A 57247-nucleotide genomic window follows, 5' to 3' on the forward strand; every position below is an offset into this window, starting at 1 on the left:
CGGCAATGGCGCGAGCCTGTGCGGCTTGCGCGACGGACGCAGCATCGACACCACGATGGGACTGACGCCGCTCGACGGGCTGGTGATGGGCACGCGGTGCGGCAGGATCGACCCGGGCGTGCTGCTCTATCTGCAACAGCACGAGAAGATGTCGGTCGACGATGTCCAGCACCTGCTCTACCACGAATCGGGCCTGCTCGGCGTCTCCTGCATCGCGTCGGATATGCGGACGCTACTTGCGAGCAGCGAAGCTGCGGCACGGGAGGCGGTCGAGCTCTTCACCTTCCGCGCCGCGCAGGAGGTGGCGGCGATGGCGACGACGCTTGCCGGGCTGGACTGCCTGGTCTTCACCGGCGGCATCGGCGAGCATGCCAGGGAAATCCGCAGAGCGATCGGTGAGCGTCTCGACTGGCTCGGTGTGCGCATCGATGCGGCTGCGAATGATGCGGCGCGCGAGCGCATTAGCGGTGACGATAGCGCAGCCGATGTCTTCGTCATTCCAACGAATGAGGAACTGATGATCGCACGACATTGTGCGGCGGTGCTACGAACAGCAGGTTGACCGGCGTTCATTCGAAGCCCTCGTCAGCAGCGTGATTGCACGTTTTTCCCGCTCTCGCGCTCGTCCGCTATCGCGTCCTTCCTCTTGCGGGATTGCGAACGGCCGGCCCGCCGCGCAATATTACGGCTCACCTCCGGATTAATACGGAGAGGATAGGCTGGGGCCGACACATTGGCGATATCGTGGCCCGTACGGGACAAATTTGGATGCGACAGCCGCGGCGGTTTACCATCGTATACCGAAGCGTGGCCGGAAAGTTGCACTCGGCAGCGCCACATGTTTTATGACGCCCTGATAATGAGCTACGCTTCTCCCGAAGTGTGGACACTGAAGCCTCAATCATGCTGAGCGTCATCATTCCGACCGAAGGCGTCGAGCAGACGGCGGTCGCAACTCTGGCCGCGCTGGTACCCGGTGCCGCCGCAGGCATCGTCCGGGAAGTGCTCCTCGTCGATGGCACCCGCAATGGGGTCATCGAGCGCGTTGCCGACGTCGCGGGCTGCCGTTTCATCGGCTTCGAAGGATCGACGCAGGGCGCCGCGCTTGCCGCCGGCGCACTCCAGGCCCGTTCGTCCTGGCTGATGTTCCTCCCCGCCGGCGCCGTGCTGGAAACCGGCTGGATCGAGGAAACCGCTCAGTTTATCCAGTCCGTCTCGACCAGCGGCCGGGATCGTGCAGCTGTCTTCCGCTATGCCCGCTCACCCTACGCTGATGCCGGCTTCCGCGATATCCTCTGGGCCCTGATGCGCAAGCTCGTCGGTCCCTTCGGCGATCAGGGACTTTTGATCGCGCGTGATCACTACGACCGCATCGGTGGCTACCCGCCCCAAGCCCGCCGGTCCGAGGCGCGGTTGCTCCGGCGGCTCGGCCGCTCGTCGCGGATCATGCTGCGCAGCCGGATCGTCATGGTCGGCTGAAGCACTTCAATACTTGCCAAAGTCAAATAATTATTTGACAATGGCAAGTATCGAGGTGAGCCATGTCAATTAACGGTACCGATGACCACGTCGCAGCGGTTCGCGCCTTCAACCGCTTCTACACCCGCAAGCTTGGCGTGCTCGACCAGCACCTTGGCAAGAGCCCGTTCTCGCTCAGCGAGGCCCGCGTGCTCTACGAGCTCGCACAACGGGACGACCTTGCCGCAAAGGAGATCGGCAACGAGCTTGGCCTCGACCCCGGCTATCTCAGCCGTATCGTGCAGAGCTTCGACGAAAAGGGGCTGATCACCCGCAGGCCCCTGCCCGCGGATCGCAGGCAATACCAGCTCAGCCTCACTGCCAAGGGGCGCCAGAGCTTTGCCAAGCTGAACCTGGGCTCGCAAAACGAAGTCGCCGCAATGCTGGCTCAGCTTTCGGCCAGCGATGCAACGCGGCTCACGCAGGCTATGGCGACCATCGAAGCTGTGCTGGAGCATCGAAGCCAGCCCGCGGCTTTCATGCTGCGCAGCCATCGCGTCGGCGACATGGGCTGGGTCATCTCCCGACAGGCCGCCGCCTATGCGGCCGACTACAACTGGGATATCAGCTACGAGGCCCTGGTCGCCGAGATCTGCGCACAGTTCATCAAGAACTATGACGCCGCGCGCGAGCACTGCTGGATTGCGGAAGTGGATGGCGAGCCGATCGGCTCGATCTTTCTGGTCAAGGCCACGGACGAGATTGCCAAGCTGCGCCTGTTGCAGGTGGAGAAGAAAGCGCGGGGACTCGGTGTCGGCCGCGCGCTGGTCGAGCAATGCATCCAGGGCGCACGCGAGAGGGGCTACAGCAAGATGACGCTGTGGACGCAAAGCATCCTGGTCGCCGCGCGGGGCATCTATCAAAGTGCAGCCTTCAACCTCGTGAAGACCGAGCCGCATCACAGCTTCGGGCAGGATCTGATTGGGGAAACGTGGGAGCGGGATCTCTGACGCTTCAACAGCGGGCGAGATGCGCATAATATGTGCTCTCGCCCCTTGCGGGGGAGGGCAGCGACGCTGGTAAACACAAGCTCAGTTGGGTGAGGGGTTGTCTCCGCAAGCATCTGTGCAAATGGACAGAGACCCCTCATCCGGCACCATAGCCGAAGCTTCGCTTCGGCGTTCCTTAAGAACGGCGGCCGAAGGCCGCCTATGCCACCTTCCCCCACATCCGCCTTCGCTAAAGCTTCGGCGGACATGAGGGGAGAAGGAATGTCCAACTACACCGTCGCGCCCCGCGCCTTCGTCCGGCGCAGGTGCTCGTCCAGCCGCGGCATGATCTCGACGAAATTGCAGGGACGAGTGCGGTAGTCGAGCTGGGCTTTGAGGATGCCGTCCCAGCCGTCGCGGCAGGCACCGGGCGAACCTGGGAGGCAGAAGATGTACGTTGCGCCCGCGACGCCGGCCGTGGCGCGGCTCTGGATCGTCGACGTGCCGATCTTGGCGTGGCTCAGCATGTGGAATGCGATCGAGAAACCGTCCATGCGCTTCTCGAACAAGGGCTCGATCGCCTCCGGCGTGACGTCGCGCCCGGTGAAGCCGGTGCCGCCGGTGGTGATGACGACGTCGACGCCTGCCTCCGCAATCCAGCGGCGAATGACGGCGCGGATCGTCTCGACGTCGTCGGTGACGATCTCGCGCGCGGCGAGATGATGGCCGGCCGCAAGGAGACGGTCGGCCAGGGTCTGGCCGGATTTATCATCCGCGAGCGCGCGCGTGTCGGACATGGTGAGCACCGCGATGTTGAGCGGGACGAACTGTTTTGCTTCGTCGATGGAGGTCATTGCAACGCACCTTCTTCACAGACCACTGACGTCATCCTGAGGTGCGCGCTGTTGCGCGCCTCGAAGGATGGGCCACGGGCTCGCCATCCTTCGAGGCTCGCCAATTGGCGAGCACCTCAGGATGACGGATAACCCCTACTGTCCGCCACCAAACGTGTTGCAGGCCTGGACGGTGCCCTGCTGGTAGCCGGTCATGAACCACTGTTTGCGTTGCGCGGCCGAGCCGTGGGTGAAGGAATCGGGCACGACGCGGCCTGTGGACTGGCGCTGCAGCGTGTCGTCGCCGATCGCGCTCGCCGTGGTGAGTGCGGCGTCGATGTCGCCCGGCTCCAGGAAGTTCGGCCGCTTCTTCGCCTCGCGATTGACCCAGACACCGGACAAGCAGTCGGCCTGCAATTCGACCTTCACCTGGAGCGCATTCGACTCCGCCTTGCTGCCGGCCTGCTGCTGCAGGCGCGTCACGCGCGGAATGATGCCGAGCAGGTTCTGGATGTGATGGCCGGCCTCATGGGCGATGATGTAGGCGGTGGTGAAGTTACAGGCGGACTTGCCGGAGCACCCGCGAAAACGCGTCTCGACCTCGCGGAAGAAACCGGTGTCGAGGAAGATGGTCCTGTCGGGCGGACAATAGAATGGTCCCATCGCCGACTCCGCCCGGCCGCAGCGCCCGCCATTGGTGACGTTGCGGAACAGCACGACCTTCGGACCGGTAAAGGACTGGCCCGAGGCCTGGAAGATCTCGCTCCAGCGGTCGTCGATCTCGCCGAGGATGCCGGAGATCATGCTGCCCATCTCGTCGGTCGGCGCGCCGCGCTTGGCCGAGGTGGACTGGCGATCGGTCTGGTAGGACGGCGCCTGGCCGCCGCCGGTGAGGATCTCGGCACCGCCGATCAGGATGCGCGGATCGATGCCGAAGGCGTAGCCGACCAGGCCGAGCACGATGATGGTGCCGATGCCAAGCCCGCCGCCGCCCATGGGGAGGCCGAACCCGCCTCCTCCACCGCCGCCACCATCGTCGCGACGATCCTCGATGTCGTCGCTGCGGCGGAAATCATCGTAGCGCATGGCGGCTTCCCTCGGTCCTGGCTGGCATCATTGGGCGCAAAGGCGGCAAAGCTCAACGCACCATGCACGTAAAATTTCCATTGCGTTAATCAATATCCCGCTCGGCAATTATTGCCTAGTGCGACAGCATGGCAATGCCAGCAATTTTTTCCGGGCATCGAGCAATTTTTTCCGAGAGGAATTTCGAGTCTTTTTGCGCTTCGATCACAGCCGCAACGCGAAGAAACACGAAATACACTGCAAAACACGGCGAATGCGCGGAGCGAACCGCGTGCAAGGCGCGATGTGAGAGCTATTCACGAAAGCGGCGGGTTAAGTCGATTTTTACTTTGCCGCTTCAATGTAACGGTCAGTCGGTTGTTTGGTCCCGCGTCGCCGACAGCGTCGCCTGAGTCAGAGTCCTTGAGTCATGGTAGAGTCGCGTCGCGGGGCGTCTGCAAGGGCGCCCCGCACAAATTTTGAGTCTCCTTCGCACAGCATCGTCCTCGGCGATTGCGTCGCCGAGATGTCGAAGCTTCAGGCTGGTTCGGTCGATCTGGTGTTCGCCGATCCACCCTACAATCTCCAGCTCAAGGGCGATCTCAAGCGCCCCGACGAATCCCATGTCGATGCGGTCGACGACGATTGGGACAAGTTCGATTCGTTCTCCGCCTATGACGATTTCACCCGGGCCTGGCTGCTTGCCGCCCGCCGCGCGATGAAGCCGTCGGCGACGATCTGGGTGATCGGCTCCTATCACAACATCTTCCGCGTCGGCGCGATCATGCAGGACCTCGGCTTCTGGCTCCTGAACGACATCGTCTGGCGCAAGACCAACCCGATGCCGAATTTCCGCGGCCGTCGCTTCACCAACGCGCACGAGACCATGATCTGGGCCGCGCGCGACGAAAAGGCCAAGGGCTACACCTTCAACTACGAAGCCTTGAAAGCCGCCAACGAGGACGTGCAGGCACGGTCCGACTGGCTGATCCCGCTCTGCACCGGCGAGGAGCGCCTCAAGGGCGCCGACGGCAAGAAAGTGCACCCGACGCAGAAGCCGGAAGGCCTGCTCGCGCGCGTGCTGCTGTCGTCCTCCAAGCCCGGCGATCTCGTGATCGATCCCTTCAACGGCACCGGCACCACCGGCGCGGTCGCAAAGCGCCTCGGCCGCTCTTATATCGGCTTCGAGCGCGACAAGACTTATGCGAAAGCCGCACAAGCGCGCATCGCCGCGGTCGAGCCGCTGCCGGAGGCAAGCCTCGCCCCGTTCATGACGGCGCGCGAAGCGCCGCGGGTTGCGTTCTCCGAGCTGATCGAGCGTGGCATGATCATGCCCGGCACCAAGCTGTTCGACGCCAAAAAGAAGCTCGGCGCACTGGTCCGCGCCGACGGGGCCATCATGTTCGGCGACAAGGTCGGCTCCATCCACCGCATGGGCGCAGTGGCGCAAGGCGCGCAAGCCTGCAACGGCTGGACCTTCTGGCACATCGAGACCAAGAAGGGTCTCAAGCTGATCGACGAACTCCGCGCCGAAATCCGCGCCGGCATGGCGGCGGGGTAGCCTTCCTTTCGTCATCCCGGAGCGCGCCTCTTGGCGCGGCCCTGGAATCACGAGACTGGTTGAACACAGCGGCCGGCGGGACTAGATTGACCGCCTGCGCCCCGTCCCGACCGGTCCTCCCATGCGACGACAGTCCGAGACATTGCTGCTGGTGCCGCTGCTGCCGATCTTTCTGCTCGGCATGTTTCCGATGTTCCTGATCGCGCTGCTGGGATTTTTCGGCCTCGCCTTGTTCGGCGTGCTCGTGGTCTGTGTCGGGCTCGCCAGCAGCAACGAGGCCCATGACAGCTTCAATCACGACGTCATCGTTCACGGCTACGCGCGCGGATCGGAGCGCAAGGCGCGAGCTTCCGACATGCATATCGCTACCCGGCTCGGGCTGCGCCTGGAGGTCGTGGGCGCGGCCATGGTCATTACGGCGGCGATCGGCCTTTGTTACGCCGGCTGATCTGCGTGGCGCGCAGATACCGCCCGGCAAACTCGCCGGTTGCCCTCCCCGATAAGGTTCAGGCAAGACAAGGCCGCTTGCGGACATGTTGCTGCCTCCACTCTCAGCCAACAAACACAGGGGAGATGCCCGATGCTCAAATTCTATTTCAATGGCTCGCCGAACCCGACCAAGGTCGCGCTTTATCTCGAAGAGTCGGGCCTGGCCTTTGAGCCGGTGAAGATCGACACCCGCAAGGGCGAGCAGTTCACGCCGGACTATCTGAAGATCAATCCGAACGGCAAGGTGCCGGCGATCGACGACAACGGCACCATCGTGTTCGATTCCAACGCCATCCTGCTCTATCTCGCCGAGAAGACCGGAAAATTCCTGCCGGCCGCCAATTTTCGCGGCGAGATGCTGTCATGGCTGATGTTTGTCGCCACCGGCGTCGGCCCGTATTCGGGCCAGGCCGTGCACTTCAAGCATTTCGCGCCGAAGGACCAGAACCACGACTACGCGCATAACCGCTATCAGTTCGAGACCGATCGTCACTACAAGATTCTCGACGGTCACCTCGAAGGCCGCCGCTACATGGTCGGCGACAGCTATTCGATCGTCGACATGGCGCTGTGGGGTTGGGCACGGATGTTGCCGTTCAAGCTCGGCGACGATGCCTTCGCGCGATACCCGAACGTCAAGCGGCTGGTGGACGAGGTCACGGCGCGGCCTGCGGCGACGCGCGCGATCGCTCTGAAGGACAAGTTCACCTTCAAGGCGGAGATGGACGACGAGGCCCGCAGCAACATGTTCAAGCACATGACGACGAAAGTCGCCTGATCGCGTCCGGTCACAACGCGAGGCCACGCGCATGCGCGTGGCCTTTTGCTTTTGAGGCTCAGGCGGCGTGGACCGAGCTCAGGAAGTTGGCGACTTCCTGCTTCAGGCGGTTGCTGTCGGCCGACAGCGAGCGTGCCGCCGAGAGCACCTGCGAAGACGCCGAGCCGGTCTCGGAAGCCCCGCGCTGCACGTCGCCGATGTTGGACGACACGAGCTGCGTGCCCTGGGCCGCCTGCTGCACGTTGCGGGAGATCTCCTGCGTCGCCGCACCCTGCTCCTCCACGGCGGCGGCAACCGTCGACGAGATCTCCGACAGTCGCTCGATGGTGCCGCTGATCTCCCTGATCGAGCCGACCGACTCCTCCGTCGCGGCCTGGATGCCCGAAACCTGCTGGGCGATCTCACCGGTGGCCCTCGCGGTCTGCTCGGCGAGCGCCTTGACCTCCGAGGCGACCACGGCAAAGCCACGGCCGGCTTCACCCGCGCGCGCCGCCTCGATGGTGGCGTTCAGCGCCAGGAGGTTGGTCTGGCCGGCGATGGTGCTGATCAGCTCGACCACGTCGCCGATGCGGGCTGCAGCCTTGGAGAGCTCGCTGACGCGCGCGTTGGTCTTGCTCACCTGACCGACGGCTTCGCCCGCAATGCGCGCCGATTCCTGCACCTGGCGCGCGATCTCCGTCACCGAGGAGGACAACTCCTCGGTGGCGGAGGCCACCGCCTGCACATTGGCCGAGGCTTCCTGGGAGGCGGATTGCACTTCGGTGGAGAGATCCTGAGCGCGCCTCGCGGTTGCGGTCAGGGTGCCGGCCGAGCCCTCGAGCTCGTGCGATGCCAAGGATACGGTATCGACGATTTCGCCCACCGCCTGCTCGAACTGGCTGGCGAGCCGGGCCATGTCGGCCTTGCGGCCTTCGGCCTGCCGGGCCTCGGTTGCGGTCTGCTCATGGCGCAGCCTTGCCGTCTCGATCATGTTGGTCTTGAAGACGTCGATCGCCTTGGCCATGTCACCGATCTCGTCGGCCTTGCCGCGCGAAGGGATCTCGACGGCGAGATTGCCCCCGGCAAGCAGCCCCATTGCGCGCGTCATCGAGGTCAGCGGCCCCACGATGCTGCGGGCGGTCAGGAAGGCGACGATCAGTCCGAACAGGACGGCGAGACCGCCCGCAATCGCCTGGAGCGAGGTCGTGCCGTCGATCACAGCATCGGCCGCGGTGCGCGAATCCTTGTAATCCGTCTTCAAGGCCGTTTCCGTGACCTTGAGCTTGGCGATGCTCGCGGAGATGAGCGGTGCGAGATCCTTGTGGTAGATCTCGTCGGACCGCAGCATCGCGGCGGAGGTCGTTTCGAACGCGGATTTGTAGATACCGAGGGCGGTCTTCACGGGCGTCAGAGACGAGCGAAGGTCGGCCGCCTGCGGGCTCCTTTCGACGGCTGCGAGCCGCTGCACCGCCCTGTCGACATTGGTTCTGAAGGCGGTGGGGCCGTTGGTGTCGCGCAGAGCGAGGAAGCGCCAGTTCGCGATTCGAACCAGCAGGACCCGGGATTCGAGGTCCGCGACGAGCGACACCGTGTCGTCGTCGGCGGCGGCGCGGGCCACATCGACCAGCTTGGCCATCTTCACCGTCAGCTCTTCGCCGCTCGGCAACAGCGTCGCTTTGCCGGTCCGCGCCTCGTTGACGGCGTCGCCGAGACTATCACGCAGGCTTTTCATTTTGGCGATGTCGGCGATCAGATCGTTGTAGAGCTTCCGCCGCTCCTCCGAGAGGGTGCCCTTTGCTCCGAGCTGTAATAGCCCCGTCGCCGCGGTCTCTCGCTCGGCAGCCTCCCGCATCGCAGGCTCGTTGGCGTCGTAAATGTAGCGCAGATTGGCCCGCTGGATGGCCTGAAAATGGGTCGATATCTCCAGGACGCGCGCCGTGCTGTCCGACAATTTGGAGAGTTTTTCGACCTGATCCTGAACGGACCGCAAATTCCAGATGGCGACCACCGCCATCACAAGACCAACCGCCACCAAGGCCATGAAACCTGCGTACAGGCGTCCCCTGATCCGCAAACGAAAACTCGGCATTCCCACTGTCCACTCAGAAGCATGTCAATTCGGGCGGACGAACAACTCCGACGATTTATCGGGCCACCCCGGCAGCCGCGGATCGCGTTGTTCGCGGCCCACGCTGCACCGCGACACAATGGGGGACACTCGTTAATTGAACCTTCAAATTTTTCGCGCGCGCATGCGTCAGACGGCACAAGATCTGCTGATTTTATCGGCAGGTGAGCAAGGTTTTGGCGAGAGGCCCGCAGCGCCATGCAGGCCGCTGCAGCTGTTCGGCCTGCGCCAGACCCACACGCCCCTCGCCGACCGCGGCGGATGGCACCGGTCGACGGACGCGACGCCGCTCGATCCGCTCAGCTCGCGGTCCTCACGGCCGTTTGCGGAAACGGGCCGAGGGCCTTCTCGGTCAGCACCGAGTCGCAATATTCCCGGATCTCCTTGATCTTGCCGTCCTCGAGCCGAAACACGAGACAGTAGTCGTTGTCGTAGCGTACGCCTTCGGGCGTGACGTTGTCGCCCTTGGCTTCGACGACGACGACATCGCCGTCGGCGGTGAAGCGGTGGGCGACCGTCCGCGTCCGGTCGACAAGACGGGTCCGCACATAGGCGTGCAGATCGTTGAGGATCGCTTCTTTGCCCGAAAAGGTGCGCGACCAGGAGTACTGGCCGGTCACGATCCATTTGGCGTCGTCGGCAAGGCTTTCGGTGAACAAGGCGCGGTCGCGCGCAGCCGGATCGCGGCTGGCGGCGGCGGCAAAGATATCCTGCATCAGCTTCTTGTTGGCGCTCGCGCTCATGGCGGCATCTCCCTTGGTGAGAACATCGAGATCATCGCCGCCGCCTCTAAATTCTTCAAATCGATAGTGGATATGATATCTATTCGCCTCATGAATTTGAATTCGCTCGACCTCAATCTCCTGACCGCGCTCGACGCGCTGCTGCGCGAGGCCAACGTCAGCCGCGCCGCCTTGCGGATCGGGCTGTCGCAGCCGGCGGCCAGTCATGCGCTCCAGCGTCTGCGCGACATCTTTCGCGATCCGCTCCTGGTCCGCACAGGCGCGCGCATGGAGCTGACGCCGCGGGCGCAAGCCTTGCGCGCGCCGCTGGCGCAGGCGCTCGACCAGGTGCGCGGGCTGTTCCTATCGGACGAATTCGACGCGGCGCGCAGCGAGCGGCAATTCCGACTGATGATGCCGGATCTCGCGGTAGAGCTGTTGATGCCGCCCTTGATGGAAAAGGTGACGCAGGCCGCCCCCAATGTCCGAATCGACGTGGTGCCGTGGCGGGGACCGGCGATTTTCCACGCCGAGTTCGCCCGCACCATCGATCTCGTGATCTCGATCGGCAACGCCTTCAAGGGCTTTCACCGCCAGCTGCTCTACACCGACAGCGACGCGCTCGCGGTGCGGCGCGGCCATCCCGTGGCTGCGAAGCTGAAACGGCGCGAGATGTTCCTGGCCGCGCGCCATGTCGGCGTAATCATCCGCGGCCAGCCGGAGGACCTGATCGACACCTGGCTGCGCACCAAGGGCATCGACCGGCACATTTCATTGGTCGTCCCGGGCTATCTCGAAGCGCTGCACGTCGCTGCCCGCACCGACCTCGTCGCCTTCGTGCCGCACCGGCTGATCGCGGCGCTGTCCAAGCAGCTCTGCCTCGTCACGGTGACGCCGCCGCTCGACCCCGGCATCGACGAGCAGTTCATGTTCTACCCGACCCGCGCACAGATGGATCCCGGCTCGATCTGGCTCAGGCGGCTGATGTTGGAGACGGGACGCGAATTGGAGAAGAAAGGGCGCGCTGGGTAGACGCAACTTCAAAGCAAATGGTGTCGTCCCGGGTCTGCGCTTACGCTTGCCCGGGATGACAAGGGAATATGTTCCCGCGCTGCTACGCCTTCTGCGCGTCCATCACCTTGCGCACGGCGGGGCGGTCGGACATGCGCTTGAAATGATCGGCGATCTTCGGCGTCGCGTTGATGTCGACGCTATCGCCTTCGAGCCAGGTCGACAGGGTGTAGAGATAAGGATCGCAGATCGTGAACTGCTCGCCCATCACCCAGGGCCCCTTGTACATCTTCTGCTCGATCAGGGCGAAGCAGGCGCCCATGGTCTTCGGAATCATCGCCTTCATATCGGCGAACGAGCTCTCTTCGCTCGCCCAGCGCGCGCCGCGCATCTTGTGGGCATGGTTGATGTGCACGGTCGAGCAGAGGTAGGAGTTGAACGACTGCACCTGCGCGAAGTCGAAGGGATCGTCGAGCGGCGCGAGCTTCGCCTTGGGGAAGGTCTGCGCGAGATAGGCCAGCATCGCCGGGGTCTCGGTCAGGACGCCGCGATCGGTCACCAGCGCGGGCACGCGGCCTTTCGGGTTGATCGCGAGATACTCCGCGCTGTTCTGCTGGTTGGTCTTGAAGCTCAGCCGCTCGGCCGCGTAGTCGGCGCCGGCTTCTTCCAGGGTGATGTAGGTGGCGAGCGCGCAGGTGCCGGTGGCGTAGTAGAGCTTGAGCATGTCGGACCTCATTGGAAAGCCGGAAGGTAACGGCTGCGGGCCCCGAGGTCCATAGCACGAACTTCTCTTCGCAGTTGCCCACCGGCGCCCGGCTGTGCCAAGACGCCCCGAGTTGGAGGGGCTTTCCCATGACCGTACTCATCGCCGGTGGCGGCATCGGCGGGTTGACGCTTGCGCTCAGCCTGCACGGAATCGGCATTCCCGTAAAAGTGTTCGAGAGCGTCGCCGAACTGCGGCCGCTCGGCGTCGGCATCAACGTGCTGCCGCATGCGGTGCGCGAGCTGATCGAGCTCGGCCTGATGGACAAGCTCGATGCCAGCGGCGTGCGCACCCGCGAGCTTGCCTATTTCTCCAAGCACGGCAAGCCGATCTGGAGCGAGCCGCGCGGGCTGGAGGCCGGCTATAAATGGCCGCAGTTTTCGATCCATCGCGGCACGCTCCAGCAATTGCTGCTCGACACCGCGATCGAGCGCCTCGGCCGCGACAACATCCTCACCAGCCATCATCTGACCGGCTGGAGCGAAACCGCCGACGGCGTGCGCGCCGATTTTATCGACAAGGCCACCGGCAAGGCCGCGGGGACTTACGACGGCACGATCCTGATCGCCGCCGACGGCATCCATTCCGCCGCGCGAGAAAAACTCTATCCCGACGAAGGCCCGCCGATCTGGAACGGCCGCATCCTCTGGCGCGGCGTCACACCTGCAAAGGCCTTCCTCAGCGGCCGCACCATGATCATGGCCGGCCACGAGATCCTGAAATTCGTCTGCTATCCGATCTCGAAGGAACCTGACGCCGCGGGCAACCATCTGATCAACTGGGTTGCCGAGCGCCACATGCCGCCGACCTATCAATGGCGGCGCGAGGACTATAACCGCACCGCGCGCCTGGAAGAGTTCTTGCCCTGGTTCGAGAGCTGGCAGTTCGACTGGCTCGACGTGCCGGGCCTGATCAAGAACTGCCCGCACGCCTATGAATATCCGCTGGTCGATCGCGATCCGGTGTCACAATGGACCTTCGGCCGCGTCACGCTGATGGGCGACGCCGCACATCCGATGTACCCGATCGGCTCCAACGGTGCCTCGCAGGCGATCCTCGATGCCCGCACCATCACCCGCGAGATCCTGGCGCACGGCCCGACGCAAGCGGCCCTGCTCGCCTATGAGGCGGAGCGGCGGCCTGCAACCACCAGTCTCGTCCTGCTCAACCGCAAGAATGGCCCGGAGCAGGTGATGCAGCTCGTCGAGGAGCGCGCGCCGGATGGCTACAAGGTCGTCACTGACGTGCTGTCGCAACAGGAGCTGGAGGATGTTGCCGCCAACTACAAGCGCGTCGCGGGCTTCCAGGTCGAAGCGCTGAATGCGAAGCCGCCGATCGTGAGCGCGGGTGCGCGCGCGACGAAATGAGTATTCGCACCAAGCGAGACGCACGTTGATGCGCCCTCGCCCCTTGCGGGAGAGGGCAGTGACGCCGGCAGACGCAAGCTCACTTGGGTGAGGGGTCTGTCTCCGCGAGTCTAACTCTCATTTGAACTCGCCGAGACAAACCCCTCATCCGGCGCTTCGCGCCACCTTCTACCGTAAGGGGAGAAGGAAAAAAAGAGTGCGCGGCAGCTATTTGCTCACCACCCTCGCCGCCTCCAGCAACCGCTCGCTCGCGCTTGCCGTCGCCAGCAGCGTGCCGTCTTCCGCCGTCAGCTTTGCCTCGACGAACGCAATCGTCCTGCCGAGCTGCGTCACCTTGGCTTCACCGATGATCGGTCCGGGCTTTGCGGGCGCCAGGAAATTCACGGTCATGCTGATGGTGGTGGTGTAGAGCCGGCCCTCGCTCATCACCAGCACGGCGGGGCCCATCGTGTCGTCGAGCATGGCCGAGAGCATGCCGCCCTGGATGAAGCCGGCCGGATTACAGAACTCCGGCTTGCCGTCGAAGGCGAGCTTGATCCAGCCTTCCCCGGGACGGGCATCGAGCAGGCGCCACCCCAATAGCTCGGCACAGGGCGGCCTGGGAAAGTTGTCGAGCGCGGTCTTGATCATGCGAGCCTCCGTTGCCGACCACAGCTAACGCAGGCCTGCTGCCAGCATGTTGTCAGCAGGATGGGCTGCTAGGGGTCCAATCCATGCGCAATCACCTTACGCATGACGTTGGGCAATGCTTCGTCGGCGAGCGTGGCGATGGGCACCCAGCGCATGCCTGCCGGTGCCCGCGTGCGCATTACCACCTTCGCCGTGTAGACCACCAGTTCCAGCGGGAAATGCGTGAAGACGTGGGTGACCACGCCGATCTTGCGCTGCCAGCGCGAGAGCCCCTTCAGCTCGGGTGCCTGCTGTTTTGCCTTGGCATCTTCTTGCCCGGCCAGCCAATGCGATCCCGGTACCTCGGTCATGCCGCCGAGCAGACCCTTCTCGGGACGGCTGCGGACGAGAAGCTCGTCGCCGCGCGTGACAACGAAGGCGGCGCCGCGCCGTAGCGCGCCGCTCTTCTTCGGCGCCTTGCGCGGGAACGTGTCTTGCGTTCCGAGCGCGCGCGCCGTGCAGTCCTCGTTCAGCGGGCATAACGAGCAGGCCGGCTTTTTCGGCGTGCAGATCGAGGCCCCCAGATCCATCAGCGCCTGGGCGCTATCACCGGCGCGAGAATCGGCAAGCAGCGTCGCAGCCAACTCCTGAATCAGCGGCTTGGCCTGCGGGAGCTCTTCTTCAACTGCAAAGAGCCGCGAGACCACGCGTTCGATATTGCCGTCGACCGGCATGGTGCGGCGGTCGAACGCGATCGCCGCGATCGCTGCCGCCGTATAGGGCCCGATGCCCGGCAGCGCACGCAGGCCCACTTCGGTGTCGGGAAAGGCGCCGCCGTGCTCGCGCGTCACCGCGACCGCGCAGGCATGGAGATTACGGGCGCGAGAATAATAGCCGAGCCCGGCCCACATCCGCAGCACGTCGTCTTGCGAGGCCCGTCCGAGCGCGGTGACATCAGGCCAGCGCGCGACGAATTTTTCGAAATAGGGCCCGACCGCCTTCACCGTGGTCTGCTGCAGCATGATCTCGGACAGCCAGACGCGGTAAGGGTCGGATGCCTCGCCGGGCGCAGCGCGCCAGGGCAAGCGGCGGCGGTGGCGGTCGTACCATTGGAGCAGCGCGAGCGGGCGCGACGAGGTCTCCGGCGGAACTGGTTCCGATTTCGCCTTGAGGACGGATTTGGGGCTCATGTTCACACTGTAGCGGCAATGCACCGATCTCTCCACGTCGTGCCCACGCTTGTCGCGGGCATCCACGTTTTTCTTCGCGGCGAAGAGCCTGTGGCCGACGCGCCGGAGTGCTATAAGGTCCCATGTCCAAGCTTCGCCCCATGAAACCCGGTCCTATCAGCGCCAAGCCGTTGTCGCTCCTGCTCAACGACGTCTTCGCCGAGGCCTATGCCAAGCAGGGTTTTGCCGCGCGCGAGTTGGTGACGCGGTGGGCGCAGATTGCCGGACCGGAGATCGCGGCCCATGCTGAGCCGCTCAAGATGCAATGGCCGCGGCCGGTCGCGGGTCAGCCGCAGGAGCCGGCCACGCTGGTGCTGCGGGTCGAGGGGCCGATGGCGCTGGAGATCCAGCACTCCGCCGATGTGATCCTGCAGCGGGTCAACCGCTTCTTCGGCTGGAGCGCGGTCGGCAAGCTGGCCTTCCGCCAGGCTCCGCTGTCGCGCGCCCGCCGGCAGACCCGGCCCGCCCCGCCGGACGCCAAATCGGTGGCCGCGGTGGCTGAGCGCCTGGGCGACATCGAAGATGAACAATTGAAGTCGGCGCTGGCGCGCCTCGGGGCCGCCATCAAGCGAAATTGAGCCTTATTCTGCGGCCAAACTGGACCTCTCCTTGCCGCTCGCCATTGCCTCAAGCGACGTTTCAAGCTAGCGACAGGCCGTCTGAATGGGAATTTCGGGCGAGACCACGCCAATCCGGGAGCCGACCTTGATCATCACCCGCCGCGCCTTCACCTCGATGCTGTCGCTGACCGGGCTTGCCGCGCTCGCTGGGTTCTCGCCGCTGCGGTTCATCTCCGATGCCATGATCCCTGAAGCCATGGCGCAGGCGGCGGCCGGCGACGTCGCCAAGCCGGTGTCGCTGCCCGACATGGCGCTGGGCCCGAAGGACGCCGCCGTCACCATCACCGAATACGCCTCGATGACCTGTCCGCATTGCGCGGCCTTCAACGAGCAGGTGTTTCCCAAGATCAAGTCGGAATACATCGACACCGGCAAGGTGCGTTACGTCTTCCGCGAGTTCCCGCTCGACATCAAAGCCGCCGCTGGCTCGATGCTGTCACGCTGCATCGCCAATGGCGATGCGCCGAAATACTTTGCCGTCACCGACATGCTGTTCCGCCAGCAGAACGACTGGGTGGTGAAGAACACCACGGAGACCCTGACCCGGATCGGCAAGCAGGCCGGTCTGACCCAGCAGCAGGTCGAGGCCTGCCTGAAGGACCAGGCGCTGCTCGACAAGATCGCCGCCGACCAGAAATATGCCAGCGACGTTCTGAAGGTCGATTCGACGCCAACGTTCTTCGTCAACGGCGAGAAGATCAAGGGCGAGACCTCATTCGAGGAATTCGCCAAGAAGATCAATCCGCTGCTCAAGAGCTGATTCGCTCGTCAAGATTCTGATTCGCATCACGATAGCCGTATCTTTCCCGGCATAAATCCCTTGGGAAAAGCGGCTTTCGCCGGTTGCCCTCGCGGCGCACCGCGGCCATTGTCCGACCGCATGAGGCGCCTCGCGCGACTCGCCCGGATAGCGACATTGCCTTCCATGGTATTGTCCCGGCAGGGGGATTCGCGCCTGCCAACAGAGATGCGTGCTTATGAAAATCACCCGCCTGCGCCTTCACGGCTTCAAGTCCTTCGTTGAGGCCACCGACTTCGTCATCGAGCCCGGTCTGACCGGCGTGGTCGGCCCCAACGGCTGCGGCAAGTCGAATCTCGTCGAGGCGCTGCGCTGGGCGATGGGCGAGACCTCCTACAAGTCGCTGCGCGCCGCCGACATGGACGCGGTGATCTTCGCCGGCTCCGGCAATCGCCCCGCGCGCAACCACGCCGAAGTGACGATGACGATCGACAATTCCGATCGCACCGCGCCGGCGGCGATGAACGACAGCCAGCTGCTGGAAATTTCCCGCCGTATCGAGCGCGAGGCCGGCTCGGTCTACCGCATCAACGGCCGCGACGTGCGCGCCCGCGACGTGCAGATTCTGTTCGCCGATGCCGCCACCGGCGCGCGCTCGCCGGCCCTGGTCCACCAGGGCAAGATCGGCGAGATCATTCAGGCCAAGCCCGAGCAGCGCCGCCGTGTACTGGAAGACGCCGCCGGTGTCGCCGGCCTGCACGCCCGCCGCCATGAAGCCGAGCTGCGGCTCAAGGCGGCCGAAACCAATCTCACCCGCGTCGAGGACGTGATTGGCCAGCTAGCCGGGCAAATGGAAGGCCTCAAGAAGCAGGCCCGCCAGGCCGTGCGCTATCGCGAGGTCGCGGCCAAGGTCCGCAAGGCGGAAGCCACCCTGTTCCACCTGCGCTGGATCGGCGCCCATGCCGACGTCAACGAGTCCGGCCACACCCACGATCTCGCGGTCCGCGAGATGGCCGAGCGGACCCAGCACCAGGCCGAGGCCGCCCGCATCCAGGCGATTCGCGCTGCCGAAATGCCGGCGCTGCGCGATGCCGAAGCCCGCGCCGCAGCGGGGCTGCAGCGCCTGACCAACGCCCGCGAGCTGCTCGATCGCGAGGAAGAGCGCGCCAAGGAGCGCGTCGCTGAGCTCGAGCGGCGCCTCGCACAGTTCGAAGGCGACATCTCGCGTGCCCAGCAGCAGACCATGGACGCCGATGTCGCGCTGCAGCGCCTCGACGCCGAAGATGCCGAGCTGAAGGAAGAGATCAAGTCGCGCGTCGAGAAGCGCTCCGGCGTCGACGAGCGTGTCGCCGAAGCCGAGGCGGTGCTGACCGAAACCGAGCAGCAGTTCGCCGAGCTCACCACCGCGCTCGCCGACCTCACCGCCAAGCGCAATCAACTCGAAGCCAACGTTCGAACCCACCGCGACAAGCTCGCCCGGCTCGACCAGGAGATTTCGAAGGTCGCGGCGGAAGAGCAGAAGCTCACCGAGGCGACCGGCGGCTTCGGCGATCTCGACGAGCTGACCGCGACGGTCGAGAACGCCGAGCAGACACTGGCGGCCTCGGAAGCCGCGGCTCAAGCCAGCGAAGCCGCGCACGTCGCGGCGCGGCAGACGCTGGAATCCTCGCGCTCGCCGCTGGTCGAAGCCGACAAGCGCGTGCAACGGCTCGATACTGAGGCGCGCACGATCTCCAAAATCCTCAACGGCGAGACCAAGAATCTGTGGCCGCCGATCATCGACGGCATCACCGTCGACAAGGGATTTGAAAAGGCGATCGGCGCGGCGCTTGGCGACGATCTCGACGCGCCGGTCGATCCGTCCGCGCCGATGCGCTGGACCAATGCCGGCGTCACCGACGGCGATCCGGAACTGCCCGAAGGCGTCGTGCCGCTCGCCAGCCACGTGCAGGCCCCGGCCGAGCTGACCCGCCGCCTGGCGCAGATCGGCGTGGTGCCGCGCGAGCGCGGCGCCGAGCTGGTCTCGCAGCTCAAGACCGGCCAGCGGCTGGTGTCGCCCGAAGGTGACGTCTGGCGCTGGGACGGTTTTGTCGCAGCCGCCCACGCGCCGACCGGCGCAGCACGGCGGCTTGCCGAGCGCGCCCGCCTGATCGACATCGAGAACGAGCTGGAGCAGGCCCGCATCGACGCGCAGATCAAGCGTCAGGCGCTGGAGAACGCCGAGGCCGAGCTGCAGATGGCGGCCAGCACCGAAGGTGCGAGCCGCGAAGCCTGGCGCGCCGCGCAGCGCGAGCTCAACGTCGCGCGCGAGCGTCATGCCACTGTCGAGCGCGAAATCAGCCGCCACGCCGCGCGCAAGGCGACGCTGTCGGAAGCGCACAGCCGCCTGGCCGCCGACCGCGCCGAGGCCGAAGCCGCCTACGAATCCGCCGAAGCCGGGATCTCCGAGCTGCCGTCGAGCGAGGACACCGAAACCCGTCTCGCCGCCGTCCGCAGCGACATCGAAGGTCATCGCCGCATGGCCGCTCAGGTCCGCGCCGAGGCACAGGCGCTGGCGCGCGAAGCCGAGCTGGCCGACCGCCGCGTGCAGGCGATCCTCGCCGAACGCACCGAGTGGCAGAACCGCAAGGAGAGCGCCGCCTCCCACATCGACACTATCCAGGCGCGCATCGCCGAAGTCTCGATCGAGCGAAGCGACCTGGAGAACGCGCCGGCCGTGTTCGCAGAGAAGCGCAGCGCGCTAATCACCGAGATCGAATACGCCGAAAACGACCGCCGCATGGCTGCCGATGCGCTCGCCAGCGCGGAAACCGCGATGGCCGAAACCGATCGCGTCGCCAAGCTGACGCTGGAGGCGCTGTCGAGCTCGCGCGAGGCCACCGCCCGCGCCGAGGAGCGCATGCAAGGCGCGCGGCGCCGGCTCGAGGACATCGAGCGCGAGATCCGCGACATGCTGGAAGTCGAGCCGCAGGCCGTTGCCGGCCTCGCCGAGATCGAACCCGGCGCCGAGCTGCCGCCGCTGCACGACATCGAGGAAGACCTCGAAAAAATGCGCCGCGATCGCGAGCGCCTGGGGGCTGTCAATTTGCGCGCCGAGGAAGAGCTGCGCGAGGTCGAGACCCAGCACAACGGTCTGGTCACCGAGCGCGACGACCTTGTCGAGGCCATCAAGCGGTTGCGCCAGGGCATCCAGAGCCTCAACAAGGAGGCGCGCGAGCGGCTCCTGACCTCGTTCGAGGTCGTCAACAACCACTTCAAGCGCCTGTTCGTCGAGCTGTTCGGCGGCGGCGAAGCCGCGCTGCATTTGATCGAGAGCGATGACCCTCTTGAAGCCGGCCTCGAAATCATCGCCAAGCCGCCGGGCAAGAAGCCGCAGACGCTGTCGCTGCTCTCCGGCGGTGAGCAGGCGTTGACCGCGATGGCGCTGATCTTCGCGGTGTTCCTCACCAATCCTTCGCCGATCTGCGTGCTGGACGAAGTCGACGCGCCGCTCGACGACCACAACGTCGAGCGCTATTGCAACCTGTTGCACGAGATGACCGCCTCGACCGACACGCGCTTCATCATCATCACCCACAACCCGATCACGATGGCGCGGATGAACCGCCTGTTCGGCGTCACCATGGCCGAACGCGGCGTCTCGCAGCTGGTGTCGGTGAACCTGCAAGAGGCGGTGGATATTCTCGACCAGAACGTGGCGTGAGCTTCCGGTCGTTCCACACCCATTGACGTCGTCATCCGCGAAAGCGGATGATCAAACATGATCTCTCCGACTCTCCCCGCCGAACTGAAAGCGGCGCTCGACGGTAAGCTGCAGGGCTTTTCCCGCACCGACGCTGCGCAGCGATCGCAGAAGATCTCCACCACCTACCGCGCAGGCGGTGGCTCCGGCACGATCAAGTCGGAGGCGGATGCGCTCGCCTATGCGCTCGCGCGCATGCCGGCGACCTACGCGGCGGTGGCGGCCTGTCTGAATGCGCTGATCGAGATCGTACCGGACCTCGCTCCGGAAACACTGCTCGACGTCGGCGCAGGTCCGGGCACCGCGAGCTGGGCCGCGGCGGAGGCGTTCTCCTCGCTGCAGGATTTCACCCTGCTCGACGCTAACGCCAGGCTCAGCCGTCTCGCGCTCGAACTGGCGCGCGACAGCACGCGTTTGGCGGATTGCCGCTATCTGCCGGGCGATGCCGGCGCGAACCTCGCCGAGGTCTCGCAAGCCGATCTCGTCGTCGCGAGTTATGTCATCGGCGAGCTCAGCGAGAGCGATCAACGCAAGCTCGCGGAAGCGATGTGGGCGAAAGCGCGCCACGCGCTGGTCGTGATCGAGCCCGGCACGCCCGCCGGCTACGCGCGCATCCTCGCTTTGCGCCAGCAACTGATCGCGGCGGGCGCCTACGTCGCCGCACCCTGCCCACATGAAAAGCCGTGTCCGCTGGCGGCGCCGGACTGGTGCCATTTCTCCCAGCGCTTGCCGCGCTCGCAGGCTCACCGCCAGATCAAGGGCGCCGAGGTGCCGTTCGAGGACGAGCGCTTCATCTACGTGGCGCTGACCCGTACGCCGCCCGCAACCCGCGCCGCGCGCGTGCTGGCGCCGCCGGATATCGGCAAGGCCGAGATCACGGCCAAGGTCTGCACCGGGAAAGGCCTCGCGATCACGAAGGTGCCGCGCCGTGACAAGGCCGCCTATGCGAGCGCCCGGCGCTGGCGCTGGGGCGATGCCGCCATTGCCGAAAGTTAACCTCCTCCGGCTCTTTCATCTTGAACTCGGATAGCCCCTCATCCGACCAAATCCTACCTTTCCTCTGCGCCGGGCTCTCGCTCCGCGCCAATTTGGTCTACCCTAGCGCCCGCCTTCTTCCCCCTTCAGGAGTTCTCCATGTCGACCGGCTGGATCGTTCTCGGCGTTATCGCTGTCCTCGTGTTCTTTGCCTTCGCCGCCTACAACCGGCTGGTGGCGCTGGGTCAACGCGTCGGCCAAGCCTTTGCCGACGTCGACGTGCAGCTCAAGCAGCGCCACGATCTGATCCCGAACCTGGTCGAGACGGTGAAGGGCTATGCCTCGCATGAGCGCGGCACGCTCGACGACGTCATCAAGGCGCGCAATTCGGCGATGTCGGCGCAGGGACCGGCGCAGGTGTCCGCGGCCGAGACCCAGCTCTCCGGCGCGCTCGGCCGGCTGATCGCGCTGTCGGAGGCCTATCCCGACCTCAAGGCCAATGCCAATTTCCAGCAGCTCGCCAGCGAGCTGTCCGACCTCGAGAACAAGATCGCGGCCAGCCGCCGCTTCTTCAACAACGCGGTCCAGGAATACAACACCGGCATCCAGCAGATGCCCGCCGCTCTGTTCGCCGGCATGTTCGGCTTCACCAAAAAGGACTTCTTCGATCTCGGCGCCAGCCGCACCGAGGTCGAGGCCACGCCGCAGGTGAAGTTCTGAGTTGAGTCGATAGGCCGGCAGGGCATCGCGTCATGGCCGCGTATGGTCTCTACACGCACATCGCCTCGAACAAGTTTCGTTCGATGCTGCTGCTCGCCGGCCTGTTCGCGCTGGTCTATGTGCTGGTCTATGCCGGCGCGCTGATCGCCGAAGTCGTCATCAACGGCGACGAGACCGTCGTCCATTATCTGAGACGCGCCTTCTATGATCTGAAAGTCGCCGCACCGGTTGCGACCGTCGTGGCAGCGGCCTGGATCGTGATCGCCTATTTTTTCCACCAGTCGATGATCGATGCGGTGACCGGCGGCCACGACGTCACCCGGCAGCAAGAGCCTCGGCTCTATAATCTGCTCGAAAACCTCTGCATCTCGCGCGGCATCACGATGCCGAAGCTGAAGATCATGGAGAGCCCGGCGCTTAACGCGTTCGCGACCGGCCTCAACCCGCGGCAATATTCGGTCACCGTCACCACCGGTCTCCTCGATGCGCTCGACGACAAGGAGATCGAGGCGGTGCTGGGCCATGAGCTGACCCACATCAAGAACGGCGACGTGCAGCTCATGGTGGTCGCCGTCATCATCGCGGGTGTGGTCGGGTTCTTCGGCGAACTGTTCTTCCGTCTGTTCACGAATTTCAGCTGGGGCTCCGGCGGCTCGTGGTCGTCGGGCTCCTCCTCGTCGTCACGATCGTCCTCGTCGTCGAGCGACAGCAAGAGTTCGGGGGGCGGCGCGGTGATCGTCATCATCATCGCGGTCGTGCTGATCGTGGTGGCCTGGCTGTTGTCGCAGGTGGTGAAGCTCGCGTTGTCGCGCTCGCGGGAATATCTCGCGGACGCGGGCTCCGTCGAGCTGACGAAAAACCCGGACGCCATGATCTCGGCACTGCGCAAGATCGAGAACCGCGGCGAACTACCGGGCGCAACCTCGGCAGTGATGGAGCTCTGCGTCGACAATCCGCGCGAGGGGTTTGCCGATTTGTTCGCGACCCACCCTTCAGTGCAGTCCCGGGTCGATGCGCTGGTCAAGTTCGCCGGCGGCCATGATCCCGGCCCGCTGCCGCCTCCCGCCGACGGGACCGAGGAGCCGGACACGCAGGCCGACCGGCCGGACGCCCCACCGGCGCTGCGGCAGGGTCCCTGGAATGACGCTGACGGCGCGGCCAATCCGCCGCCGGTGCCCGCACCCAGCTCAGCCAATCCCGTGCGCAATCCCTTGGGCAATCCCTTGGGTCCTTGGGGCCGCCATTGAGCGTGATTTGACGCCATGCGCGGCGGGTTTCGTCGCGATTGGGAAAAACCTCGGGAATTGCCGTAACTGGGGTCTGCGGAATTGAATTCTCCCTTGTTTCTGCCATGTTCGCGCCCAACAGCAGACTTGGGACATCTTTGCGACATCGATTTGGGGCCCGGCCGATTGCGACTTCGCGATCGGGGGCGCGTTAGGGGACAGCAATGGCAAAGCCGGCAGTGGTTGTGGTGGGCGCAGACAAGGGCGGGGTCGGCAAGACCACCGTGTCGCGCACCCTGCTCGATTATTTTTCCGCCAACAACGTGCCGACGCGCGCCTTCGACACCGAGTCGCCGCGCGGAACCCTGAAGCGCTTCCACCCTGACATCACCGAGATCGTCGACATGACGACGACGTCGGACCAGATGAAGATCTTCGATACGCTCAACGCGACGAGCCCGTCGGTTACCGTGATCGACGTCCGCGCCGGCCTGCTCTCGCCGGCGCTCGCCTCCTTGCGCGACATCGGTTTCCTCGACGCCGCCAAGGCCGGCCAGATCACCTTTGCCGTGTTCCACATCCTCGGACCCTCGATCGCCTCTCTGGACGAAATCGCCGAGACCGCAGGCTTCATGGGGGGCGCGAAATATTTCCTAGTCAAGAACTTCATCAACGATACCCAGTTCTTCCAGTGGGACCAGGCGACTTACCAGTCGTATTTCAACCGCATCAAGGACGCGACCGAGCTGACCATCCCCAAGCTCAACGAAATGGCCTATGAGCAGGTCGAGGTGTCCTCCGTCCCGTTCCTGAAATTCGTCGCCAACAAGGGCATCAACGACGAGGCAGCGAACTATTCGTTCGTGCTGCGCGGCTATGTCCGGCATTGGCTTGCGAACGTCTGGAGCGAATTCGACCGGATCCGGCTGACCGATATCGTCGGCTCGACGAAATCCGGGAGCCGCAACAGCTAAAAATAGTTGCGCAAGCCGGGCGGATACGGCTGGATTGGTCGCCAAGTTCGACTGATATAGCTATCGATGCCCGCGACGCCCCTCTACATCATTTGTTCGCCCCGCCCGCAGGTCGGCAAGACCCTGCTGGCGCGGCTTTTGAGCGAATTTTTGCTGCTCAAGAACGGCAACGTCGTGGCCTTCGACGTCAACCTGAAGGAGCCGTCGCTGCTCGACTATCTGCCGAAGATCACGGAGACCGCCGACGTGATCGACACCTATGGCAAGATGCAGCTGATGGATCGCGTCATCGTCGATGACGGGCTTGCCAAGGTGATCGACCTCGGCTTCCACGCCTTTGACGAGTTCTTCAAGATGACCGAGGAGATCGGTCTGTTGAAAGAGGCGGCGCGCCGCCACGTCGCGCCGATGATCCTGTTCGTTGCGGACACCGACCGCGTCTCGGCCCGCGCCCACGAGATGCTGCGCGAACAGATCCCGCGGATCAACCTGATCACGGTGGATAACGAGCACATCGTGCGCGGCGAGCTGCCGGAAGCGATGGCCGGCGGCCGGCTGCTGCGCCTGCCGGCGTTGCCCGGCTTCCTGAAGACCTATATCGGCCGCCTGAACTTCTCCTTCACCGGCTACCTGCGCCATGAGAAGGATGCTTCGACCGAGCTGCACCAGTGGACCCGGCGCAATTATCTCGCCTTCCGCGAGCTCGAGCTCAGCCTGATCCTGCAACGGTCCTGAACATTTTACCCGGATAATATTGACGTCGAGCGGCCCTTCGGTTACTGGAGTTTACGCACCAGCGTTCCTCAGCAAGGCCCCTTCACCGTGACCATCGACCGGAAAGCAGCGATCGCCGTCTACAAGGACCGGAAGACCGTTGCGGGCATCTACGTCGTCCGCTGCGCGGCCTCGGGCGAGGCCTGGGTCGGTCAGGCCCCGAACCTCGAGACCATCCAGAACCGCATCTGGTTCTCGCTGCGCCAGGGTAGCCACACCTGTCGTCGCCTCCAGGCTGCGTGGAACGCCCATGGCGAGGCGGCCCTGACGTTTGGTGAATGTGAGCGTCTGGAGGATGAGGAGACTGCCTATGTCAGGAATGCGCTGCTCAAAGAGCGCATGCTGCATTGGCTGTCGGAGCTAAAGGCCGAGCCGATCTGAACGTCACCAGCGGCGCGGTTGCCGCTCAGTGCCCCTCGAACGTCATCAGCGTGCGCACCGGCACGTCCATCGCTCGGAGCTTGGCGGCGCCACCGAGATCCGGCAGGTCGATGATGAAGCAGGCGGCGACCACATTGGCGCCGATCTGGCGCAGCAATTTCACCGCGCCTTCCGCGGTGCCGCCGGTGGCGATGAGGTCGTCGACCAGGATCACGCGCTCGCCGGGCTGGATGGCGTCGACATGCATCTCCATCTCGTCGATGCCGTATTCGAGAGAGTAAGCGATCCGCACGGTGGTGTGCGGCAGCTTGCCCTTTTTCCGGATCGGCACGAAGCCGGCCGAAACCTGGTGCGCCACCGCGCCGCCGATGATGAAGCCGCGCGCTTCCATGCCGGCGACCTTGTCGATCTTGTTGCCGGCCCAGGGATTGACGAGTTCGTCGACCGCGCGGCGGAACGCACGCGCATCCGCGAGCAGGGTGGTGATGTCGCGGAACAAGATCCCGGGTTTGGGGTAGTCCGGGATGGTGCGGACGCTCGCCTTCAGATCGTGGTCAAAAGTCATGGTGCCTCTCAATCAGCGCGCGCATCCAAACGGAACGCGTTCTCGACAATTCGTAAGCCCACCTCGCCGCTGAGCGACATCAGCGATTCCGGATGGAATTGCACACCGGCGACCGGCAGGGTCTTGTGCTCGAGCGCCATCGCGACGCCGTCCTCGGTGCTGGCGGTGACGGATAGCACCTCCGGCATGCTGTCGCGCTCGACATAGAGCGAGTGATAGCGGCCGATCACGATCTCGTTCGGCAGATTGCGCATCAGCCGCCCGCCGCGCACCTGCACCCGCGAGGGCCGGCCGTGGGCGGGATGCGTGAGCTGCCCGAGCTCGCCGCCGAAATACTCGCCGATCGCCTGGACGCCGAGGCAGACGCCGAACACCGGCAGCTTGTTCTCCAGTGCCGCGTCGATGGTCTTCTTGATGCCGAAATCCTCAGGCCTGCCGGGCCCGGGCGACAGCACGAGCAAATCCCACCGCTTCTGCTTGAGCATGTCGAGCGCATGCACATGGCGAACTACGGTGACATCGGCGCCGACCTGGCGAAAATAATCGGCCAGCATATGCACAAAGCTGTCGTCATGGTCGATCAGCAGTACCCGCTTGCCGCTTCCGGTGGCATCGGGCGCGAAGGCCGACAGCGGCTTTGGCGGATCGCCGCGCAGCGCCTGGAACAGGGCCGCGGCCTTGACCTGGCACTCGCGGTCCTCGGCGGCGGGATCGGAGTCGAACAAACAGGTGGCGCCGACGCGCACTTCCGCGAGGCCCTCCTTCATCCGGATGGTGCGGATGGTGAGGCCGGTGTTGATGCTGCCGTCGAAATTCACCGCTCCGATCGCGCCGGCATACCAGCGGCGCGGCGAGCGCTCGTGATCCTCGACGAACTGCATCGCCCAGAGTTTTGGAGCGCCGGTGACGGTGACGGCCCAGGCATGGGTGAGGAACGCATCAAGCGCATCGAACCCTGGACGCAGCATGCCTTCGACATGGTCGACGGTGTGGAAGAGTTTTGAATAGGTCTCGATCTGCCGGCGCGCCAGCACCTTGATCGTGCCGGGGACGCAGACGCGTGCCTTGTCGTTGCGGTCGACGTCGGTGCACATGTTGAGCTCGAACTCGTCCTTCTCGGAGTTCAGGAGCTGGCGGATCTGCTCGGCATCGCCGATCGCATCGGTACCACGCGCGATCGTCCCCGAGATCGGGCAGGTCTCGACCCGGCGTCCGTCCGAGCGCACGAACATTTCCGGAGAAGCCGAGACGAGAAATTCGCCCTCGCCGAGATTCATCAGCGCGCCGTAGGGCGACGGGTTGATGACGCAGAGCCGCTGGAACACTTCCGCCGGCGAGCGGTCGCAGGGCTCGGCGAAGAGCTGCCCCGGCACCGCCTCGAACAGATCGCCACGCGCAAAGGCGGCGCGCGCGGTCTCGACTGTGGCCTGATATTCGCCGGGCGCGTGATCGGCAAAACCCTGGCGCGGTGTCTTGAGGTAGGGGCTCTCGGCGGTCTCGTGCGGTAAGCCCGCGGTGGACTCGCCCTTCCACACGAAATCGTAAGTGAGCACGACGCCGCGGCCGGTGGCGCGGTCATAGGCGAGCAGGCGGTCGGGGACGTAGAGCACGATGTCGCGCTGGTCGCTCTCGCGCGCGCGCTTCTGCACGAGATCCTCGATCTGGAACACGAGGTCGTAGGCGAAGGCGCCGAACAGGCCGAGCACCCCGTCGTCATTGGCGGAGAACGCGGCGACGAGATCGCGCACCAGCGACATCACGCTGGCGCGCCGCGTGCGCTGGTCTTCGTCGATCGGGGCTTCGCCGCGAATGATATGACCAGCAAGGCGCGTGGGCGTCTTCTCGGAGATCACGACGCAGGGTTCGCGCAAGACGTCAGCGAAGAAGGCGATCAGCACCTCCCCGCGCGCGTTCAGTGCTTCCAGCTTGAAATTGACGCCGGTGGTCTCGAGCTTGAGCGGCGGGTCGGAGAAGCCGAGGTCAAAACTCTCGTAGCGGCCGGGCACGGTCGTGCCCGACGACAGCACCACGCCGCGGCGGCGGTCGAGCAGGCTGACGAGATCGTCGAGCCGGTTGGCGCCGCCGGAAAACTGTTCCGCCACGCGCGTGATCGCAAGCCCTGCGCGGGTCACGTAGTCGCTTCGAGCCGGAAGGGCAAAGACGGTCCTGTTCATGGGGTCCTCTTACGAAACTTGTCGAGGGAACGCCACACAGGACAAACGATCAGGCCGCCGCACTGCGTGGGCGACCTCAGACGATTTTGGGAGAATAAATCGCACCGGCCACCTCTTAGGAGGTGCGCCACCAAAGACGGGATGGGCGGACGGCGGTGCTCATAGGGCGGATACTCACCATGGCGCGGGGACGGCGTCAAGAGTGGCTGGGGTCGGCTCGACCGCAAAATGGCGCAAATCGCAACGAGGGTTATGGCCGGTCTTGCAGGCTGTTGCGCCCCACGGCCGCGTCTGCGGCATGACGCTCGATTTCGTCTCGCATGACCCTGAGCACGAGTTCGCCACCAGATCCGATGACCTGGGCGCGGTCGCCCAAGGTTCGATCAAAACGCTGGTCTCTCCTGTGACCGCACACCAAATGGCTCGATCGTCGCTCACGCTCAAGGCCGTGATCGCCGCGGTGGGGCCCAGACTTAACTTCCGCAACAGCAGGTCGATCGCTTCGGCCGCAAAGTTTTGCTCGGCAATTCTCAAGAAATTCTGGATCGTGTCAGTCCCCACAGTCGACAGCCGCGCGCCCACTATCGTAGGGGGCGTCGCAAGTTGATAAAGTCGTCCACCCGCCTCATCAAAGACGCATAGCCGCGAGCCCTTGTTGGTCCTTACGCCGAACGCCGTGCATTGCTGCCCCTCCACATCGGTGTCGAATCCTGGAAGCACCATAACCTTGAGCTCTGGGTCAGGCCTTACCGCCCCGCAGGCCGCCGCGACCGTGATCTGCAAATCGTCAGTCATCTGGAAGCTGATGTGGCGAACGCTTTGCCAGATCCGGCGGTGGGACCGATGTGGGTTAAGCTGCGCAAGCCGCTCGATTTCAGAAGAATACTGCTCCTGCGCGATGGCGCGCAATTCGGGCCAGCTTGCGATCCATCGGGCCGCGAGCGGTGTCATTGGTTGCTCTCGTTCTACCGCATAGAAGCGCTTATCAAGCGCGCTGAGCGCCGCGGCGCGGTTTTCGAATCCGGTCTGCAGCGCAGCCTCGCCTGGATGTGCCTCTACCCAGGCGATCATCTCCTGCAAGATCTGGTGTTGCGAGCTCGCTCCCATCGCCTCCAATCCAGCGAGTGCATCGCCGGACGTCGTTGGGAGCATCGCGAGCCCTGTGTTGCCGATGAACTGGCTGTGACCGCCGTTGCAGACCTGAGCGAGATAGTAGTCGGCATGATAGGCCTGTATGGCCACGGCCGGGAGCTCACCTCTCGTGTAGACGCCGACGTGCTGAATTTGGCTGACATAGTCGACCACAGCGCCGGTTAGATAACCGGCCCTCTCGGGGTCCCGAGCCGCTTCCAGCGCTTTGCTCGGCACCACAATCTTGGTCAAGCGGCCATCCACAATCATCGTGCTCTCCAGCAGTCGCATGGTGGAAACCCCTGCGACTGCACTATGATTGCGGTGATTGATTTTCAATCGTGGCGCGGCAGTAGAGCTGATCGCGGTCCGTCGGCGACCAGCCTACCCCAGATGCTTCCTAAAAAACTCCGTCGCCCTGCCCCAGGCGAGCTCGGCGGCTTCGCGGTCGTGGACGGCCTGGCGTTGCTCGTTGACGAAGGCGTGCTCGGCGTCATAGCGGAACAGCTCCAGCGACTTGCCGGCGGCCTTCATGGCCTTTTCGAAGCCATTGACCAGTTCCGGCGTGCACCAATCGTCCTTGTTGGCGAAATGGGCCTGGAGCGGGATCTTGACGTCGGCAGGCTTGGCGGCCTGCTCCGGCGGAATGCCGTAGAACACGACGCCGGCCGCGAGCTCCGGCACATGCACCGCGCCGATGATGGTGACGGCACCGCCGAGGCAGAAGCCTGTCAGCCCGACCTTGGCGCCGTTGCGCGACAGATATTGCGTGGCGCCGCGCACGGTCTGCGTGGTGGCGTCCATGAAATCGAGCGAGTTCATTTCTTTGCCGGCGGCGTCGGTGTCGTGATACGGCACCACCTTGCCCTTGTAGAGATCGGGCGCGAGCGCATCGAAACCGGCCAGCGCGAAGCGATCGCACAGGCCCTTGATCTGGTCCGACAGCCCCCACCATTCCTGGATGACCACCACGCCCGGCGCGTTGCCGCGCGCGGCATTGGCGAGATAGCCCGATGCGTCCTTGCCGTCCGGGCGCTTGAAGGTGATGGCGGTTCCCATGGTGTCCTCCGACGAGTTTCTGGGGAAGCGATTGCTGGTATTTTGGCGGCTGCGCGGGCGATAGGCAATCGCGCCTGACAACACACTCTCGTGCCCAACAAAAAAGCCCCCTTGCGGGGGCCTCTTCATTCTCGCCTCGGGCCGCTCAGTGCGAGTCGGCCCAGACCTTCTTCTTGGTGAAGTACATCAGGCCGGCGAAGATGATCAGGAAGATGAACACCTGGAAACCGAGGCGCTTGCGCGCTTCCATGTGCGGTTCGGCGGTCCACATCAGGAACGTGGTGACGTCCTTGGAATATTGCGCGATCGTGGTCGGCGAGCCGTCGTCGTAGGTGACCTGGCCATCGCTGAGCGGCTTCGGCATCTTGATGGCGTGGCCCGGGAAATACCTGTTGTAGTAGGACCCCTCCGGGATGGTCACGCCTTCGGGTGCCTTGTCCTCAAAGCCCTGGAGCAGCGCCGAGACGTAGTCCGGGCCCTGCTCCTGATACTGGGTGAAGAAGTCGACGATGAACATCGGGAAGCCGCGGCCGTAGGAGCGCGCCTTGGTGATCAGCGACAGATCCGGCGGCGCCGCGCCGCCGTTCGCCGCACGCGCGGCCTGCTCGTTCGGGAATGGCGAGGGGAAATAATCCGCCGGCCGGCCCGCGCGCTCGAACATGTCACCCGCGTCGTTCGGGCCGTCCTTGACCTTGTAGTCGGAGGCGAAGGCTGCAGCCTGCGCGACCGAATAGCCGGGACCGCCGGCTTCCGCGAGGTTGCGGAAGGCGACGTAGGACAGGCCGTGGCAGTTGGCGCAGACTTCCTTGTAGACCTTCAGCCCGCGCTGGAGCGCACCGCGGTCGTACTTGCCGAACGGACCGGCGAACGACCATTTGTTGCCCGGCGGCTTGTCGCTGCCTTCGGAGGCACGCGCGCTGTCGGCTGAGCCCGCAAACAACGCGCCCGCCAGCGCAAGCACGATCGCGCTCGACACCATCGGCGTCGACCTGCTCCCGGTTTTGGCCAGGACGGCATCCGAGATCGAGTTCGGCACCGGCCGCGGCTTTTCGATGCGCGAGAGCAGCGGCAGCACGATCAGGAAGTAGGCGAAGTAGCAGAACGTCAGGACCCGGCCGGCGATCACGTAGATGCCTTCCGGCGGCTGCGCGCCGAGATAGCCGAGCAGGATGCAGACCGCGACGAAGATCCAGAAGAACTGCTTGGCCAGCGGACGGTACTTCGACGATTTGGTCTTGGCAGCATCGAGCCAGGGCAGGAAGCACAGGATGATGATCGCCGAGAACATCCCGATCACGCCCGCGAGCTTGTTCGGGATCGAACGCAGGATTGCGTAGAACGGCAGGTAATACCATTCCGGCACGATGTGCGGCGGCGTCACGCCCGGATTCGCCGGAATGTAATTGTCGGCGTCACCGAGGTAATTCGGCATGTAGAAGATGAACCAGGCGTAGAGCAGCATGAAGCAGGACACGCCAAACATGTCCTTGATGGTCGCATGCGGCGTGAACGGAACCGTGTCCTTCTCCGTCTTGGGCTCGACGCCATCAGGGTTGTTCTGGCCGGAGACATGCAGCGCCCAGACGTGGAGCACGACGACGCCCGCGATCAGGAACGGCAGCAGATAGTGCAGCGAGAAGAAGCGGTTCAGCGTCGGGTTGCCGACCGAATAGCCGCCCCACAAGAGCGTCACGATGCTCTCGCCGACATAGGGAATGGCGGAGAACAGATTGGTGATGACGGTGGCGCCCCAGAAGCTCATCTGGCCCCAGGGGAGCACGTAGCCCATGAAGCCCGTCGCCATCATCAGCAGGTAGATGATGACGCCGAGGATCCATAGCACCTCGCGCGGCTCCTTGTAGGAGCCGTAATAGAGGCCGCGCAGCATGTGGACATAGACGGCGACGAAGAACATCGAGGCGCCGACGGCATGCATGTTGCGCAGCAGCCAGCCGTAATTGACGTCACGGACCAGCAGCTCGACCGATTTGAAGGCGAGGTCGGCATGCGGCGTGTAGTGCATCGCCAGGATCACGCCGGTCAGGATCTGGATCCCCAGCATGAACGAGAGGATGGCGCCGAAGGTCCACCAATAGTTCAGGTTGCGCGGGGTGGGATAGACCACGAAGGAGGAGTGCATGAGGCCGAGGATCGGCAGACGTCGCTCGATCCATTGCAGGGCCGGATTGCTCGGCTGGTAGTCGGATGGTCCGCTCATGATGCGATCCTGAGGAAATAGTACGACGAGACGGCGCGAAGCTTCGGACGAGGGCCCGAGGCTCAGCCGATCTGGATTTTGGTGTCGGAAACGAACTGGTACGGCGGCACCGGCAGGTTCGCGGGCGCGGGCCCCTGGCGGATGCGGCCGGACGAATCGTACTGCGAACCATGGCAGGGGCAGAAGAACCCGTCGTAATTGCCTTCATGGGCGATCGGGATGCAGCCGAGATGGGTGCAGATGCCGATCACGACCAGCCACTGCTCGTGGCCGGACTTGACCCGGGCCTCGTCGGACTGCGGATCGGGCAGGCTCGCCACGTTGACGGCGCGCGCCTCGTCGATCTGCTTCTTGGTGCGGTGGCTGATATAGATCGGCTTGCCGCGCCAGAACACCTTGATGTCCTGCCCCTCGGCGACCGGGCTGAGATCGACCTCGATCGGCGCACCGGCGGCGATGGTCGACGCATCAGGATTCATTTGGGAAATGAAGGGCCAGAGCGCGGCTGCGCCCCCTACTGCTGCAGCTGCCCCCGTTGCAACGAATAAGAAATCACGGCGTGTCGGATGGTCCGCCGAAGACGCTGTCGTCACGATTCCAACCCTTTCTTCTTATGCAGCCGGCGGAACCGCTCCAGGAGCCCCCAAGGTCCCCAGAACAGCCTGCCGGCGCCCGCGGCCCCCCGCGGCGGCAGAACTTCACGTGCCCCCACCAAAACAAGGCGAAAACAGCAGTCCAGAATCGTTCTATTGGCACCCTTGCCGGGCGAGCGCAAGCCCGCTATCGGCGCGGGAGCGTGCAATGCACGAATTCCGCGGCCAGCGATGTTTTATTGAGACATTTCCGGCCCGCACCGAACCCGGCACAGCCCATGCAGATAGCGCTTTTCCAACCCGACATCCCCCAGAACACCGGCACGATTCTCAGGCTCTGCGCCTGTCTGGGCGTGGCCGCCCATATCATTGAACCGGCGGGCTTCCCGGTCTCCGACCGGCATTTCCGCCGGGCGGGAATGGACTACCTCGATCAGGTCAGCATCGTCAGGCACAACTCCTGGTCGAAATTCGAGCAATGGCGCGCGGCGCAGGGCGCCCGCCTGCTGCTGTTCACCACCAAGGGGGCGACCGACTACCGCGATTTCCGTTACCAGACGGCGGACATCCTGCTATTCGGGCGCGAGAGCGCCGGCGTCACCGAGGCGGTGGTCGAGGCGGCGGACGCCCGGCTGGTGATCCCGATCGCTCCGGGGCTGCGGTCGCTCAATGTCGCCATGACCGCGGCGATGGCCGCAGGCGAAGCGCTGCGGCAGCTCCGGAACCCGCAAGTTTGATATGTTGAGGAGAGACGGTTGAGTTACGCGGTCAAGGAAATCTTCCTGACACTGCAAGGCGAAGGCGCCCACGCCGGGCGCGCGTCCGTGTTTTGCCGTTTTGCCGGCTGCAATCTCTGGAGCGGGCGCGAGGCGGACCGCAGCGAGGCCACCTGCAAATTCTGCGACACCGATTTCGTCGGCACCGACGGCACGCTCGGCGGGCGCTATGCTTCGGCTGCGGAACTCGCCGGCACCATCGCGGCGCAATGGACGGCCTCCACCGACAACCGTTACGTGGTGCTCACCGGCGGCGAGCCGCTGCTTCAGGTCGATGCCGCGCTGGTCGACGCGCTCCATGCCCGCGGCTTCGAGATCGGGGTCGAGACCAACGGCACGATCGCCCCGCCCGAGGGTCTCGACTGGATCTGCGTCAGCCCGAAGGGCGGCAGCGATCTTGTGATCCGGCGCGGCCACGAGCTGAAGCTGGTCTATCCGCAGCCGCTCGCCATGCCGGAGACCTTCGCGGATCTCGCCTTCGAGCGCTTCTCGCTGCAGCCGATGGACGGGCCCGAGGTCGCCCAAAACACCGCGGGCGCAATCGACTATTGCCTCAATCATCCGCAATGGCGGCTCAGCGTGCAGACGCATAAGTCGCTTGGTATCAGATAGGATTGGTTTTCGAACAGATGTGGGAATTGACGAAATCGTTTCGCTTCGAGGCGGCGCACTCATTGTCGGGAACGACGTTCGGCGCTGATAGCGAAGAGATCCACGGCCACTCCTTTCGCGCCGAGGTGACGCTGCGCGGCACGCCCGATCCCAAAACCGGCATGGTGATCGATCTCGGCCTGGTCCAGCGCGCCATCGAGGACGTGCGCATGACGCTTGATCACAAGTACCTCAACAAGATCGAGGCGCTGGGCACACCGACGCTGGAAAACCTCTCGCGCTTCGTGTGGGAGCGGCTCGCCCCTATCGGCAAGCTCACCCGCGTCAGCATCCACCGCGACAGTTGCAACGAGAGCTGCACCTATTACGGTCCGCAGGGTTGAGAGAATGACATCCACAATGGACCCGAGCTTGATCGAAGACCGCAAGACGCGCGCACGCGCCTGGTTCGAAGCCCTGCGCGATGACATCTGCGCGAGCTTCGAGCGGCTGGAGGACGATGCCCCGCAAAGCCTTTATTCGGGCGAGCCGGGCCGCTTCAAACGCACGCCGTGGCAGCGCACCGATCATACCGGCGCGGCCGGCGGCGGCGGCGTGATGTCGATGATGTCCGGCCGCCTGTTCGAGAAGGTCGGCGTGCACTGCTCCACCGTGCACGGCGAATTCGCGCCCGAGTTTCGCGCGCAGATTCCCGGTGCGGCGGACGACCCGAAATTCTGGGCCTCCGGCATCTCGCTGATCGCGCATCTGCGCAATCCGCACGTGCCGGCGGTGCACATGAACACACGCTTCGTCGTCACCACCAAAGCCTGGTTCGGCGGCGGCGCCGATCTCACGCCGGTGCTCGACCGCCGCCGCACGCAGGACGACGCCGACAGCGTCGCCTTCCACGCCGCAATGAAACAGGCCTGCACGCAGCCGAACGGCGTCGCCGATTACGACAAGTACAAGAGGTGGTGCGACGAGTATTTCCACCTGCCGCATCGCAAAGAGGCGCGCGGCATCGGCGGCATCTTCTACGACTGGCATGACAGCGGCGACTGGGACGCCGACCTCGCCTTCACCCGGGATGTCGGCCGCGCCTTCCTGAAGATCTATCCCGACATCGTGCGGCGCAATTTCGCGACGAGCTGGACCGCGGAGGATCGCGAGGAGCAATTGATCCGGCGCGGCCGCTATGTCGAGTTCAACCTGCTCTACGACCGCGGCACCATCTTCGGTCTCAAGACCGGCGGCAATGTGGATTCGATCCTGTCGTCGCTGCCGCCGGAGGTGAAATGGCCATGACGACGATGAATCCCGCAATGAGGCCGCTGCCGCGCGCCATGCTGATCGACATGGACGACACCATCCTGTCGGCCTATGCGCGGCCCGAGATCGCCTGGAACGCGATCACAGCGGAGTTCGCGGAGGAGCTCGCGCCGCTGCCGCCGCAACTGGTCGCAAGCACCGTCCTGGCGTTCGCGAAAAACTTCTGGGCCAATGCGGACGCCTCCTGGCGGATGAAGCTCGCCGAGGCCCGGCATCTCACCGTCAAGGGCGGCTTCGCCGCGCTCGCGGCCGCCGGTCATCGCGCCCTGCCCGACGACCTCGCCATTCGTCTCGCCGACCGTTTCACCGCCTATCGCGAAGAGGAGATGTTCGTCTTCCCCGGCGCGCATGACGCCATCGACAGGCTCAAGGCGCTCGGCATCAAGCTCGCGCTGGTGACCAACGGCGCCGCCGACACCCAGCGCGCCAAGGTCGAGCGCTTCGAGCTGGCGCATCGCTTTCACCACATCCAGATCGAGGGCGAGCACGGCTTCGGCAAGCCCGAGGAGCGCGCCTATCTGCACGCGATGGACGCGCTCGGCGTCACCGCAAGAGACACATGGATGATCGGCGACAATCTGGAATGGGAAGTCGTGACGCCGCAGCGTCTCGGCATCTACGCGATCTGGATCGACGTGCATGGCGACGGCCTGCCCGAAGGCTCGGCGGTGAAGCCCGACCGCATCATCCGCTCGCTGACAGAACTGCTGCCGGGCTGACTGCAATCAGGGTGCGCAAACAAAAACATTGAAAACAACCCCATGCACAGTAGACGGCCGCAGCAGAATCAAGGACTTGCGGTAAACGCAAACTGCGGATCTGACGAAATCATTTGCTCCGTCGGGCAAAACAGGCGCATGGTGTCATGGTCGCGACGCACGGGACGGAAGAGCCCTTGCGCCACCCATCGAACAGGCGCCATTGCCTCTCGTGATGGGATCGCTCCGGCCTAAAGCTCTCTGATCGATTTCAGCAGCCCGGCCGGCGCATGCGCCCTACCGCAACACATCCACTGACCAAGTAGCCCGTGATCGGCATGTCATGCCGGTTTGCTAGCTTCTCCGTCAATCAACCGAAAGGACCATCCATGGAACTAAAAGCCGGCGATATCGTCATGCTGAAATCAGGCGGGCAGCCGCTCACCGTCGCTGACGTGAAGGGCGACGACGTGATCTGTCTCTGGATGGGCGCAGAAGGCGATCTGTTTCGCGAGACGCTGCCGCTCGCGGTGCTCGATCGACTGGAAGAGCTCGACGACGAAGACGAGGATGATGACGAAGACGAGGAGTAAGCGCGGCTGAGGCCACGTCCTAGTTTGATCGGAGCGCACAGCTCCGGCGCGCGTGATGTCCGCTTCTCCGCCAAAAAGGCGCGATAGCGGACATCGCTGCATGGCGCAGAACGGCCGACGAGGCGCTGTCCGGATTCATCTTCTTGTCAGAACCGAAAAGGCGGAGGCGACAATGGAGCAGGACATTCCGAAAGACGCAGCTCGCTCGCAACCGACGGCTCGCAGGCGTCTGGCAGGGAATTCAATCATGGGACAGCCGCCTGTCGGTCACCAAGGGACTGACGGCCGTTACACTTTGCTGGCCGAGTCCCTCGGCGGATACTTTCAGCATCTGAATTCCTGGAAGCAGAAGGCCATCCTCGGAACGCCCTGCCTGTAATTATCGTATCTCGCTTAAGTGGTGCAGCCAGCACTGTCACGGCAACTCCCATTTGTCCCGTCGGCCGTAGGCCGAGATCAGCTTGTGTAAGCCTGAAGGCCCGCGCCGATATTTAGCGATCGGCTACACGGTTCGATGGCTTCTTCGTATTGGCGGAGCTGCAGGTGCGCAACACAGAGGAGCCGCACCGTGATATTCTTCTGCAAGATGGCTAGATCTGTCCGATCGCCGTCGAACCGGTCGGACCATACGTCGTGCGCAGTCTGAAGATCAGTCAGCGATACGCTGATCCGCACCTGATCTCCGCTGCGCTTCACCGCGCCGCGCACCGCCCAGCGGGTGCCGATATCCGTTCCAAGCTGCTTCAGATCGATCGACTTATTCTTGTAGGTGCGGGCGGCCTCGCGTCCGATGACGAAAGTGGCGGGCGCTCGCGCAAGATCGGTCGTCAAATCTGTCGTGATGGCATCGGCAAGGTGATCCTGCTCTGGATTGTTGTTGAGGTTGGCGAAGGGCAACACGATGAGAGAGAGACGATGCGCGATCTCGGGCCTGACTATCGGCTGTCCGTGAAGCTCTCGAGCTTCCTGAACCGCGTCGGTACGGAGCGTCTTCCAAACATTCCAATAACCGACAAGGCCGCCGGCAATTGCACCGATGGCAGCAACCGACGCCAGCGTCCCGCCGACGAACTTCAGAGGGCCTCTGATGTGACGCACCCAGTTCTTGGACCGCCATTTGAAAGCTACTTTTTCGGAGAACTCCGGGACCAAAACCGCTGCCTCCGCGGCTGCGCGCGCAAGATTCGCCGGTTCTGCGAGGGCGCCTGATGTCACCGCAGTTTCGGGACATCGCTCGTCATCGTGGACAGCGCCCACGAAACGAAAGCCCTTTCGTGGAAATGTCTTGATAAGACGTTGTTGCACGCCTGAGTCGCCGATCGCGCGTCGGACCGCGTTCAATCGGGTCGTCAGCGCCGCGTCGGACACGATCCGACCATTCCAAATCGCGTTTATGAGATCATCCTTGCTGACGACCCGATCCCTGCTGCGGATCAAATAGCCGAGCAGATCAAGTACCTGTGGCGTCGTAGGCACGGCATCGGCCCCGCGCCGCAACTCGCGCCGGTCGGTATCCAGCACACAGTCCTCGAAGAAATAGCGCATGGCACCATTCCCCAGGCTTGCCCTCTACTTCCGAGAGCGCCGCAGCGATTGTCCGGCGAGGATAGGCCTTCGAACGGAAAAATGTAAGCCGAATATCGAGTGTGCCTTGCCCAGCGTCGCGGGATCGGCCGACGTCAGCCTCACGGAAACGCCCCCGCACCGGCTGGACACAAAGAATAAGCCGCCGGTAAGAAAAATGTAAGCCCCTCGTCAAGCGTGCCGGACCGAGCATTGGCACCTTAGCCCTCGGTGAGAAGCAAGCCAAAGGAGATTGCGATGAGCGCGATCTATGGCGCCGCATGGATGCGACGGCCCTTCGGATCAACGCAGCGCGCTGTCAGCCTCGTCCAGCAATTCTTGAGCACATGGCGGGAGCGCCGTAGACGCCGGCGTGCACAAGCGACCCTGCGCGGCCTCAGCGACAGGGAGCTCATGGACATCGGCACGACGCGCGGCGAGATCGATTACATCGCCTCGCACCGAGACATCGCGAGGCCGAATCGTTCGACAGAACGCGACGTCGGCGTTATTGCCCTGCTGCTCTGTGGCGCGCTTATCCTCGCTTTCGCTAGCGAGGCCAAAGCTCAATGCACCGCGCAGGACGTTCTGCGCAATCACCTGGACCTCAAGACTGCTCCTCCGGTGCAGCGATCGCAGACTCCCGTCAGTTCGGCCGCCGATGTTCGGCTGTGGAAGACGATTGCGATAGGGACATTCAGGGACATGCGCGCCCTTCGCAAGGCGATGAGTGCAATGGGCTGCGACGTCGGAAGCGCCGCTGCTGAAGTCCTTGCGCGGCCGGCTTTTACCCTGAGTGGCAAGAAAACGGACGTGCAGCTCGTCCCTGTCTCGGCCGCGGAGCTCGGCTTCAAGGGCGAGACAGCGTCGTTGACCGAAATCTATGCGCGCGCGCAACGGTTGGGTTTCGGACTTGCGCCCGCAGAAATCGCTCCGCAGCTGAGACTTCAGTACTTGGACCAGCCAATCGGTGAGTTTCTCATCATCGGGATGGAGCCGATCAGGACATGGGCGGGTGAACCGGTCATCCTGACGGTGGCCAATGGTGGAGCAGGCCTCATTCTCATCGGTCAGGGCACCCGCGAGAACGCGGAAATTCCAGTGAACTCCACCATTGTATTCGTGCGGCCAAGTACACCCGCCCCGGCGGAGACCGCGGCATTCAAGTAGCTCGGGTGATGCGTAAGTCCGCTTTACGCCGAGAAGCGGCATTTATGGATACTCGCCCTGGTCGCGTCGAGCCACGTTGAGAGTTTCAGCTTGGCGCTGTCGAAGGGATTGTCCGGCCTGCTCCTGCGGCTAGAGCTTGCGAGGCCAAGTTGGGTCTGGGCTTCCGGTTCAAACCATCCGGAACGTCAATCCAACGGGACGTTCAAACTGGTACCTTTGGTGATGATGCCGCCGCGGTTGCCAATCTCAATCGAGCCATAGCGCTGTTTGAAACAATCGGGCAGCGGCCGGTCGCCTTCCATGCTGAGCCAAAGGCGCAACAGATGACGCTTCTGGCCTGCATCGGGCCAATCGCGGAATCCGGTCCGGTCATGCAACAAGGCATGATTGTAAACGAACTGCATGTCACCCGGCTGAAGCCGCATGCCGAAATGCAGCCCGGGATCATTTGCGAGCGTGTCGAAGAGATCGAGCGCCTCGACGTGAGCCGGAGTCAGTCTCGGCGCATCGGGGAAGCGCTGCGCACTATCGATATACTGGCGCTGATAGAACCCGGTCAGGAACCCCGCATGCCAATTCAGCACCGGGATTTCAAGATATGGCTTTTCGTTCTCCGGCACCTCGCCTCGCCGGTCTGTCGCGATCGGATCAAACAAGAGGGTGGCAAGGTCGGGACGCCTGTCAAACATCTCGTTGTAGATTGTCGTCGTACTGACAAGGAGAGAATCCCCTCCCTCCATCGCCTCGCGAATGCATAACAATCCAACCACGTCGGACGAATCCGTGTGGAATGTCTGCCGTTCCGAGGTTTGATAAATGCGGGTATTCGGATCCTTCGCATCGGCGCCGGTGTCACGGACGTGACCGAGAATGTGACCCGCTGCATTCTGAGACCGCGCCGATCCAAGATGCGCGCCCACCCCACAAAATATCGTCGCGGCGAGCTCCTGGTTATATTTTGCCACCGGCAGGCCGCGGATCACTTCGAAGCCAAGGCCAGCCAGGAGCGTTGTCTTAAGCTCTTCCAGATGCGCGCCGAAGCGGGGAAGCGGAAAGCTTTCCTTCGTGATCTCGGCAATTCTTTTGTTTTTGCCCAGATACGTTTCAGCCGCGCCCTCAAGTTCCGCGATCTCGCCGGCTGCAAGCGATATCAACCATCGATTGGGATTGGCTTTCATCTCAGCGCCCCGCCAGGCAGACGGGATATCGACCTTCCCTGGAGGGCGATGGATCCCGCCGGGCACTGAGACCACATTCATAGTGTTGGCTCCTGAAAGATCGGACGTCAGACATGCGGGCGGACGATCGACGATATTGTGCCGACCGCTTGTTTGCAACTTGACTGAGGCGCAGCCCTGAGCCGAGTGCATTGTCGCCGCGAGGAGGTCCGTTCCAGGCAGTCGCGTGTTAGGTGAGCCGCTTCCGCCAAAATGATTACAACACGGCCGCTCGATCGACCGATCCAAGCTCGGGAAAAAATGGAAACAGCCGGAACGTTCGAGAAGCTGATTGAGTTGAAAGTCATGCGCCTTGCGCTTCGGTCAAGGCCGCACCAAGCGGCCCGATCAAGCTCCTGGAAGAGGCGAAAACTGCTCTCCGGCGTGCCTTCTGCAGCACGGCCGCGCGAGGATCGCGATGTACACGACGGCGATATACGATGAGCTGAGCCAGATCGAACGCGAGGTCGTCGAAGGAGAACGGCGGCTCGCCGAGCAAGAGGCGCTGATCATTGAAATGAAGCGCCAGAACGAGGACACAGCCAAAGCCGAAGGCGAGCTCGAACGGATGCGCATGGAGCAGCGACGTCGCGATCAGGATCGGCAACGTCTGCTCTCACGGCTGCAACCCTGAACAATTCAGCAAAGAGGCTGATCCGCCGAAGCGTTACGTTTCTGAGACGCGAGACCAGGCAGATGCGCTCGCCGATACGTTCGGTCGCGGGAAGTCTCTCACCAAAGTCGGAGCCCGCCAGTCATCGCCCCGTCGCGATCACAGTTCAAATCAGCAAATCATGATGCACAGGCACAATGGCTTGATGCGCACCGCTATTGCCGTGATCGTCCGCGTGTCCGTTCAGTGCATGAGGGACGATGTTGACGTTAAACCCGAGGCCTTCTTCCTGACTGGACGGAACGTGCGAACCCAGCGGATCATCGAGTTTTTTAAGCTCACCCACCGCGACAGGAGTAGCAGGGGTTGCGCCTTTATCGAAGCGGAACACCGGTCCTTGGTCCAGGCCGCCGGTTTCGAACGCAGCTTCGGTCGGGTGTGCCTCTTCTGATGCGATTGCAGCAGATTGCAGAGCGTGCTGCGAGTTACCGCGTCCGGCGTTACCGCCTGCTGCGACGCTCGGCTCTGTGATGTCGGCTGCTTGCGACGCGTTCGCAGAGGCCGAGTGTAACTCGTTGTCCGGGTTGCCGTGGTCCACGGTGGCTGGTTCTGCCGTCTTCGCTGGTCCCTGCCCCGCATCAAAAGCCGAAGCCTGATGCTCGGCGCCATGGCCGACGCTGTTGCCCGGCTTGGAGCCAGCTTCAGTCGATTCCGCGGCTGCTCCCTTTGCAGATCCCGGCTCCGAAACGTGCTGCGAGTTGCCGTGGCCTGCGCTGGCGGCCGTTGCGACGCCCGGATCGGTCTCAGCTGCGTCCGATGCGTTTGCAGCGGATGAGTGCCCGGATTTGCCGTGTTCCGCGCCGCCTGTTTCTGCCGTCGTTGCTGATGCTTGCGCGGCTTCAGAAGCCGAAGCGTGATGATCATCGGCGCCATGGCCGCCATCATTGCCCGGTTTGGAGCCAGCTTCACTTGCTTCGCTGGCTGCCGCCTTCGTAGAGTCTGGCTTCGAAGCGTGTTGCGAGTTGCCGTGGCCAGCGTTGGCGGCCGCTGCGGCGCCCGGATCGATATCGGCCGCGTCCGATGCGTTTGCAGCGGATGAGTGCCCGGATTTGCCGTGTTCCGCAGCCCTTGGTTCTGCCGTCTTCGCTGGTCCGTGCGCCGCATCAGAAGCCGAAGCGTGGTGCTCGCCGCCGTTGCCCGGTTTGGAGCCGGCTTCAGTCGGTTCGCCGGCTGCCGCCTTTGCAGACTCTGGTTTCGAAGCGTGCTGCGAGTTGCCGTGGACTGCGCCGGCAGCCGTTGCGGCGCCTGGATCGATCTCGGCTGCGTCCGGTGCGGTTGAGTGCCCGGATTTACCATGATCCTCGCCCGCTGGTTCTGCCTTCTTCGTTAACCCTCCCGGAGCCTCAGAGGCCTTATCGTGATGCTCGGCGCCATTGCCGACGCCATGGCCCGGTTTGGAGCCAGCTTCAGTCGATTCGTCGGCTGCCGCTTTTGCAGACCCCGGCTCCGAAGCGTGCTTTGAGTTGCCGTGACCCGCGTTGGCGTCCGTTGCGACGTCCGGATCGGTCTTAGCTGCGTCCGGTGCTTTTGCAGCGTTTGAGTGCCCGGCTTTGCCGTGTTCCGCGCCGTCTGGTTCTGCCTTCTTCGCTGATCCTCCCGGTGCCTCCGGGCCCTTATCGTGATGCTCGGCGCCATTGCCGACGCCGTTGCCCGGTTTGGAGCCAGCTTCAGTCGATGGGTCTGAAGCGTGCTGCGAGTTGCCGTGCTCCGCGTTGTCGGCGGTTACGATATTGGGTTGGCCGATCTCGTTGGGTGCAGTCGACGAAACGCCGTTGCCCGTATTGGCCGGACCACTGTTCGATGCGACATTTGCGGCTACCGGGGCCGTCCCGCTATGCGCAAGCTCCATGGATGATCCGTGAGCCGACGCGGCAGACGCACCATCGCTCTCTTCCGTTGGATCCGCCGATGCGCCGGTGGAGCTTCCGAGCCTCGTCGACGTTCCCAAGCGAGCCTGCCCAAACTGGAACCCCGAGCCGCCGTTGGCCAGAATCGCCCAGGCTCCAGACGTCCCGAGCGAGCTCTCGCTCCCCTCGATAGTGGTTTGGACATGATCCTTGCTCGAAACAGTCGCATCGGTTTCGGTCGCCGATATCAGCACTGCTTCGAGCTGCTCCAAGGTGGTCGCAACAGCCGCACCATCTGGCTCGGAGCCGACATCCGCCTCCGCAACGGCCACAATCCCCTCGAGATGGATTTCCAGCAGGCCGCGATCGCCGACATCAAGGACACGATCGGTCGCATTCACATAGACGATCGTTTCATTGCTTGCGGAGTCGTAGACCCAGGCGAGTGTATGTGGCGGTATAGACTTGGTTGCCGCCGTCATATGCAGCCAGGCAAGCGCTCCGAAAGCCGCAAGATTGATCCTGCCCGGCCCCGACGCGAAATCGAACACAGTGTCGGGTGAGGTCGAGTTGAAATGGTCAGACTCGGAGTCGATCGGGGAGCGATAAACAATTTTTTCAACGTTGCCGCCTACGCCGCTACCGGCATCGTGACCAGGGTCCGCGCCAACAGGTGTATGGAGATTGTCACCCGCATCGCCTGGGCCTTTTTGAACCAGAGCGCCTTCTTGAGCGGCATTGTCGTGTCCAGTGGTCACAACGGCGGAAGACAGGCGGACATCCTGCGAAAGAAAACTTGGGGCTGAATGGTCGTCAGGATTGGCGGCAGCATGGGTGATCGCGGCCAGCTTTGTGGTCGCACTCTCTTCGGTGGCGGCCAGGATGCTGTCGATCGAGGCGTCACGGAGGTCATGCGCGTGCGCGGCGAGATGAGGGTCCTGCAGTGCGTAGATCAACGCACCGGTGAGAATAGCAAAGTTGCCATACCCTCCGTGCATCGACATCGCATTGGAAAGAAGCCGCGGGAATTGATGTTCCGGGGCCGGGTCGTCACCGGTCTGTATGTCGATCGCTTCTCGCAGTAAGCGCGGAAGATCGGGCGCGCCCGATCCTGCTGGACCGGGGTGTGTCCACGCTTTCGAGCCTCCAGATTGCTCGGCCGTGCGCTGCGCTTCCATCGCCGCTGCCGGGTTGGTGATTTGGGCGGCCTTGGCGAACAAGTCTCTCTGGGCTTGCGTGGGCGTCTCGCCGGATTCCCAAACGACGAGGTGCCGGAGAATCCCTTTTTTCCATGGCTCGTAGGCCGCGTGCTCGTATCCCGCGTGCTCGTCCGCGTGGCCGACGCCGTTCTCATCCGGCAAGATATCGTTCGCTTCCGACGCCTTGAGTTCGTCCGCAATAGCGAACGCCAGAAAGGCCAGCGAGAGCGCGGCCAGGCCGGAGGGGCGTTGCAGCAACGCGATGGTCGCGAGCACAGTCCTGTTGGTGATCTCAAGCTTCTGGAAAATATTGTACAGGTGGACTTTGACCGTCCCGTCGGAAACGTTGAGCTGGCGCGCGATCTCCTTGTTCGATAGTCCTTCCGCCACGAGTCGTGCAATTTGACGTTCCCGTTGCGTCAACAGCTCCAGCATCTTTTCGACTTTGCCGTCGCCGTCCGCTTCCTTGCCGGCTGCCGAGAGGTCGGACTTCTCCAGTGCCACACCGCTTTTCGTCATCAGCCGCAGCGATCGCAGCATCGTGGCGGGAGAGGCATATTTCGAAATTGAGCTGCAGACGCCGGCTGCGATGGCTGAGGTCAGATCGTGGTCGGTGTCGGACTCGGCAAAGAACACCAGGCGCGTCGAGAGCTTCTCAGCCTTCACGATCGCGAGGATCTCGGAGACCGTGAGATCCGGCACCTTGTCGGCAAGAAGCGCGACGTCAGGCGTCAGCTTCCGAATTGCTTGGAGGCAGCTTGTCCGATCGCTGGACGCTGCGACAACGTCGAAATCCGGCTGCGTCCCGAGGACCGACCTCAGTCCCTGCAAAACGATCGGCTGTGGATCAACGAGCAAAAGCCGGATGGGCTTGAGTATCCCCTGCCTGGCGGACGCGTCCAACATCGATCTTGCCCTCGGCCCGGTCCTCTATGTCCTTCGGCATATGGCCGCGGCCGGGTGGGATATTAAAATCATAGGAGGCTCGGTGGTTCCCCGGCCTGAACCAGATTTGGACGCATGTGAGTGAAAAATATGTCCTTTGATCCCATGGCCGTTGCGGTCGACTGGCTTGATGCGTATCGCGCGGGCGACATCGACGCGATTTTGGAACTCTATGCCGAGGACGCCGTGGTCCATTGCGGCTGCGCCGGCGGGCAAACCATCACCGGCCGCGAGGCACTTCGTGCCTATTGGGTCGATCGCCTCCGAAAATATCCGGCGGGCACGTTGGACGACCTCAATCCCTGGCGCAACGACGGCACCATCATCTCGTACATCACCAGTGCCGGCGTGATGAGTGCACTCCTGGCGTTTGATGCCGCCGGCAGGATCAAGGAACTGGATTGTAGTCCCTCACACTAGACCTGCGGCCTGATCCAACCCCCGCAGCGGGACACCTGTCGGCGTTAGATCAGCTGCCTCGCCGCAGCAGAGATCATCACCAACCCGCCCGTGATCACCGCGACGTCGAGGATCGCGGTGTGGATGTGTACCGGCATCCGCTCGACGAAGGCTTTGGCCAGGAACGCGCCGGGAATCGCGATGGCACCGATCAGAAGTGCAAAGGCGAGCACCTGCGCAGTGACAGCGCCGGCGAGGCCGAACACCGAGATCTTGATGAGGCCGGTGCCGAGCGAGATCATTGCATCGGTCGCGATGACGGCGGCGCCCTCAAGGCCCGCGGCCATCAGCAGCGATAGCAGGATCACGCCGGAGCCAGAGGTGCCGCCGACCAGCACGCCATAGCCGACCGAGCCTGCCGCGAGACCGGTGTCGCCGATCTTGACCTGGCGGCGGCGGAGCACACGGCGCAGCGGCACGCTCAGGATCAGCATGGAGCCGATCACGAGCGCCGCCCCCGCATTGGTGAGGCGCGTATAGCCGTAGGCGCCGAGCGCGGTCGTCAGTGCCGCACAGGCCAGCACGATCAGCGCGCGGCGGCGATCGGCATAGCGGAGATAGGCGACCGCGCGGCTGGAATTGGTGAAGATCGCGGAGATCGCGATGATCGGCACCACGGGCTCGGCGCCAACGAGAGGCACCAGCACCAGCGGCATCAGGGCGCCGGTGCCGTAGCCGGCGAGACCACCGATGATCGAAGCAAACAACGCCATCAACGCGACCAGCAGCAGCTGAAAGATCGAGATGTCGGCGAAGCCTGAGACGATGGTCACGTTCTCTCGTCGCGGCTGATTCGTGCCGCAGCTTGATCGGCGATGGAAACGAGTGCGGCTTCCTCTAGGGGAAAATCCGCAGCAAGCCAAGCGTCCTCGGCGAGCGTCAAGACATGTCCGAGCGCGGGTCCTTCCGCCATGCCGCGCGCGATGAAGTCGGCAGCGCGGAGCGGAAATTTCGGCGCAATCCAGCGCTGCGGCAGCTCGGCGAGCGCACGCCATCGCGATGAGCCGACGTCACCGCCGGCTCGCGCCCAGCCCAGCAACACGCGATCGTGATAGCGCTCCGCGCCGAGCCGGTAGAGCAATCGCTGCGCATCGGCTTCGCCCTTGGTGGCCAAGCGCCACCAGCGGTGCCCCATCGAATCCAGCGCCTTGGTTTCCGCATTGGAGAGCCTCAACCGCGTGGCGACGCGCTTGGCGTCTTCGGTCACAGCGACCGTCAGCGCGGCGAGCCGCCGCGTGCTGCTCGCGGCGAGGCCAAGCTCGCGCTCGATCGCGATCATCGCCGAGAGCGGCCCGGTATAAACGACGCCGCCGGTCAGCGCCTGCAGCAATCCGCCATCGGCCATGGCGAGCGCGGCGGCGGACGCGCCGGGAGCGACCAGCAGCTTCAGCATCTCCATGCGCAGCCGCTCGGCCGACAGGCTCGCAAGGCCGGCGCGTCCCCGGATGCAGGCGAGATAGCCGTCGCGATCGGGATCGCCGGCACCAAAGGCGGCGTGGATGCGGAAGAAGCGCAGGATGCGCAGGAAATCCTCGGCGATGCGCTGGTCGGGATCACCGATGAAGCGCACGCGCCGCGCCGCCGCATCTGCGATGCCTCCGACGTAATCGTGGACGACACCGTCGGCATCGACCGAGAGCCCGTTCATCGTGAAGTCGCGGCGCTCGGCGTCCTTCACCCAGTCGCGGCCGAACGCGACCTTGGCCTTGCGGCCGAAGGTCTCGGTGTCCTCGCGCAGCGTCGTGACTTCGTAAGGCTGGCTGTCGATGACGAGGGTGACGGTGCCGTGGTCGATGCCGGTCGGCACGGCCTTGATGCCGGCGCTCTTGGCGCGCCGCATCACCTCGTGCGGGAGCGCCGTGGTCGCGATGTCGATGTCACCGGGCAGGAGGCCGAGCAGCGCGTTGCGCACGGCGCCGCCGACGACCCGCGCCTCCTCGCCATCCGCGTTGAGCAATTGCAGGACGCGCGCGGTCCCGCCCGACATCAGCCAGGGCGCATCGGCGAGCATGGGCACCGCGCTCATCGGCCGGCCCTATCTTTCCACGCCCGGCACGAGCTTGCCGTTCTCGACATGGGCGGGGACATAGGTCGAATCCGGCGCGGCGCCGGAGAAATGCGCAAAGCCGATCAGCCCCGCGATCACCAGCACGAGCGCCGCCAGCATGAGGCGTGCGACGATGGTGATCGGCCAGGACGATTGCACGAACAGGCCGGAGCGCGTGGCGGCCAGGAACAGCGCATAGACGGCAAAGGGAACGAGGAAGATTCCGATCTCGGTCAGGATCGGGCGGATCATGAGGAATAGATCCGCTCGTAGAGTACGCGCAGCATGCCGGCCGTCGCGCCCCAGATGTAGCGTTCGGCAAACGGCATCGCGTAGTAGGACCGCTCCATGCCGCGGAATTCCTTGCTGTGCACCTGGTGGTTGGCCGGGTTCATCAGGAAGGATAGCGGCACTTCGAACGCGTCATCAACCTCGGAATGGTTGATCGTCAGCTCAAAACCCGGGCGCACCCTGGCAACCGTGGGCAGGATGCGGAAGCCGAAGCCGGTGCCATAGAGATCGAGATAGCCGATCGGCTCGACGAAGTCTCTGGACAGCCCGACCTCCTCCTCGGCCTCGCGCAGCGCCGCATCGAGCGGCGAGGAGTCCGTCGCGTCGATCTTGCCGCCGGGAAAGGCGATCTGGCCGGCATGGTCGTTCAGATGCGCCGAGCGCTGCGTCAGGAGGATGGTCGGCTCGGGATGATCGACCACTGCGATCAGGACCGCCGCCGGCCGCACCGGCTGCTCGCGCGCGATGATCTCGAGCATCTTGTCGGTACCGGGATCGCCCGAGGCCGGAATGATGTTGGGATCGTAGAGACCGGGCGGAACGTCGAAGCCGAGCCGCGCGGCAGAGCGGGCGAAGAAATCGGCCGCACCGATCACGGCGGGATCGTTCCTGGAGATAGGCTTGTTCAAAGCGCGGCCCTCACCTGCTCCGCATCGGCCATGGCAAAGAATTCGCCGGCCGATTCGACACCGAACATCGGCTGGCCATCGACCATCCGCTCCTCACCCATGTCAACCAGATCGTAATAGAGCGCGCGGGTGACCTTGGCCCAGAGCTCGGCGCGGACGTGCAGATAGGGCGTCAGCCCGCCGTCCTTGGCCTGTTCGAAGCGCAGCCGGTGCGCCGCATCGCAGGTGACCCAGTCGTCGACATTGGTGCGGAAGCGGAGCACGCGGTGGTTGTCCTCGCCGTCCTTCTGCATCTCGACCGCCATGAACGGCGCGTCATCGACGCGAATGCCGACCTTCTCCACCGGCGTGACGAGGAAATGCTTGTCGCCTTCACGCTTGAGGATGGTCGAGAACAGGCGAACCAAAGCATGACGGCCGATTGGCGTCCCCAAATAGAACCAAGTACCATCGGACGCGATTCGCATGTCGAGATCGCCGCAGAACGGCGGATTCCACAAATGCACCGGAGGCAGGCCCTTTTTGGCGCCTTCGGCATCGGCAGCAGTTTTGGCAGCGGCAGTCAGCCCCTCAAGACCGCGATCGGCGCTCTGCCCTTGGTTCGCCATGGTTTGCCCTGACTTTGTCATTTGGCACGATCGGTCATTTGGCACGATTGGTGCAGGTTTACGTTGTATCCGGGTGCTCGGTTCCACCCCGCATTCGTCCGGTGTGGAGGTCGCCACTTCGTGATGCCCTACATATCCCTAAGCCGATAAGGTGGGGATAGGTTAATTCAACGAATACATGGCCTTCCTGCAAGTCTAGCATAGGGCCCACGTCTTGAGTTGAGGACGTGATGACATGACGACGCAAGCGAGCCGCATGGCAGGCTGAAGGAGCTAACGGATGGCTGAGAGTGTCGAGAAGCTCGAAGACGGAGTAGTCCGTTCAGCCGAGCAGGTGTCGAGCCAGATTCGTGCGGCAAAGGATGCGATCGCGTCCGTCATCTTCGGTCAGGATCGCGTGATCGAGAACACGCTGGTCACCATCCTCTCCGGCGGCCATGCGTTGTTGATCGGCGTCCCCGGTCTCGCCAAGACCAAGCTGGTCGAGACGCTCGGCATCACGCTCGGCCTCGATGCCAAGCGCATCCAGTTCACGCCCGACCTGATGCCGTCGGACATTCTCGGCGCCGAAGTGCTCGACGAGAGCACCTCCGGCAAGCGTGCCTTCCGCTTCATCTCCGGCCCCGTGTTCGCGCAACTGCTGATGGCCGACGAGATCAACCGCGCCAGCCCGCGCACGCAATCTGCGCTGCTCCAGGCGATGCAGGAGCAGCACATCACCGTTGCCGGCGCGCGTCACGATCTGCCGAAGCCGTTCCACGTGCTCGCCACGCAAAACCCGCTGGAGCAGGAAGGCACCTATCCGCTGCCTGAAGCCCAGCTCGACCGTTTCCTGATGGAGATCGACGTCGACTATCCCGATCGTGACGCCGAGCGCCGCATCCTGTTCGAGACCACCGGCGCCGACGAGACGCTGGCAAAGGGCGCGATGACCCCTGATGCACTCATCACCGCGCAGCGACTGATCCGGCGGCTGCCGGTCGGCGATTCCGTGGTCGAGGCGATCCTGTCGCTGGTGCGCTCGGCCCGTCCGGGTCCGGATGGCGGCGACACCAGCAAGTTCATCGCCTGGGGACCGGGCCCGCGCGCCAGCCAATCGCTGATGCTCGCGGTGCGCGCACGCGCGCTGATCGACGGACGCCTTGCGCCCTCGATTGACGACGTGCTCGACCTCGCCGAGCCCGTGCTGAAGCACCGCATGGCGCTGACATTCCAGGCGCGCGCCGAAGGCCGCACGATTCCGGACGTGATCCGGCAATTGAAAACACGGATCGGTTGATGGCGGCGGAGAACGGGCACGCAGCGAAGGAGATCATCGCGATCCGACGTGCCGATGGCGAAAGCCGCACGCTCGCAGCTTCCTTGCCGCGCCTGGTGCTCGAGGCCCGCCGCATCGCCGCCAACGTCATCCACGGCCTGCACGGCCGCCGCCGCGCTGGCTCCGGCGAAAATTTCTGGCAATACCGCCGCTTCGTCTCCGGCGAGCCGTCGCAGAACGTCGACTGGCGGCGCTCGGCGCGCGACGATCTCCTCTACGTCCGCGAGCTCGAATGGGAAGCCTCGCACACGGTCTGGATCTGGCCCGACCGCTCGCCTTCGATGGCGTTCGCTTCAAAGCACGCGCGTGAATCCAAGCTCGAGCGGACGCTGATCGTCGCCTTCGCGCTGGCCGAGCTGCTGGTCTCCGGCGGCGAACGCGTCGGCATTCCCGGGCTGATGGCACCGACCGCGAGCCGCAGCGTCATCGACAAGATGGCGCAGGCGATGCTGCACGACGATGCCGACCGCTTGAGCCTGCCGCCGTCCTTCGTGCCCGCGGCGCTGGCCGAGACGATCGTGCTGTCGGATTTCTGGTCGCCGATCTCCGAGATCAGGACCACGCTCGCCGGCCTGTCCGGCTCCGGTGCGCATGGCACGCTGGTCCAGGTCGTCGATCCCGCCGAGGAATCATTCCCGTATTCCGGCCGCGTCGAGTTCGTCGAGCCGGAAGGGTTCGGCGTGATCACCGCCGGCCGCGCCGAGAGCTGGGCGCAGGATTACACCGCGCGGCTCGCGCTGCACCGCGACCAGATCCGCGCCGAGACCAACAAGCTGGACTGGCTGTTCACGACGCACGCCACCGACCGCTCGGCCGCTGAGCTCTTGCTGTTCCTGCATGCCGGCATGCAGGTGAGCAAGTCGGGCGCCCGCACCACGACCATCAAGGCGGGGCCGGCAGCATGATGGGACTGCCGCTCGCCTTCACCGAACCGCTGCTCCTGATCGGCCTCGTCAGCCTGCCGGTGCTGTGGTGGCTATTGCGCGTGATGCCGCCGCGGCCGCGCCGCATCGAGTTTCCGCCGACGCGCCTGCTGTTCGACATCGCACCGCGCGAAGAGACCCCATCGCGGACGCCGTGGTGGCTGACAGCATTGCGGCTGCTGGCTGCGGCGCTGGTTATTTTCGCCGCCGCCGGCCCGATCTGGAATCCGCAAACAGGCGCGGCCGCCAGCAAGGCGCCGCTGATGATCATGTTCGACGACGGCTGGAGCGCGGCATCGAACTGGGACATCCGGATCAGGGCCGCCGACGAGTTGATCGCGAGTGCCGAGAACGACCGCCGTGCGATTGCGCTGGTGCCGCTGTCCGAGCCGAACCGCGATATCACATTGATGCCGGCGGGCGCCGCGCGCGTCGCGCTGCGGCAGCTCACGCCGAAGCCGTATTCGATCGAGCGCGTCGAGACCCTGACCGCAATCGATCGCTTCCTGAAGGCGACCGGCGACTGCGAGATCGCCTGGCTCTCCGACAGCGTCGACACCGGTCGCGGCGAGGAATTCGTGGCTGGCCTCGGCAAGACCGTCGGCGATCGCAGCCTGACCGTGTTCGAAGGCGGCACCTCCTCAGCCCTGGCGCTGGTCGCGGCAGAGAATGCCGCAGCCAGGATGACGGTGAAGGTGCTGCGCACCGACAGCGGAATCGCCATCGGCACCGTGCGCGCGCTGGACCAGAAGGCCTCGCCGATCGGCGAAGCGCGTTATTCGTTCGGCCCGCAGGACAAGGAAACCGAAGCTTCGTTCGATCTGCCGGTCGAGCTGCGCAACGACATCACGCGGCTGGAAATTGCCGGTGAGCGCTCCGCAGGAGCGGTGCAGCTGCTCGACAAGCGCTGGCGCCGCCGCGCCATCGGCATCGTCTCGGGCTCGACCAGCGAGACCGCGCAGCCGCTGCTGGCGCCGACCTTCTATCTGACCCGCGCGCTGGCGCCGTTCGCCGACGTGCGGCTCGCCGACAAGGGCTCGCCGCAGCAGGGCATCACGCAGTTCCTCGACCAGAAGCTGCCGATGATCATCCTCGCCGATGTCGGCACCATCGCCCCGGAAATCCGCGAGCGTCTCAATGCCTGGATCGATCAGGGCGGCGTGCTGGTGCGGTTCGCTGGTCCGCGGCTGGCGCAGGCCGAGGACGATCTCGTTCCCGTCAAGCTGCGCAAGGGCGGCCGGACGCTCGGCGGCAGCCTGACCTGGGAAAAGCCGCAACATCTGGCCTCCTTTGCCGCTGACGGTCCGTTTGCCGGCGTCGTGGTCCCCAAGGACGTCACCATCAGCCGCCAGGTGCTGGCCGAGCCCGACGCCGTGCTCGCCACCAAGAGCTGGGCGTCGCTGGAAGACGGCACGCCGCTGGTGACGGGCGAGCATCGCGGCAAGGGCGTCGTCAGCCTGTTCCACGTCAGCGCAGACATGCGCTGGTCGGATCTGCCCATGTCAGGCACCTTCGTCGAAATCCTGCGGCGCGTCGTCGACATGTCCGGCTATACCGCTAAGCCGGGTGCAGGCGTTGCCACTGAGGGGACCGCCGAGACGGTGGCGCCGCTGCACATCCTCGACGGCTTCGGCGTCTTCGGCCCGCCGCCAGCCGCCGCAAAGCCGCTGCCCGCGGATTATCGCGACCGCGCCACACCCGATCATCCGCCGGGCTTCTATGGTCCGGCAGAAGGACCGCTCGCCGTGAACACGCTTGCCAGCGCCGACCGTATCGCAGCCCTGAACACCGCGAGCCTGCGCGCCCGGCGCGCCACCTACACCAATGCCGAGCCGCAGGACTTGCGCGGCTGGCTGCTGTCGACCGCGCTCGCGCTGTTCCTGATCGACGCCATTATCGTCGCGGTGCTCGGCGGCGGTCTTGCCGCGCTGCTGCGCCGCCGCGCCGCGCCCGCGATGATCGTCGTCGGACTGTTGCTTGCAGGCTTCGCCTCGTTCGTGCCGACGCCGTCGCACGCGGACAGCGCGTCCGACGAGTTCGCGATGAAGGCGGTGTCGCAGACCCGCCTTGCTTATGTCGTGACCGGCAATGCCGACGTGGATTCCATCGTCAGGGCAGGGCTGTCGGGACTGACGCTGTTCCTGGCGCAGCGCACCGCGCTCGAGGCCGGCGATCCCGTCGGCATCGATCCGGCGCGCGACGAACTCGCCTTCTTCCCGCTGATCTACTGGCCGATCGTGCCGGGCGCGCCCAAGCCGTCCCGGGACGCCATCAACAAGATCGACGCCTACATGAAGCAGGGCGGCACCGTGCTGTTCGACACCCGCGACGCGGTCGAAGCGCCGCCCGGCGCGAACGGCGCCGCGCAGACCCCCGCCATGCAGACGCTCCGCGAGATCCTGTCCTCGCTCGACGTGCCCGAGCTGGAGCCGGTGCCGCGCGAGCACGTGCTGACCAAGACCTTCTTTCTCCTGCGCGACTTCCCCGGCCGCTTCACAACCGGCCAGACCTGGGTCGAGACCTTGCCGCGCGAAGACGACGAAGACAGCGCGCAGCGGCCGGCACGCGGCGGCGACGGCGTCTCGCCGATCATCATCACCTCGAACGACCTTGCCGGCGCCTGGGCCGTGCGGCCCGACGGCCAGGCCATGCTGCCGGTGACCGGCGGCGACCCCCGCCAGCGCGAATTCGCCTACCGCGCCGGCGCCAACATCGTGATGTACACGCTGACCGGCAACTACAAGGCCGACCAGGTGCACGCACCGGCCCTGATCGAACGGCTGGGGCAATAGGATCGATATGAATTACGGCATCGCATTCACGCCGCTGGTTCCCACGATCGTGCTGTGGCTCGCGCTGGCCGCGATCGTCGTCATCGCGCTCGTGCTGCTGCTGGCGCGGGCGCGCGGCGCCGCCGTGCGCGTGGCCGCGCTGGCGCTGTTCCTGCTGGCGCTCGCCAACCCCTCCTTCACCCGCGAGGACCGCGATCCCCTCACCTCGGTCGCCGCAATCGTCGTCGACAAGAGCCCGAGCCAGAATTTCGGTAATCGCAATCGCGAAGCCGCTCAGGCGCAGGAAGCGCTGGTCGACAGCCTGAAGAAGATCAAGGGGCTCGAGGTCCGCGTCGTCGATGCCGGGCAGGCCGACGGCGAGACCGACGGCACCAAGCTGTTCGGGGCGCTGGCCTCGGCCTTGTCGGACGTGCCGGTCGACCGGGTCGCCGGTGCGTTCCTGATCACCGACGGCCGCGTCCATGACATTCCGGCCAACGCCGCGGGGCTCGGCTTCCAGGCGCCGGTGCACGCGCTGATCACCGGGCAGAAGGACGAGCGCGACCGCCGTATCGCGGTCATCGCCGCGCCGCGTTTCGGCATCGTCGGGCAGCCCCAGACCATCACCTACCGCCTCGACGATCAGGGCGTCAGCGGCGAGCGCGCCAAGGTCACGGTCCGCAGAGACGGCGAGGTCATCAACGAGCGCACGCTTTCAAGCGGCCAGGCCGCAAGCGTCGACGTCGACATCAAGCATTCCGGGCCGAACATCGTCGAGATCGAGGCCTCGCCGCTCGAGCGGGAATTGACGCCGGTGAACAACCGCGCCGTCGTCGCCATCGACGGTGTGCGCGACAAGCTGCGCGTGCTGCTGGTCTCGGGCGAGCCGCATTCCGGCGAGCGCACCTGGCGCAATCTGCTCAAGTCCGATGCCAGCGTCGACCTCGTCCACTTCACCATTCTGCGGCCGCCGGAGAAGCAGGACGGCACGCCGATCAACGAATTGTCGCTGATCGCGTTTCCGACCCGCGAGCTGTTCCAGCAGAAGATCAACGAATTCCAGCTGATCATCTTCGACCGCTATGCCCGCCAGGGCGTGCTGCCGATCGCTTATTTCGACAACATCGCACGCTACGTTCGTTCCGGCGGCGCGGTGCTGGTCTCGGCCGGCCCCGACTACGCGTCCAACACCAGCATCTGGCGCACGCCGCTGGATTCGGTGCTGCCGGCCGAACCGGTCGGGGTGACGGAAAAGCCGTTCTACGCGCATCTGTCCGACGTCGGCAAACGCCATCCCGTCACGCGTGGCCTCGAGGGCTCGGCCTCCGAGCCGCCGCGCTGGAGCCGGTTCTTCCGCACCGTCGAGACCCGCAATGCGGTCAACCCGCCCGTCATGACGGGCGTCGACGGCAAGCCGCTGCTGTTCCTGTCGCGTTTCGGCGAGGGCCGCGTCGCGCTGCTGCTCTCCGACCACATCTGGCTGTGGGCGCGCGGCTATGAAGGCGGCGGCCCGCATCTCGATCTGTTGCGGCGGATGTCGCACTGGCTGATGAAGCAGCCGGATCTGGACGAGGAAGCGTTGCGCCTGCAGGTGCAGGGCAAGAATCTCGTGGTGGTGCGCCAGACCATGGCGGACAGCGTTCAGCCGGTGAGCGTGACCTCGCCGTCCGGCGTGTCGCGTGACCTGACGCTTGCAGCCGGCGATCCCGGCGAATGGCGCGCCAGCCTGCCGGCGAGCGAGCTCGGCCTGTGGCAGGCCACCGACGGCACGCTGAAGGCGCTGATCAATGTCGGCCCGACCAATCCGAAGGAATTTTCGGAAGTCACCTCCACCACCGACACGTTGAAGCCCCTGACCCAGGCGACCGGCGGTGACGCCGTGCGCGTGGTCGACGGCGCCAGCGTCGAGCTGCCGCGCATCCTGCCGGTCCGCTCGGCGAGCGTCTTCCATGGTGACGGCTGGATGGGCGTGCGGATGCGCGACGCCAGCGTCGTGAAGGGCGTCGGCGTGCTGCCGATCTTTGCCGGCCTGATCGGCCTGTTGCTGCTGCTCGGCGCGTTTGCTGCGACGTGGGTCCGTGAAGGGCGGTAGGCGGCTTACGGGCCAGCATGGCCGAGCTTACCCGCCTCCCTTCGCTTCCGTTAGTTGGATAAACCCCATCGTCCCTTCTTCGCCGGAAGCTCCAGAGCGCCTTCGCCCCCGAACCCGGTCGAATGTAGCGCGTTAGGAAATCTGGAGGCGGTTCTTCCTCGACCGTGGGCAGGCGTGTCCCTGTCCAGGCATCGCCCGCCGCGGACAAGAGCAGTTCTGAACGCAGCATTCGCAGCACCCAAACAGCGCGAGCGTTCGATGAGAAGCGGAGTTACTCGACCATGACAGACCCACTTCACCAGCGCACGTTCAGCTCGCCTCGTCAGACAACGCGCTATATCGAGTGCGGGCCGGCCGACGGACCGTTGATGATCTTCGTCCATGGCTGGCCGAGCATCAGTTTGATGTGGCGCGCGCAGATGGACGCGTTTGCCGCCGACGGTTGGCACTGCGTCGCTCCCGATCTGCGCGGCTACGGCGGCTCTTCCACGCCCGCAGCCAACGAAGCCTATACCATCGAGGAAATCGTGACGGACATGGCCGAACTCCATGATCACCTGGGCGGCAAGCCTGCGATCTGGGTTGGCCACGACTGGGGCTGTGTTGTGGTCGGTGAGTTGGTCGCGCATCAGC

General features: G+C 64.5%; 52 protein-coding genes (2 of these 52 running past the window's edge). 30 read left to right on the forward strand and 22 right to left on the reverse strand.

Annotated elements, in window-relative coordinates; genetic code table 11:
• The 3 genes from IVB40_RS27475 to IVB40_RS27485 all read left to right on the forward strand — a co-directional run.
• Positions 1-562: the 3' portion of an acetate/propionate family kinase gene (locus tag IVB40_RS27475; RefSeq protein ID WP_247816863.1), read on the forward strand. 623 nt of this gene lie to the left of the window's left edge; only the last 562 of its 1185 coding nucleotides appear in the window; its start codon lies beyond the left edge, outside the window; the stop codon is at positions 560-562.
• A 341-nt stretch (positions 563-903) separates the two neighbouring features.
• Positions 904-1479, forward strand: a complete 576-nt coding sequence (locus tag IVB40_RS27480; protein ID WP_027568598.1) for a glycosyl transferase — start codon at positions 904-906, stop codon at positions 1477-1479.
• A 62-nt stretch (positions 1480-1541) separates the two neighbouring features.
• Positions 1542-2468 (forward strand): helix-turn-helix domain-containing GNAT family N-acetyltransferase, encoded by a 927-nt coding sequence (locus tag IVB40_RS27485; RefSeq protein WP_027568597.1) that lies wholly within the window; start codon positions 1542-1544, stop codon positions 2466-2468.
• 269 nt (positions 2469-2737) lie between these two features.
• Here IVB40_RS27485 and moaB read toward each other — a convergent pair whose 3' ends face one another.
• A complete protein-coding gene (moaB, locus tag IVB40_RS27490) occupies positions 2738-3301 on the reverse strand; it encodes a molybdenum cofactor biosynthesis protein B (RefSeq protein ID WP_027568596.1) in 564 nt (187 codons plus the stop codon).
• A 135-nt stretch (positions 3302-3436) separates the two neighbouring features.
• Positions 3437-4366, reverse strand: coding sequence for a neutral zinc metallopeptidase (locus IVB40_RS27495; protein ID WP_247816864.1), 930 nt, complete (start codon positions 4364-4366; stop codon positions 3437-3439).
• Between the two features lie 409 nt (positions 4367-4775).
• On the opposite strand from IVB40_RS27495, the gene IVB40_RS27500 reads away from it, so the two are divergent.
• The 3 genes from IVB40_RS27500 to IVB40_RS27510 all read left to right on the forward strand — a co-directional run bounded on the left by IVB40_RS27500 (position 4776) and on the right by IVB40_RS27510 (position 7173).
• The gene (locus IVB40_RS27500) at positions 4776-5906 is read left to right on the forward strand and encodes a site-specific DNA-methyltransferase (RefSeq protein ID WP_007607106.1); all 1131 of its coding nucleotides are present in this window, start codon (positions 4776-4778) and stop codon (positions 5904-5906) included.
• A 121-nt stretch (positions 5907-6027) separates the two neighbouring features.
• A complete protein-coding gene (locus IVB40_RS27505; RefSeq protein WP_027568594.1) occupies positions 6028-6354 on the forward strand; it encodes a hypothetical protein in 327 nt (108 codons plus the stop codon).
• Positions 6355-6486: 132 nt separating this feature from the next.
• Entirely contained in the window at positions 6487-7173 is a 687-nt protein-coding gene (locus IVB40_RS27510; protein ID WP_247291226.1) for a glutathione S-transferase family protein, read from the forward strand.
• A 58-nt stretch (positions 7174-7231) separates the two neighbouring features.
• Here IVB40_RS27510 and IVB40_RS27515 read toward each other — a convergent pair whose 3' ends face one another.
• Positions 7232-9241: a methyl-accepting chemotaxis protein gene (locus IVB40_RS27515; protein WP_247816865.1), complete on the reverse strand. Its 2010-nt coding sequence runs from the start codon at positions 9239-9241 to the stop codon at positions 7232-7234.
• A gap of 338 nt (positions 9242-9579) precedes the next feature.
• Complete coding sequence (locus IVB40_RS27520) at positions 9580-10023, reverse strand: nuclear transport factor 2 family protein (protein WP_247816866.1); 444 nt, start codon at positions 10021-10023, stop codon at positions 9580-9582.
• A gap of 90 nt (positions 10024-10113) precedes the next feature.
• Between IVB40_RS27520 and IVB40_RS27525 the strand changes: the two genes are divergently transcribed.
• On the forward strand, positions 10114-11034 hold the full coding sequence (locus IVB40_RS27525) for a LysR family transcriptional regulator (RefSeq protein WP_247816867.1): 921 nt from the start codon (positions 10114-10116) through the stop codon (positions 11032-11034).
• A gap of 82 nt (positions 11035-11116) precedes the next feature.
• Here IVB40_RS27525 and IVB40_RS27530 read toward each other — a convergent pair whose 3' ends face one another.
• The gene (locus IVB40_RS27530; RefSeq protein WP_027568589.1) at positions 11117-11737 is read right to left on the reverse strand and encodes a glutathione S-transferase family protein; all 621 of its coding nucleotides are present in this window, start codon (positions 11735-11737) and stop codon (positions 11117-11119) included.
• 128 nt (positions 11738-11865) lie between these two features.
• On the opposite strand from IVB40_RS27530, the gene IVB40_RS27535 reads away from it, so the two are divergent.
• A complete protein-coding gene (locus tag IVB40_RS27535; protein ID WP_247399868.1) occupies positions 11866-13143 on the forward strand; it encodes a flavin-dependent oxidoreductase in 1278 nt (425 codons plus the stop codon).
• 207 nt (positions 13144-13350) lie between these two features.
• On the opposite strand, the gene IVB40_RS27540 is transcribed toward IVB40_RS27535, so the two are convergent.
• Together IVB40_RS27540 and mutY are read right to left on the reverse strand one after the other, a co-directional pair.
• Positions 13351-13773 carry a PaaI family thioesterase gene (locus IVB40_RS27540; RefSeq protein WP_247291238.1) on the reverse strand — a complete coding sequence of 141 codons (423 nt, stop codon included), beginning with the start codon at positions 13771-13773 and terminating at the stop codon, positions 13351-13353.
• Between the two features lie 68 nt (positions 13774-13841).
• Positions 13842-14942, reverse strand: coding sequence for an A/G-specific adenine glycosylase (gene mutY, locus IVB40_RS27545; protein WP_247816868.1), 1101 nt, complete (start codon positions 14940-14942; stop codon positions 13842-13844).
• A gap of 122 nt (positions 14943-15064) precedes the next feature.
• On the opposite strand from mutY, the gene IVB40_RS27550 reads away from it, so the two are divergent.
• The 9 genes from IVB40_RS27550 to IVB40_RS27590 all read left to right on the forward strand — a co-directional run bounded on the left by IVB40_RS27550 (position 15065) and on the right by IVB40_RS27590 (position 25132).
• Positions 15065-15559, forward strand: a complete 495-nt coding sequence (locus IVB40_RS27550) for a DciA family protein (protein ID WP_247816869.1) — start codon at positions 15065-15067, stop codon at positions 15557-15559.
• A 127-nt stretch (positions 15560-15686) separates the two neighbouring features.
• A complete protein-coding gene (locus tag IVB40_RS27555; protein WP_018454930.1) occupies positions 15687-16361 on the forward strand; it encodes a DsbA family protein in 675 nt (224 codons plus the stop codon).
• 217 nt (positions 16362-16578) lie between these two features.
• A complete protein-coding gene (gene smc / locus IVB40_RS27560) occupies positions 16579-20043 on the forward strand; it encodes a chromosome segregation protein SMC (protein WP_247816870.1) in 3465 nt (1154 codons plus the stop codon).
• A 57-nt stretch (positions 20044-20100) separates the two neighbouring features.
• Positions 20101-21078 carry a small ribosomal subunit Rsm22 family protein gene (locus tag IVB40_RS27565; RefSeq protein WP_247816871.1) on the forward strand — a complete coding sequence of 326 codons (978 nt, stop codon included), beginning with the start codon at positions 20101-20103 and terminating at the stop codon, positions 21076-21078.
• A gap of 138 nt (positions 21079-21216) precedes the next feature.
• Positions 21217-21777 (forward strand): LemA family protein, encoded by a 561-nt coding sequence (locus tag IVB40_RS27570; RefSeq protein WP_247816872.1) that lies wholly within the window; start codon positions 21217-21219, stop codon positions 21775-21777.
• A gap of 32 nt (positions 21778-21809) precedes the next feature.
• Positions 21810-23024, forward strand: a complete 1215-nt coding sequence (locus IVB40_RS27575) for a M48 family metallopeptidase (protein WP_247816873.1) — start codon at positions 21810-21812, stop codon at positions 23022-23024.
• 203 nt (positions 23025-23227) lie between these two features.
• Positions 23228-23977 (forward strand): hypothetical protein, encoded by a 750-nt coding sequence (locus IVB40_RS27580; protein WP_247816874.1) that lies wholly within the window; start codon positions 23228-23230, stop codon positions 23975-23977.
• Between the two features lie 66 nt (positions 23978-24043).
• On the forward strand, positions 24044-24712 hold the full coding sequence (locus IVB40_RS27585) for a hypothetical protein (protein WP_247816875.1): 669 nt from the start codon (positions 24044-24046) through the stop codon (positions 24710-24712).
• An 87-nt stretch (positions 24713-24799) separates the two neighbouring features.
• Complete coding sequence (locus tag IVB40_RS27590) at positions 24800-25132, forward strand: GIY-YIG nuclease family protein (protein ID WP_247816876.1); 333 nt, start codon at positions 24800-24802, stop codon at positions 25130-25132.
• A 25-nt stretch (positions 25133-25157) separates the two neighbouring features.
• Here IVB40_RS27590 and IVB40_RS27595 read toward each other — a convergent pair whose 3' ends face one another.
• The 6 genes from IVB40_RS27595 to petA all read right to left on the reverse strand — a co-directional run bounded on the left by IVB40_RS27595 (position 25158) and on the right by petA (position 32872).
• Positions 25158-25697, reverse strand: coding sequence for an adenine phosphoribosyltransferase (locus IVB40_RS27595; protein ID WP_007595035.1), 540 nt, complete (start codon positions 25695-25697; stop codon positions 25158-25160).
• Between the two features lie 8 nt (positions 25698-25705).
• Positions 25706-27871 carry an anthranilate synthase component I gene (locus IVB40_RS27600; RefSeq protein WP_247816877.1) on the reverse strand — a complete coding sequence of 722 codons (2166 nt, stop codon included), beginning with the start codon at positions 27869-27871 and terminating at the stop codon, positions 25706-25708.
• A 174-nt stretch (positions 27872-28045) separates the two neighbouring features.
• Positions 28046-29293, reverse strand: a complete 1248-nt coding sequence (locus IVB40_RS27605; RefSeq protein ID WP_247816878.1) for a DUF4375 domain-containing protein — start codon at positions 29291-29293, stop codon at positions 28046-28048.
• 93 nt (positions 29294-29386) lie between these two features.
• Positions 29387-30061, reverse strand: coding sequence for a dienelactone hydrolase family protein (locus tag IVB40_RS27610; RefSeq protein WP_008134159.1), 675 nt, complete (start codon positions 30059-30061; stop codon positions 29387-29389).
• Positions 30062-30206: 145 nt separating this feature from the next.
• Complete coding sequence (fbcH, locus tag IVB40_RS27615; protein WP_247816879.1) at positions 30207-32279, reverse strand: cytochrome b/c1; 2073 nt, start codon at positions 32277-32279, stop codon at positions 30207-30209.
• 62 nt (positions 32280-32341) lie between these two features.
• A complete protein-coding gene (gene petA / locus IVB40_RS27620) occupies positions 32342-32872 on the reverse strand; it encodes a ubiquinol-cytochrome c reductase iron-sulfur subunit (protein WP_026232845.1) in 531 nt (176 codons plus the stop codon).
• A gap of 278 nt (positions 32873-33150) precedes the next feature.
• On the opposite strand from petA, the gene IVB40_RS27625 reads away from it, so the two are divergent.
• From IVB40_RS27625 to IVB40_RS27650, 6 genes are all read left to right on the forward strand, one after another.
• Entirely contained in the window at positions 33151-33609 is a 459-nt protein-coding gene (locus tag IVB40_RS27625; RefSeq protein ID WP_247816880.1) for a tRNA (cytidine(34)-2'-O)-methyltransferase, read from the forward strand.
• Positions 33610-33627: 18 nt separating this feature from the next.
• Complete coding sequence (queE, locus tag IVB40_RS27630) at positions 33628-34260, forward strand: 7-carboxy-7-deazaguanine synthase (RefSeq protein ID WP_247291253.1); 633 nt, start codon at positions 33628-33630, stop codon at positions 34258-34260.
• A 17-nt stretch (positions 34261-34277) separates the two neighbouring features.
• Positions 34278-34643 carry a 6-carboxytetrahydropterin synthase gene (locus IVB40_RS27635; protein ID WP_247819603.1) on the forward strand — a complete coding sequence of 122 codons (366 nt, stop codon included), beginning with the start codon at positions 34278-34280 and terminating at the stop codon, positions 34641-34643.
• Positions 34644-34647: 4 nt separating this feature from the next.
• On the forward strand, positions 34648-35547 hold the full coding sequence (gene hemF, locus IVB40_RS27640) for an oxygen-dependent coproporphyrinogen oxidase (protein ID WP_247816881.1): 900 nt from the start codon (positions 34648-34650) through the stop codon (positions 35545-35547).
• A complete protein-coding gene (locus IVB40_RS27645) occupies positions 35538-36290 on the forward strand; it encodes an HAD family hydrolase (RefSeq protein WP_247399887.1) in 753 nt (250 codons plus the stop codon). The genes hemF and IVB40_RS27645 overlap by 10 nt, the downstream gene beginning before the upstream one ends.
• A 368-nt stretch (positions 36291-36658) precedes the next feature.
• Positions 36659-36862: a DUF2158 domain-containing protein gene (locus tag IVB40_RS27650; RefSeq protein WP_027516401.1), complete on the forward strand. Its 204-nt coding sequence runs from the start codon at positions 36659-36661 to the stop codon at positions 36860-36862.
• A 456-nt stretch (positions 36863-37318) separates the two neighbouring features.
• Here the strand turns inward: IVB40_RS27650 and IVB40_RS27655 are convergent, their stop codons facing one another.
• On the reverse strand, positions 37319-38407 hold the full coding sequence (locus IVB40_RS27655) for a winged helix-turn-helix domain-containing protein (RefSeq protein ID WP_247816882.1): 1089 nt from the start codon (positions 38405-38407) through the stop codon (positions 37319-37321).
• A gap of 276 nt (positions 38408-38683) precedes the next feature.
• Here IVB40_RS27655 and IVB40_RS27660 point away from each other — a divergent pair, with 276 nt between their 5' ends.
• Entirely contained in the window at positions 38684-39595 is a 912-nt protein-coding gene (locus tag IVB40_RS27660) for a DUF1127 domain-containing protein (RefSeq protein WP_247816883.1), read from the forward strand.
• A gap of 185 nt (positions 39596-39780) precedes the next feature.
• Here the strand turns inward: IVB40_RS27660 and IVB40_RS27665 are convergent, their stop codons facing one another.
• From IVB40_RS27665 to IVB40_RS27675, 3 genes are all read right to left on the reverse strand, one after another.
• Complete coding sequence (locus tag IVB40_RS27665) at positions 39781-40854, reverse strand: TauD/TfdA family dioxygenase (protein WP_346283267.1); 1074 nt, start codon at positions 40852-40854, stop codon at positions 39781-39783.
• A gap of 262 nt (positions 40855-41116) precedes the next feature.
• A complete protein-coding gene (locus IVB40_RS27670; protein WP_247816884.1) occupies positions 41117-41419 on the reverse strand; it encodes a hypothetical protein in 303 nt (100 codons plus the stop codon).
• 172 nt (positions 41420-41591) lie between these two features.
• On the reverse strand, positions 41592-45437 hold the full coding sequence (locus tag IVB40_RS27675; RefSeq protein ID WP_247816885.1) for a LuxR C-terminal-related transcriptional regulator: 3846 nt from the start codon (positions 45435-45437) through the stop codon (positions 41592-41594).
• 129 nt (positions 45438-45566) lie between these two features.
• On the opposite strand from IVB40_RS27675, the gene IVB40_RS27680 reads away from it, so the two are divergent.
• Positions 45567-45896: a nuclear transport factor 2 family protein gene (locus IVB40_RS27680; RefSeq protein ID WP_247291269.1), complete on the forward strand. Its 330-nt coding sequence runs from the start codon at positions 45567-45569 to the stop codon at positions 45894-45896.
• Between the two features lie 44 nt (positions 45897-45940).
• On the opposite strand, the gene IVB40_RS27685 is transcribed toward IVB40_RS27680, so the two are convergent.
• The 5 genes from IVB40_RS27685 to IVB40_RS27705 are packed head-to-tail and all read right to left on the reverse strand — an operon-like array spanning position 45941 to position 49510.
• Positions 45941-46708 (reverse strand): sulfite exporter TauE/SafE family protein, encoded by a 768-nt coding sequence (locus IVB40_RS27685; RefSeq protein WP_027568567.1) that lies wholly within the window; start codon positions 46706-46708, stop codon positions 45941-45943.
• Positions 46705-47961, reverse strand: coding sequence for a CCA tRNA nucleotidyltransferase (locus IVB40_RS27690; protein WP_247816886.1), 1257 nt, complete (start codon positions 47959-47961; stop codon positions 46705-46707). The genes IVB40_RS27685 and IVB40_RS27690 overlap by 4 nt, the downstream gene beginning before the upstream one ends.
• Positions 47962-47970: 9 nt before the next feature.
• Entirely contained in the window at positions 47971-48234 is a 264-nt protein-coding gene (locus IVB40_RS27695; RefSeq protein ID WP_018454951.1) for a DUF6111 family protein, read from the reverse strand.
• Positions 48231-48902, reverse strand: coding sequence for a CoA pyrophosphatase (locus tag IVB40_RS27700; protein ID WP_247466246.1), 672 nt, complete (start codon positions 48900-48902; stop codon positions 48231-48233). Before IVB40_RS27700 ends, IVB40_RS27695 begins: the two co-directional genes overlap by 4 nt.
• On the reverse strand, positions 48899-49510 hold the full coding sequence (locus IVB40_RS27705; RefSeq protein ID WP_063993497.1) for a DUF1285 domain-containing protein: 612 nt from the start codon (positions 49508-49510) through the stop codon (positions 48899-48901). Before IVB40_RS27705 ends, IVB40_RS27700 begins: the two co-directional genes overlap by 4 nt.
• 280 nt (positions 49511-49790) lie before the next feature.
• On the opposite strand from IVB40_RS27705, the gene IVB40_RS27710 reads away from it, so the two are divergent.
• The 5 genes from IVB40_RS27710 to IVB40_RS27730 form a co-directional block, all read left to right on the forward strand.
• The gene (locus IVB40_RS27710; protein WP_027516392.1) at positions 49791-50789 is read left to right on the forward strand and encodes a MoxR family ATPase; all 999 of its coding nucleotides are present in this window, start codon (positions 49791-49793) and stop codon (positions 50787-50789) included.
• A complete protein-coding gene (locus IVB40_RS27715) occupies positions 50789-51733 on the forward strand; it encodes a DUF58 domain-containing protein (RefSeq protein ID WP_247816887.1) in 945 nt (314 codons plus the stop codon). Before IVB40_RS27710 ends, IVB40_RS27715 begins: the two co-directional genes overlap by 1 nt.
• Complete coding sequence (locus IVB40_RS27720; protein WP_247816888.1) at positions 51730-54543, forward strand: DUF4159 domain-containing protein; 2814 nt, start codon at positions 51730-51732, stop codon at positions 54541-54543. Before IVB40_RS27715 ends, IVB40_RS27720 begins: the two co-directional genes overlap by 4 nt.
• Before the next feature lie 7 nt (positions 54544-54550).
• Positions 54551-56614: a hypothetical protein gene (locus tag IVB40_RS27725; protein WP_247816889.1), complete on the forward strand. Its 2064-nt coding sequence runs from the start codon at positions 54551-54553 to the stop codon at positions 56612-56614.
• Between the two features lie 281 nt (positions 56615-56895).
• Positions 56896-57247, forward strand: partial view of an alpha/beta hydrolase gene (locus IVB40_RS27730; protein WP_247816890.1) — the beginning only. Its footprint extends 662 nt past the window's final position; 352 of the gene's 1014 nt are visible here — the first part of the coding sequence; its start codon is at positions 56896-56898; its stop codon lies off the right edge, out of view.

Origin of the sequence: Bradyrhizobium sp. 40, assembly GCF_023100925.1 — a bacterium.
GTDB lineage: Bacteria > Pseudomonadota > Alphaproteobacteria > Rhizobiales > Xanthobacteraceae > Bradyrhizobium.

Bases quoted from the DNA above. Each gene is read 5' to 3' on its own strand.
- IVB40_RS27565 (WP_247816871.1), top strand. From the start codon at position 20,101: ATGATCTCTCCGACTCTCCCCGCCGAACTGAAAGCGGCGCTCGACGGT.
- IVB40_RS27570 (WP_247816872.1), top strand. From the start codon at position 21,217: ATGTCGACCGGCTGGATCGTTCTCGGCGTTATCGCTGTCCTCGTGTTC.
- IVB40_RS27510 (WP_247291226.1), top strand. From the start codon at position 6,487: ATGCTCAAATTCTATTTCAATGGCTCGCCGAACCCGACCAAGGTCGCG.
- IVB40_RS27500 (WP_007607106.1), top strand. From the start codon at position 4,776: ATGGTAGAGTCGCGTCGCGGGGCGTCTGCAAGGGCGCCCCGCACAAAT.
- fbcH (WP_247816879.1), bottom strand. From the start codon at position 32,279: ATGAGCGGACCATCCGACTACCAGCCGAGCAATCCGGCCCTGCAATGG.
- IVB40_RS27575 (WP_247816873.1), top strand. From the start codon at position 21,810: ATGGCCGCGTATGGTCTCTACACGCACATCGCCTCGAACAAGTTTCGT.
- IVB40_RS27585 (WP_247816875.1), top strand. From the start codon at position 24,044: ATGCCCGCGACGCCCCTCTACATCATTTGTTCGCCCCGCCCGCAGGTC.
- IVB40_RS27480 (WP_027568598.1), top strand. From the start codon at position 904: ATGCTGAGCGTCATCATTCCGACCGAAGGCGTCGAGCAGACGGCGGTC.
- IVB40_RS27710 (WP_027516392.1), top strand. From the start codon at position 49,791: ATGGCTGAGAGTGTCGAGAAGCTCGAAGACGGAGTAGTCCGTTCAGCC.
- IVB40_RS27610 (WP_008134159.1), bottom strand. From the start codon at position 30,061: ATGGGAACCGCCATCACCTTCAAGCGCCCGGACGGCAAGGACGCATCG.
- moaB (WP_027568596.1), bottom strand. From the start codon at position 3,301: ATGACCTCCATCGACGAAGCAAAACAGTTCGTCCCGCTCAACATCGCG.
- IVB40_RS27535 (WP_247399868.1), top strand. From the start codon at position 11,866: ATGACCGTACTCATCGCCGGTGGCGGCATCGGCGGGTTGACGCTTGCG.
- IVB40_RS27505 (WP_027568594.1), top strand. From the start codon at position 6,028: ATGCGACGACAGTCCGAGACATTGCTGCTGGTGCCGCTGCTGCCGATC.
- IVB40_RS27655 (WP_247816882.1), bottom strand. From the start codon at position 38,407: ATGCGCTATTTCTTCGAGGACTGTGTGCTGGATACCGACCGGCGCGAG.
- IVB40_RS27540 (WP_247291238.1), bottom strand. From the start codon at position 13,773: ATGATCAAGACCGCGCTCGACAACTTTCCCAGGCCGCCCTGTGCCGAG.
- IVB40_RS27580 (WP_247816874.1), top strand. From the start codon at position 23,228: ATGGCAAAGCCGGCAGTGGTTGTGGTGGGCGCAGACAAGGGCGGGGTC.
- IVB40_RS27705 (WP_063993497.1), bottom strand. From the start codon at position 49,510: ATGGCGAACCAAGGGCAGAGCGCCGATCGCGGTCTTGAGGGGCTGACT.
- IVB40_RS27660 (WP_247816883.1), top strand. From the start codon at position 38,684: ATGAGCGCGATCTATGGCGCCGCATGGATGCGACGGCCCTTCGGATCA.
- IVB40_RS27485 (WP_027568597.1), top strand. From the start codon at position 1,542: ATGTCAATTAACGGTACCGATGACCACGTCGCAGCGGTTCGCGCCTTC.
- IVB40_RS27635 (WP_247819603.1), top strand. From the start codon at position 34,278: ATGTGGGAATTGACGAAATCGTTTCGCTTCGAGGCGGCGCACTCATTG.
- IVB40_RS27515 (WP_247816865.1), bottom strand. From the start codon at position 9,241: ATGCCGAGTTTTCGTTTGCGGATCAGGGGACGCCTGTACGCAGGTTTC.
- IVB40_RS27605 (WP_247816878.1), bottom strand. From the start codon at position 29,293: ATGCGACTGCTGGAGAGCACGATGATTGTGGATGGCCGCTTGACCAAG.
- IVB40_RS27530 (WP_027568589.1), bottom strand. From the start codon at position 11,737: ATGCTCAAGCTCTACTACGCCACCGGCACCTGCGCGCTCGCCACCTAC.
- IVB40_RS27625 (WP_247816880.1), top strand. From the start codon at position 33,151: ATGCAGATAGCGCTTTTCCAACCCGACATCCCCCAGAACACCGGCACG.
- IVB40_RS27595 (WP_007595035.1), bottom strand. From the start codon at position 25,697: ATGACTTTTGACCACGATCTGAAGGCGAGCGTCCGCACCATCCCGGAC.
- IVB40_RS27600 (WP_247816877.1), bottom strand. From the start codon at position 27,871: ATGAACAGGACCGTCTTTGCCCTTCCGGCTCGAAGCGACTACGTGACC.
- IVB40_RS27675 (WP_247816885.1), bottom strand. From the start codon at position 45,437: ATGTTGGACGCGTCCGCCAGGCAGGGGATACTCAAGCCCATCCGGCTT.
- IVB40_RS27525 (WP_247816867.1), top strand. From the start codon at position 10,114: ATGAATTTGAATTCGCTCGACCTCAATCTCCTGACCGCGCTCGACGCG.
- IVB40_RS27650 (WP_027516401.1), top strand. From the start codon at position 36,659: ATGGAACTAAAAGCCGGCGATATCGTCATGCTGAAATCAGGCGGGCAG.
- IVB40_RS27725 (WP_247816889.1), top strand. From the start codon at position 54,551: ATGAATTACGGCATCGCATTCACGCCGCTGGTTCCCACGATCGTGCTG.
- smc (WP_247816870.1), top strand. From the start codon at position 16,579: ATGAAAATCACCCGCCTGCGCCTTCACGGCTTCAAGTCCTTCGTTGAG.
- mutY (WP_247816868.1), bottom strand. From the start codon at position 14,942: ATGAGCCCCAAATCCGTCCTCAAGGCGAAATCGGAACCAGTTCCGCCG.
- IVB40_RS27715 (WP_247816887.1), top strand. From the start codon at position 50,789: ATGGCGGCGGAGAACGGGCACGCAGCGAAGGAGATCATCGCGATCCGA.
- IVB40_RS27520 (WP_247816866.1), bottom strand. From the start codon at position 10,023: ATGAGCGCGAGCGCCAACAAGAAGCTGATGCAGGATATCTTTGCCGCC.
- IVB40_RS27720 (WP_247816888.1), top strand. From the start codon at position 51,730: ATGATGGGACTGCCGCTCGCCTTCACCGAACCGCTGCTCCTGATCGGC.
- IVB40_RS27645 (WP_247399887.1), top strand. From the start codon at position 35,538: ATGGCCATGACGACGATGAATCCCGCAATGAGGCCGCTGCCGCGCGCC.
- IVB40_RS27680 (WP_247291269.1), top strand. From the start codon at position 45,567: ATGTCCTTTGATCCCATGGCCGTTGCGGTCGACTGGCTTGATGCGTAT.
- IVB40_RS27665 (WP_346283267.1), bottom strand. From the start codon at position 40,854: ATGAATGTGGTCTCAGTGCCCGGCGGGATCCATCGCCCTCCAGGGAAG.
- IVB40_RS27495 (WP_247816864.1), bottom strand. From the start codon at position 4,366: ATGCGCTACGATGATTTCCGCCGCAGCGACGACATCGAGGATCGTCGC.
- IVB40_RS27690 (WP_247816886.1), bottom strand. From the start codon at position 47,961: ATGAGCGCGGTGCCCATGCTCGCCGATGCGCCCTGGCTGATGTCGGGC.
- IVB40_RS27550 (WP_247816869.1), top strand. From the start codon at position 15,065: ATGTCCAAGCTTCGCCCCATGAAACCCGGTCCTATCAGCGCCAAGCCG.
- hemF (WP_247816881.1), top strand. From the start codon at position 34,648: ATGACATCCACAATGGACCCGAGCTTGATCGAAGACCGCAAGACGCGC.
- IVB40_RS27695 (WP_018454951.1), bottom strand. From the start codon at position 48,234: ATGATCCGCCCGATCCTGACCGAGATCGGAATCTTCCTCGTTCCCTTT.